A 57,671-nucleotide genomic window follows, 5' to 3' on the forward strand; every position below is an offset into this window, starting at 1 on the left:
TCAAAGCCAAAAGATAGTAAAAGTGTCCGTTTTGTTTTTGAACTCGCGCGCGCCAGTAAACCGGTTGTGTTTGCTTTATTGCCTACCGAACCATACAAACACCGCTTAGTGGTTGACCTTGTAGATAAAACACCGAATGCAGAACCGATTGCTTCAACTAACACGAGTGTGAAAAAACGAGAGCTTCATCAAGAACGTGATATCGTCATTGCTATTGACGCGGGTCACGGTGGTGAAGACCCAGGTTCAATTGGCCCCTCAGGTACCTATGAAAAAGATATCACGCTACAAATAGCGAAGCGCTTAGAGCGCATGATAGACGCTGAACGAGGAATGATCTCGCGTATGGTGCGCCGCAGTGACTACTTTGTAAATTTAAATACCCGAACCAGCATTGCTCGTAAGAAAAAAGCCGACTTTTTTGTGTCGATCCATGCCGATGCCTTTACTAGCCCGCAACCAAATGGTGCGTCAGTATGGGTGCTTTCACTGCGCCGTGCAAATTCAGAAATTGGTAAATGGATTGAGGATAAAGAGAAACATTCCGAGCTTTTAGGTGGTGCTGCTGGGGTATTAAAAGATACTGCGAGCGAAAAATATTTAGCGCAAGCACTGTTAGATATGTCGATGGATCACTCGATGAAAACAGGCTTTAGTGTTGCACAAGAAGTTGTTAGTGAATTAAAAAAAGTTGCTAAAATGCACAAAAAGCACCCTCAAGCGGCAAGTCTTGCGGTATTGAAATCTCCAGATATTCCGTCTATTTTGGTCGAAACTGGGTTTATTTCGAACCCGCGTGAAGAGCGAATGCTAAAAACAGCACAGCATCAAGAGCGCTTAGCAAAAGCAATTTTCACCTCAATTAAAAATTACTATATGCAAAACCCGCCAGACGACTCGTTATTTGCTAAGTTAAAAGCGCAGTTTCCGACTAAACACAAAGTACGTCCAGGTGAATCATTAAGTATTTTGGCAAGCAGATACAATACCTCCGTTAGTAAGTTAAAAACGGCCAACAACTTAAAATCGAATACCCTGTTTATTGGTCAAGAGCTTGATATTCCGCAAAGCTAATCAATTTTTGCGTTAGGAACACTATGAGTATAGAAATACTACCCGCGCGATTGGCTAACCAAATTGCTGCGGGTGAAGTGGTTGAACGACCAGCCTCGGTTGTTAAAGAGCTAGTCGAAAACAGTTTAGATGCCGGCGCAACGCGCATTCAAATAGACATTGAACGTGGTGGCCACAAGCTTATTCGCATTCGTGATAATGGCTCAGGCATTAATAAAGACGAGCTGACATTAGCCTTGTCACGCCATGCCACGAGTAAACTAAAATCACTTGATGACTTAGAGAACATTTGTTCACTTGGTTTTCGTGGTGAAGCCTTGGCATCTATTAGTTCAGTATCGCGCTTAACTTTGAGCTCAAAGCCAAAACAGCAAGAAGCTGCATGGCAAGCCTTTGCAGAAGGGCGTGATATGGCTGTGCAAATAAAACCAACAGCCCACCCAGATGGCACCACTATTGAAGTTAAAGATTTATTTTTTAACACCCCCGCACGACGTAAATTTCTGCGTACAGAAAAAACAGAGTTTTCACATATTGATGAGCTTATAAAGCGGATTGCATTGAGCCGGTTTGATGTCTCAATTACGTTAACGCATAACGGCAAAGTGGTGCGTCAATACCGTGCAAAGCCTAACCCAGAGCAAGCAATTAGCCGTGTTGCACAAGTTGCCGGTAAAATCTTTAGTGAACAAGGTTTGCATATTCAATCTGGTGAAGCAGGGTTAATGCTAAGAGGCTGGGTATTGCCTGTTGGGTCAAGCAATACGACTCAGTATACCTATGTGAATAACCGCATGATGCGCGACAAGCTCATTTTACACGCGATTCGCCAAGCATTTGAAGAAGTCGCAGGCTCAGAAGAACTACCAGGCTTTGTTATCTACATTGATATTGACCCACGTCAGGTCGATGTAAACGTGCATCCAGCCAAGCATGAAGTACGTTTTCATCAAGGGCGTTTAGTGCATGACTTTATTTTGCAGGCAATAAAACAAGTTGTGGTGCCGCTGCAGCATGAAGCTGGTTTTACTGAGCACAATGACACTGCTTTTCAGCAGGCCCCGTTTGAAGAGTTGAGTCAGAGTAGCTCGCAGTTAAGCTATACTGCATCAGCGCCTACAGAGCAGTATGATTATCCTAAATCAGAGTTACAGCCAACACGCTCAGCGAGTTACTCTGGCACAGCAGGGCGTTCGGGAGGGGGTTTTAGTCGCGATAGCCAAGGACGCAGTAAAGCATCACATCAAGATGTGAATGCTTTTTATCAAGGGATCAGTGAGCAACATGCTGCGCATTTCGATCAAGTACGGCCTGAGCCAAGCATTGCTGCACCGGTTGTGGAGCAAACAAAACTTGCCAAACTTATTCACGTACGCGAAGGTGAATGCGTATTTAGTGAAGACAAGCAACTATTTGCTGCGCATTTTAAGCATGCTTTAGCGCTCGACTGGCAAGCGCAAGTAGAGCAAGCTGGCAGTCTTGATGGCAAAGCTTTGTTGTTACCTGTACGAGTAAACACACATGCTGATGATATTAGTGCTTTAAATGCTCAGCAGTCGTGGTTTACCCTGCTAGGTTTTGATTTAGTGATTGAAAAGCAATTTGTGATGGTTAAAAAGCTTCCGCCTTGTATGTATTTACTTGATGTTAGTAATGCCATTGAGCGACTTATTATTGCTTGCAAAACATCGCCAAGTTCATTGGATGAATGGCTAGAATGGTTAACACAGCAAATTCCGACACGTTATTACACAAGCCAAGCCTTTATGGAACAAGTGACTCGGTTAGAAAATAATCCACAAACTATGCAACGTTTACGTCAAAAAGCAGTTAAAATAGAACTATCTCAGTTTTTAAACTAAGCAAGGTATTTAGGCTTGAATAACTTACCCGTCATTTTTTTAATGGGACCAACCGCTGCAGGGAAAACAGACTTAGCAATTTCGCTGTGTGAGCATTTAAACACAGAAATAATCAGTGTAGATTCAGCGCTGGTGTACAAAGATATGAATATTGGTACAGCTAAACCAGATGCTGATGAATTAGTGCGAGCGCCTCATCATCTAATCGATATTATTGATCCTGCAGAAAGTTATTCAGTTGCTGATTTTCGTCGCGATGCGATTGAAAAGATTGATCTATTTCATAAGCAAGGTAAAGTACCTGTATTAGTTGGCGGTACAATGATGTACTTCAAGTCATTGATTGATGGTTTGTCGCCGCTACCAGAGGCATCACCCGAAGTGCGGGCTGAACTCGAAAAGGAAGCAAAGCAGTTTGGTTGGCCGCATTTGCACGCAGAGCTTGTTAAAATCGATCCCGAGGCTGCGAATAAAATAAGTGAAAATGATTCACAACGTATTAATCGTGCGCTCGAAGTTTATCGTATAACTGGCAAAACAATGACAGAGTTACAAAAACAAAAGCAGCCAGCGCTTCCTTATACTTTTCATCAATTTGCTATCGCGCCTGCCGATCGTAGCGTTTTACATCAGCGAATTGAGAAAAGGTTTAAAATAATGCTTGAACAGGGGTTTGAAAATGAAGTTTCATCCCTATATAAACGTAAGGATTTACACCCAGATCTACCTTCGATTCGTTGCGTAGGTTATAGACAAATGTGGGATTACATTGCAGGCGAAATTGACTATGATGAAATGGTCTTTCGTGGTGTTGCTGCCACGCGCCAGCTTGCCAAGCGGCAGTTAACTTGGCTAAGAGGTTGGCCTGATGTTACATGGTTGGCCACGGGTGATGAAGAAAACTTGCAACGTGTAGTAAGTTCGCTAAGCTAGTAGTAGTTGAAAAATTTTTAGCTTTGTTAAATTAGTTCAGCTACTTAATTATAATAACACCTAGAACGAAGGAAAATAACATGGCAAAAGGCCAGTCGTTACAAGACCCATTTTTGAATGCGTTACGTCGTGAGCGCATTCCAGTATCAATCTTTTTGGTTAATGGCATTAAGTTACAGGGTAAAATCCAGTCATTTGACCAATTTGTTATTTTACTTGAAAACACCGTGAATCAAATGGTGTATAAACACGCTATTTCTACCGTAGTTCCAGCGCGTACTGTTAACTTCCAAGGTGCACAAGGAAGCGATGATTCAGAAGAGCAAGAGCCTGGAAATTTTTAAATTTAGGAGCGTAATGCTTGTTTGACCGTTATGAAGCCGGCGAACAGGCAGTTTTAGTTCATATCGACTTACCTAAAGAAGGGGATCGTGAAGATCTTCATGAATTAGAGTTGTTGGTATCTTCTGCTGGTGTTAGTAGTTTGGCGATTGTGCAAGGCAGTCGTCAAGCACCACATCCGAAACTTTTCGTCGGTACCGGAAAAGCAGAAGAAATCGCTGAAACTGTCAAAATCCACAATGCAGATGTCATTATTTTCAACCATCAACTAAGCCCGTCACAGGAACGTAACTTAGAGAGCGTTTGTCAGTGTCGTGTACTTGATCGTACGAGTTTGATCCTTGATATTTTTGCCCAGCGAGCGCGTACTCATGAAGGTAAACTTCAAGTTGAGTTGGCGCAGCTACGTCACATTTCAACACGCTTGATCCGTGGTTGGACTCACCTTGAGCGCCAAAAAGGTGGGATAGGTTTACGTGGTCCAGGTGAGACGCAGCTTGAAACCGATAGACGACTTCTGCGTGCAAGAATTAAGAATATTCGAGCACGATTAGATAAAGTTGCTGTGCAACGTGAACAGGGGCGACGAGCACGTACCCGTAATGAAATACCCACAGTGTCATTAGTTGGTTACACTAACGCAGGTAAATCGACCCTGTTTAATCGAATAACAGACTCAGATGTGTATGCGGCCGACCAATTATTTGCAACACTTGACCCGACATTACGTAAGTTAGACATTGGCGATGTTGGTCCAGTGATCCTCGCGGATACTGTTGGCTTTATTCGTCACTTACCACATGATTTAGTGGCTGCTTTTAAAGCTACATTAACTGAAACCCGGGAAGCCGATTTACAGCTACATGTTATTGACGTAGCAGACCCGCGTCGTAAAGAGAATATTGAGCAGGTGCAGTCAGTTCTAAAAGAAATTGATGCAGATGAAGTGCCGCAATTATTAGTGTATAACAAAATTGATGCGCTAGATGACGTTGCACCGCGTATAGATAGAAACGATGAAGGCCAGCCAATTAGAGTGTGGTTATCTGCTCGAACGGGTGTGGGTTGTGAGTTATTGTCAGAGGCAATTAATGAGTTGCTAGCAAAGAAAATGCTGGCAGAGTCGCTTAAATTACCTCCACAGCATGGTCGTATTCGCGCTGCATTATTTAACTTAAATGCTGTTCATGAAGAGTGCTTTGATGAACAAGGTAATTGGTTGCTTTCAGTGCGTTTACCGATGGCTGAGTGGAATCGTTTGAAAAAAGAAATGGGACAGGATCTCGATTCTTTTATAGTTGCGAACTAAAAATCGTCAGCATTTGTTAATTTTAGTATGAGAAATGCTGTAGATTTGATAGATTTAACCCAATTCATTTAGATAACAATGGAGTATAGCTATGGCCTGGAATGAACCGGGTAATAATGGCAATGATAAAGATCCGTGGAATAACAAAGGCGGAAAAGATCAAGGCCCACCTGATTTAGACGAGGTACTGCGTAAATTCGGCAACAAGTTTGGCGGTTTATTTGGTGGTAACAAGCCAGGTAAAAACGGCGGCGGACTTGGTGGCGCAGGCATTTCTTTCATATTAATTATTGCCATCATCGTTTGGGCATTAAGCGGTATTTATACAGTTAAAGAAGCTGAGCGCGGTATTGTTTTACAATTTGGTCAGTTTAGTCGCATTGCAGAGCCAGGCTTACGTTGGAAAATGACGTTCATCGAACGTGTCATTCCGGTTGATATTGAAGCGGTACGCTCTTTATCTGCGAAAGGCTTTATGCTGACTGAAGATGAAAACGTCGTAAATGTAGAGTTTGAAGTGCAGTATCGTGTTATCGATCCTCACCTATATAAGTTCAGTGTAACGGATGCTGATCACAGCCTACAACAAGCGCTCGATAGCGCACTTCGCTATGTTATTGGTCATGTGAAAATGGACCAAGTATTAACAACAGGTCGTGAGGTCGTTCGTCAACAAACGTGGGATGAGCTAAACAAAATTATCGAGCCGTATAACCTCGGTATTATTGTCAGCGACGTGAACTTTAAAGACTCACGCCCACCAGGTGAAGTAAAAGATGCCTTTGATGATGCCATTGCAGCACAAGAAGATGAAGAACGTTTCATCCGTGAAGCAGAAGCTTATGCCCGTGAAATAGAGCCGCGTGCCCGTGGTCAAGTGACACGTATGACACAAGAAGCTGAAGCATATCGCGAGCGCATTACACTAGAAGCGCAAGGTGAGGTAGCACGCTTTGAAAAGCTATTACCAGAATACCAAGCAGCTAAAGAAGTAACGCGTAAACGTTTGTACATTGATGCAATGGAAGAAGTACTGGGTAATAGCTCTAAAGTGCTTGTTGATGTGAAAAACGGTAATAACATGATGTATTTACCGCTTGATAAAATTATGGAAAAGCAAGGCACCGCGACCCGTGTTGCACTGCCAAGTTCAAGTGATATCAAAGATTTACGCAACAAGTTGAATACATCACGCAACAGTACGGTTAACTCGAGTAATGACCGTTTTGCAACTGATCGCTTTAATGAGGGGAGATAAGCAAAATGAAAAATTTTAGTTTAGTAATACTTGCCCTTGCGGTTGTTATGTCTTTTTCATCTATTTTTGTCGTACAAGAAGGTGAAAAGGCGATTGTATTGTTGTTCAGTAAAGTGCAGAAAGACAGTAATGACACAGCAGTAGTTTACGGCCCAGGCTTGAACTTTAAAGTGCCATTTTTCAGTCAAGTACGCCGTTTAGATGCACGTATCCAAACATTAGATGGTGCACCTGATCGTTTTGTAACAAGCGAGAAAAAAGACTTAATTGTTGATTCATACGTGAAATGGCGTATCAACGACTTTAGTGCATTTTACCTACGCGCACGCGGTGATAAGCAATACGCTGAAACACTGCTTAAGCAAAAGGTAAATAATGGTCTACGTACTAATTTTGGTTCTCGTACTATTAAAGAAATTGTTTCAGGTGAGCGTAGTGAGCTTATGGAAGAAGCATTAGTACAAGCTTCAGAAAGTGCGCAAGAGTTAGGTATTGAAGTACTTGATGTACGTGTTAAGCAAATTAACTTACCACAAGAAGTCAGTAGCTCAATCTTCCAACGTATGCGCGCTGAGCGAACTGCGGTGGCGAAAGAGCATCGCTCTGAAGGTCAAGAAAAGGCAGAAACAATTCGTGCTGAGGTTGATCGTCGCGTAACAGTTATGCTGGCAGATGCTGAGCGAAATGCGCGAACTGTTCGCGGTCAGGGCGATGCAGAAGCGGCGGGGATTTATGCTAATGCTTATAATAAAGATGCTGAGTTTTTTAGCTTTGTGCGCAGTCTTGAAGCTTACAAAAAAACCTTTAAAGATAAGCAAGACGTCATGATTATCTCTCCAGATAGTGATTTCTTTAATTACATGAAAGGCGCTAATGCCCAGTAATTAAACACTTAATAATGAAAGCCCTGCACTTTGCAGGGCTTTTTTATTTCAGTCGTGAACTAATTTCTTTGTATTATAAATTTATAACTCCCTGTTCTGGCTGCGGTTGTTTTATTGGCTATGGTGATAAAAAGTCGGCCGCAGAAAAAATAAGCTAAACGGGGTGATCTTTCACCTCGTTTTCTGGTAAAATCTCGTCCTAATTTTTTCTAAGTGAATTTGCAATGGGTAAAAACGTTGTTGTACTAGGCACCCAATGGGGTGACGAAGGTAAGGGTAAGGTAGTTGACCTCCTTACAGACAAAGCATCTTTAGTAGTTCGTTATCAAGGTGGTCATAACGCAGGCCACACTTTGGTAATTAACGGTGAAAAGACGGTTTTACACCTTATTCCATCGGGTGTATTACGTGACAATGTTAAGTGTGTGATTGGTAATGGTGTTGTTTTATCACCAGAAGCGTTGATGAAAGAAATTGGCATGCTAGAAGAGCGTGGCGTGCCTGTGCGTGAGCGTTTATTAATTAGTGAAGCGTGTCCGCTTATTTTACCTTTCCACATTGCATTAGATTTAGCCCGTGAAAAAGCACGTGGCGATAAGCCAATCGGTACTACAGGTCGTGGTATTGGTCCAGCTTATGAAGATAAAGTAGCACGTCGTGGTTTACGTGTTGGCGACTTATTCAATCCTGAATTATTCGCGAGCAAATTAAAAGAAGTATTGGAATACCATAACTTCACACTAGAGCATTACTACAAAGTAGAGCCGGTTGATTTCCAGAAGACATTTGATGATGCAATGGCTATTGCTGATATCTTAAAAGCGATGGTTGTTGATGTGACTGAGCTACTTGATCAAACGCGTTTAGCGGGCGACAACATCTTATTTGAAGGTGCGCAAGGTACATTGCTTGATATCGACCATGGTACTTATCCGTACGTAACATCATCAAACACAACCGCAGGTGGTGTAGCAACAGGTGCTGGTTTTGGTCCATTACACCTTGATTACGTACTAGGTATTATCAAAGCTTACACAACACGTGTAGGTTCAGGTCCTTTCCCAACAGAGCTTTACGATGGTCTTGATAAGCAAGACCCTGTAGGTAAGCATTTAGGTGAGAAAGGTCATGAATTCGGTGCAACGACAGGTCGTTTACGCCGTACTGGTTGGTTAGATGCAGTGGCGATGCGCCGTGCAGTTCAAATCAACAGCATCTCAGGTTTCTGTTTAACTAAATTAGACGTTTTAGACGGTTTAGAAACATTAAAAATCTGTACTGGTTATCAGTTAGAAGATGGCACAGTAACGAACGTGACGCCATTAGCTGCTGAAGGTTACGAGAAAGTAACGCCAGTATACGAAGAGATGCCAGGCTGGTCAGAAAACACAGTAGGTGTAACCTCAGTTGATCAGTTGCCTAAAGCGGCACTTGATTACATCAAACGTATCGAAGAAATCACGGGTGTTCCAGTTGATATCATCTCAACAGGTCCTGATCGTGTAGAGACCATGGTATTACGCAACCCGTTTGCATAATTGCCATAGTGACTAAAAAAGCTGCTTCGGCAGCTTTTTTTGTGCCTAAAATTCACTCTGGAATGATAATTGTATATTATTTGCTAAGACTGACTTTTTTTAAGTGATTTTGATGCGTGTTTTATTGCCTTTAACATTACTCTTTTCCAGCCTGAGCATGGCTGAAGAGCCCATTGCAGCAGTACCTCTGTACACAGAAAGCGAGTTAATTGGCTTGATCAATAAAAATGCACACCTAGCACGTGTAAAGGCAGATGATTGCCAGTTAGTACAAGATATCGAAGCGCGAGCCAATAAAATGGCGCTACCATCGTATCAGTTCCTGTATGGCGATATGCTGGCCTATGCAGTCTGTGTTGATCGTAACGTAGAGTTGGGTGTGTATTATATGCGTCAAGCTGCTGAGCAAGGGTTAGCAGCAGCACTAGAACAACTTGGCCGCTATTATGATGTCGGGCGGTTGGTTCAGCAAGATAAAGCGATGGCCGTGACCTATTTGCGTGAAGCATCTGCACAAGGCAACTTAAAAGCACAAATGCGCTTAGTTAAGCTATTCAACCAAGGGTATGGTAGCCCAAGAGACTATGAGGATGCTTATCGCTGGTTGTTTCACTCTATGGTTGCAGATAAAGCGCAGCATAAAAAAGTTGAGCAATTATTAGCAAAACTAGCGCAAAAAATGCCTGATAGTGTGGTTCGGCGCGCACGTTTACCTATGTAATTTAAACTGTTAAAAATACGGCCAGCGTGTGCTGGCCTGTGATCATTTATCTTCTTTTTTATCTTTATTTTTGTTCTGGTTAGGGTCTTTAAGAACCGATAACTTGGGTGGTTGTAAAGCAACGATGCGCTCACCTACTTGCGGTGTTTTCTCCATATTTGTCGTAAATGGTCTAATACGAACAGGAGAGTCGTCATCATCATCTTTTTCACCGTTTAAAATAAATAACGGAATAGCTTCACTATTAACTTCTTTATATTGCTCCCAGCTAAACTCATCCGAAATGCGTGTAGCACTCACTTTACCACCTTTGGCTATTAGACTGCTTAAACGTGCATATGCGCCATTGTCACCAAATAGAATCTGACGAGACAAAAATGTTGCGCTATCTTTGTTTGCTTTAGCGTGGTTAGTTGAAGAACGAAGAGAATACACATCCTTTTCATTTAGCAAATGCGAGAAATACTGCACACCCAATGCATTATGGTGACGATTAGGTGAAAGTGCTAAAACACTACGAATTGTTGTTAAAGGTAAATAACGCTCGGCATGTTCAGACTGTGGATTACCATAATAACAAGGCAGGCCATCCATACGTGCCATTTTGCAGTTCTCCCATGCTGGATCAGAAAGATGTACAGGAATATTCTGCTCTTTTAGTCCACAGGCTATTGCACGTGCAACATGGTTTGCACCAATGATTAAAATAGTATTTGGCGCAGGCTGGCGCACTTTTAATAGTTTAGCCAGTGGTGTAGCTGTCAGACTTTGTAGTACAACCGTGACGATGATTACCGTGAAAATCAGCGGCACGATTTTCTCTGCGTCCGCGATACCTGCTTCAACCATGCTCAGTGCAAACACTGAGCCCACAGCGGCTGCGACGATACCTCTTGGTGCGATCCAAGAGAGTACCAAACGGGACTTTATTGGCAGATCTGAGCCGATAGTTGAAATAGCGATGCATGCAGGGCGCGCGATAAAGAGCACGATGGCTAAGAAAATAAACACATCACTGTGTAACATCATTAAGTCTGAAAGCTGTAAGCGTGCGGCAAGTAAGATAAACAAGGATGATATCAAGATCATCGACAAGTCTTCTTTAAACTCAAGTACTGAGTCTATTTCCAAGTCATCTTGATTGGCTAGCCAAATACCGAATACAGTCACAGCCAGTAATCCAGATTCATGGCTCAGATGATTTGATACTGTAAAGCTAATCAATACCAATGCTAAAATACCAAATTTGTGTAACTCAAAAGGCAACCACTCGCGACGAATGAGTAAGGTGGTTAGCCAGCCCGCGGCGACACCAATTGTTAAGCCAACCCCTAAGGTTTTAAACAAGGCAATAATTGTATGGCTTAATACTTCTCCTTGCCCAACAAGCATAACGGCTTCAAAGACGAGCACTGCAAATAAGGCTCCGATGGGGTCAATAACAATACCTTCCCACCTGAGGATGCGGTCTATATCTTGGTTAGGGCGCATTGAATTAAGTAAAGGTGCGATAACTGTTGGTCCTGTAACCACAAGCACAGCCCCTAGTACTGCGGCAACTCGCCAATTAAGTTCTAAGATCCAATAGGCACTTAAACTGATAATAATGCAGGTGGTTATCATGCCGATGGAGCAGAGATTTCGGACAACTTTTCCTATCCCTTTAAGTTCTTTAAAGTGTAATGTCAGCGAGCCTTCAAAGAGTATAACTGCAACACTTAACGAGACCACGGGGAATAGTAAGTCGCCTAAAAGGGCATCGGGTTCAAGCACGCCACTGAAAGGGCCAAGTAATAAACCCGTTAGAAGTAAAAATAAAATAGCCGGTACACGAAACGCCCATGCTACCCACTGTGCTATTACAGAACACAAGGCGATCCCTGCTATATAAATTGCTGACATAAAATGAATTATCCTTTTAGCTTTAGCACCAACATCATAGATAATTGCTATTGATGACGATAAATTGTCGCTGACTTACAAATAAAACTGCCTACTTATTAAAGCTTACTCACCGTCATAGACACAAGAAAACTTATTGCTCTAAATACGATTTTAGTCGTTATTAATACTTTTTGGGTTGTTATTGAAAACAAAACGGCCATAAGCTGATGAAAAATTATTAATATCGAAATGTATTCATTTAACTATTTGTTAAGTATGAACTATTTTCTAGGTTTATGGTAAGTATAAAATTAGTGATTAATATCTACTCTTGATCTTTCACCTCTTTATATCGTATTATAATTCGTGTTCAAACAATTTGATATCTAAATGATTAACTTTGTTTTTCTTTAGTAATTAGAGGATAAGCCCTAATAAATCAGTTGTTTGCTTTATATATTGTGTTTTATACACTTTGTTTTCTAATTAAATAGAAATGAGCTAATGATTGTTCAGTGCGTATTTATTACGAGTTGAATACAATAAAAGTTCATTATCTTATCAATGTTTAGCTCCCATCGTGGCGGCTAAATCTCGGTCATACAATCTACGCCCTATCTGTCGGTGTACCAGATTGTATAGGCTCTATGTATGTTGTTATTAATAAAAGCCGCACACAGCTTTTTACAGCGATACATAAACAACACTTATCTTTTTTTATCAGCTTATGGTTTATAACCGTTTGGTCTACTGACTGAATAAAAGTTGTGCTATACCTAAACGCAGTCCATGCGCGGACTAGTTGCGTGTGCAGATAAGTGTCTGTGACAAAGTGAGAATACTCAGCACGTTTAGTTGTTCTAAACGTGAGTCTTTTAATCAGCGGCTTTAATGACGCTGAACAGATAGTAAAATGGAAAAGTTGAACAGTTATGCAAAAGTTTAAATGGCGACGTATTGTACTTAAAGTTGGTAGCGCATTGATCGCACCGGAACAAGATGGGTGTCGTTCACGTTATTTATTGACCATTGCGCAGTTCATCGTTCGCTGTCGAGCACGAGGTATCGAAGTGATTTTAGTATCATCTGGTTCGGTGGCAGCGGGTTCGCATTTATTTCCTGAGCAAGAAACTCGCTCGGTAACGATGAAAAAGGCAATGGCAGCTGCCGGCCAAACAGAAATGATGGCTATGTGGGATCGTTTTTTTGATTTCCCTTCCGCACAAATATTATTAACACACGGTGATTTACGAGACCGTGAGCGCTATACCAGCATTCGTGAAACGGTGTTCACTTTACTAGAGCACGGTGTACTACCTATCATCAATGAAAATGATACGGTCACCACGGATGACTTGAAAGTAGGTGATAATGATAACCTATCAGCGATGGTTGCTGCAGCAGCAGACGCAGATGCGCTGATGATTTTTTCGGATGTTGATGGTCTTTATGATAAAAACCCGAACTTGCATGATGATGCCGTATTGTTACCTGAAATAGAGAGCATCGATGAGTCAATCTACGCAATGGCAGGGTGTGCAACCAGCGCGGTTGGTACCGGTGGTATGAAAACTAAGATTGAAGCGGCAGAAAAGGCGACATCGCATGGTATTACAACCTTTATTCTAAATGGTTTCAAAGAAGAAACCTTCAATCGCCTACTTGAAGGTGACAACCCAGGCACTATTTTTATGCCTTATGAAAAACCAATGCAAGAAGCGGTGCATTGGATGACACACACCGCGAATGAGCAAGGTGAGGTTGTCGTAGAAGGCTCGTTTGATGAGTCTGCTCATCATGAAGATGGGTGTATTCGTAGCGATGAAATTGTTGCGGTACACGGAGAATTTGGCGTAGGCGATACTATTTTAGTCCGCAGTGACGATGGTACACGTCTAGCAAAAGCAACAGCGAATTACAGTAGCTGTTTATTGAATTTTATTGCTGACAACGAGCAAAGTGAATTTAGCGAAAAAATGCAAGATTCAATCGGCCCAGTTGTTTCAGAAAAAGATATCGCATTATTGGAGAAGTCATGAGTTTAATTACGGATATTTCTAGTCAAGCTGCAAAAGCTGCAACCCAGCTAGCTCTGCTTGATACTGCCACTAAGAATCAAGTTTTATCTGAGATGGCGCAGGCATTACGTGAAAGTAAGGCCTTCATTATCAAAGAAAACGAAAGCGATTTAGCGGCAGCACGTGATAATAACCTTGCTGCGGCGATGATTGATCGTCTGACCCTAAATGATGAGCGCATTGAAGCAATGGCTGAAGGCATCGAAGTGATTGTCAGCCTTGATGATCCGGTTGGTCAATTACGCGACATTTCAGAGCGTCCGAATGGTATTAAGATTAGCAAGATGCGCGTGCCACTTGGTGTTGTATGTATGATTTATGAAGCACGTCCAAATGTGACGGCTGATGCAGGTGCTTTGTGCTTTAAATCGGGTAATGGGGTAATTTTACGTGGTGGTAAAGAAGCACTGCGTAGTTCGCAAGCCATTGCCAGCGTAATGCATAAAGTACTTGAGAAGCATGGTTTACCAGCTGCCTTAATCTCAGTGATCCCTGATCCTGATCGTGGCTTATTAATGGAGTTAATGCAGCAACGTGACACAATTGATTTAATCATCCCACGAGGTGGCGAAGGTCTAATTAATTTTGTAACTGAAAACAGTACCATCCCTGTTATTCAACACTTTAAAGGTGTGTGTCACCTTTATGTTGATAAAGAGGCTGATCTGAATGTCGCCATTAACTTGCTGTTAAATGGTAAAACTCAGCGCACTGGTGTGTGTAACGCATTAGAAGGCCTAGTAGTACATCAAGATATTGCCGATGAATTTTTAAACCTGTGTGCAGTTGTGCTTCGTCAAGAAGGCGTGAAAGTAAATGCAGATGCAAAAGCGGCTGAATATTTTGACAACGCGACTGTGCTTGCTGATGATGAGTTTGGCGAAGAGTACCTAGACTTAGAAATCGCCATTAAGGTTGTGCCAGATTTTGCTGGAGCGATCGATCATATTGCTCAATTTGGCTCAAACCACACAGAAGTCATTTGTACTAAGGATCAAGCAGCAGCAGAGTTATTCCAGCGCAGTGTTGATGCGTCTGTTGTGATGGTTAACGCGTCATCACGTTTTTCTGATGGTTCACAGTTAGGCTTAGGTGCTGAAATTGGTATTGCGACCACTAAGCTACATGCTTACGGACCTATGGGTCTAGAATCGCTTACAACTGAAAAATACTTAGTGAATGGCGAAGGCCAAATTCGTGAATAATCGCTAAGAAGTAACTACGTTTAAAAGCCGGGCTTTGCTCGGTTTTTTTGTGTCTGATATAAAACGAAGAGGATAGTAAGACTAATTAAATAGCTTAAATTTAGAGTATGATACTGTTAGTTGATAATTCGGCAGATTGCCTAAAGAAGAGTAGGAAAGTGGTGGAGCTAAGCAGGATCGAACTGCTGACCTCCTGCGTGCAAGGCAGGCGCTCTCCCAGCTGAGCTATAGCCCCACATTCCTAAAATACAGGATGCTTAAGTCTTGCGTCTCAAGCGGGGTGAACTTTAATTATTTTTGTTTATTTGGTCAAGTGTTTTTTAAAAAATCATCGAATTTTTACCTAAGTCTTTTATTTTTGATAGACTAATGAGCATATACTGTTCAAGGCTTATCCAATAATGAAAAAAATAGCATGGCTTTTGGTTATTCTACTAACGGCTTGCGCCAGTCAAGACGACGCGCCTCCTTTCGAAATTAATAACAAACAGTTTTACGGCAAAAATGATGAACAAGGCAGCAAAATTTTTGCATACGTCGTGTCGGTGAAAGCACAAGGCAGGAAGCCACTAAACCTTGATAAGCCATTAACGCGTAGACAGTTTAAAGATTTTGCCGAGCAAGAGTACTTTGAAGAATCGAGCAGCTTAAAACTGATGCTTGAAGATCAAGCCGTTGAATTATTAAACCAAGAACTTAAGGCACGACAGTATTGCAACGATCAGCATATTATTGATGATGTGCTTTGGCGTGACTTAAGTGTACAACTACGAGGACGTTGTTTGTAAATGTATGCAGAAAAAACCAAGCTTGCCGCTGCATTAGCTCAGTTAGATATAAACTATGATGTGATTGAGCACCCACCATTACATGGCAGTTTAGATGCCGACAAATTCATGGTTAATAGACCTGGCACGCGATTAAAGAATCTATTTTTGCGTGATAATGAAGGTAAACGCCATTTTTTAGTGATCACAGCGCATGACAAACAATTAGATTTAAAAGCAATAGCACAGATGCAGGGGCTTTCTCGTTTGGGCTTTGCATCTGATGAGCGATTAGCGCGTTATTTAAAAGTGCCGCCTGGTTGTGTGTCTATGTTGGCACTTTTAAACGATAAACAAAATAATGTCACACTGTGGCTTGATCAAGAAGTGTGGTTTAACGAACTATTTCATTGCCATCCGTTTGAAAATACCGCGACATGGCTAATGAAAAAAGATGATTTAGAATTATTTTTCGAAAGCACTGGGCATCAACCCCGAATTGTTTTCTTACCTGCTAAATAAACTAAGCTTAAACCTACCAAGCAAACTAAAAGTAGCACGGTCATAAAGGCAACTTGGCCGTGTTGCTGATATACCAGACCCGGCAGCAAAGAGCCTAAAGCGCCTCCACTATAATAAAAAGACACATATCCACCATTTGTTACACTGGCAGGGGCACTGCTAATTTTATTAACCAAGGGTGCTGCACTTGAGTGAATAACAAACATCGCACCACAAAAGCCAGTAAAGGCAATAAAGAATAATAACAATTGTTGGCTCATTAATAGCACCATCGTCAGGCTATAGAATACAAATACCCAAGTTAGTAAACGCCAAGGTGTTAATGATTTACGTAATAGCCAAGGTGTCGCTATAGATGCTAGTGCACCAAGCAAATAACCGCTATAAACAAGGCCAATATCTCGAGTATTCGTAATAGCAAAACTGTCTTGCAGTATAAAGGGTAGGTAGTTTAGTAGTGCCGCAAAGCAAAAAAACATACAAAAAACTGCCCCGTAGAGCTTTAATACCAACGGATCTTTTAATTGTTTTAGATACAATAGCGGCGATTTAGCTGCATGAATGTTCGCACCTTTGCTTGCTTTAGGAATGGCGATTGCAAATATGATTAATCCTAACGCAATCACATAGTAAAAACTTTGCCAGCTTAAAAAGTCAGTAAATAAAGCGGCAAGCATACGACCAAAGTAACCACCGACAATCGTGCTGCCAATGTAGAGCGTCATATTACGCTGTAGCTCATCGGCTTGATAAGTTACACCAATGTAGCTTGTCATGGCGGTGAGTGCTGCAGGTAGAGTAATGCCTTGAATAAAACGTACTAATAGTAGTAGCTTAAAGCTTGGCACGTAGGTAAATGCAATGCAGCTTATGGCCAGAATAAACATGGCAAACTTTAAGATTGTTAAAGGGTTTCGTTTAGCTAAAAACAAGCCATACACTAAAGGTGCAATGGCTAACGGCAGCATAGTCGCAGTCATTAAACTGCCAGCAGCGGCAGGTGATACAGAAAAATGGCTGGCAAATAATCCGAGTAAGGGTTGTGGGGCGTATAAAACAAAGAAAATAAATACAGAGCAAAGTAACAAATGTCGCAGCTGCATTTTTAGCTCCCTAAAGATAAAGCACAAGCTTATCGGGTATCACTTTTTTTACAAGTTAAAAGGCGATTAAAATAATAAATATTGCGTTAAATCAATATGTCATGATTTCATCGCGTGTTAATCTCAGGGCGTTAAAATAGATATCATGGAATCAAGTTGAGTCAATACTGTTATTTGTTTGCATAGCTGATTAAAATAGCCTTAATTAGGCATTTTATTATTGGAATTTCGTTATGGGTTCATTACAAGATCAATTACTTAAGGCAGGGCTTACTACGTCGCACAAAGCTAAGGTAGCTAAAACTGAAAAGCGCAAACAGCAAAAGAAAAAAAGAAAGGCGCAACGAGTAACCCCAGCGATTTACAAAAGCACATTGAGCAAACCAAGCTTGAACAGCAGAAAAAAGCAGATGAGTTAAATAAAGCGCGTTTAGAAGAGCAGAAGCAGCGTGAGCAAGTTGCACGTGTTAAACAAATTTTAGAGCACCACAACCAAGATGAAATCCGTGGTGATCGTACTTTCAACTTTACGTACCAAAACAAAGTGAAAGAGTTGGACGTAAATGAAAAAACACAAAAAGCCCTTGCTGGTGGTCGCCTCGCGATTTGTGTTTTAGAAGGTCAGTTTTTTGTACTGGAAGATGAACCAGCACGAAAAGTCGCTGAAGTCAGCGAAGAATATATAGTGTTCCATGTTGAACCAGAAGATAAGCAAAAGGATGAAGATGATCCTTATGCTGATTTCGAAGTACCTGATGATTTAATCTGGTAAATACAGTTACTGTATAGGGTGTTTAAGTTGCGGTAACAATTATGTGTTTTTTCGGGTGCAATATTCCTAAATCATGGTCTACACTAAAGAAAATGTTTTCTAACCCATCACTAAGAGAAGATACAATGAGCAAGATAACTAAAATACTATGTGGGGCAAGCTTAGCAATGGCAGCTAGCTTATCGTTTAACTCAATGGCCGCTGACGGTGCTACGCTTTACACAGCAAAACTTTGCCAAACTTGCCATGGTGCAGAAGGTAAAGCACCAATTATGCCGCAATACCCTAAACTAAATGGCCAAAATAAAGAGTATTTACTTGCGCAAATGAAAGACATCAAGTCTGGTGCGCGTAGTAATGGTATGGCTGCAGCGATGAAAGCAATGGTTGCAAATGTATCTGAAGAAGAAATGTCAGCAATCGCAGACTACTTATCGCAAGTTAAATAATCTTCGTTTTTAAGTTATTAAAGGCCACATCAACTGATGTGGCCTTTTTGTATCAGCTATTGATTATCACCAAATAGTTATTTAGACTTCTATACATCTATTTGTGCGTGTCACATTAACAAGGTTTTCCATGTTTGATTTACCAAAACTCGATTTAAAAAATAAAGTATCAGAGCAGGAATGGCAGCTACGTGTCGATTTAGCGGCATGTTACCGCTTGGTGGAACACTTTCGTTGGGGTGATCTCATTTACACTCACCTTTCGGCACGTTTACCAGGTACAGATCATTACTTAGTCAATGCTTTTGGTTTAAGTTTTGATGAAGTGACAGCATCCAATCTTGTTAAGGTTGATTTAGCCGGTAATATTCTTGATGATACGCCGTTTAAGATTAACCCAGCAGGTTTTACCATTCATAGTGCTATTCACGAAGTACGTGATGATGCTCACTGCGTTATTCATCTACACACAAAAGAGACCATTGCTGTGGCAACCCAAGAAAAAGGCCTGTTGCCACTAAGTCAGTATTCAATGTTTTCATTACCATCATTGTCTTATCATGGCTACGAAGGCTTAGCGGTAAACAGTGACGAGAAAAAGCGCTTGCAAGATGATTTAGGCACCACCAATCACATGCTATTGGTGAACCACGGCGGCTTAACTGTTGGCCCAACAGTAGGTGATGCGTTTATGCGTTTTTATGATTTACAGCGTGCCTGCGAAATTCAATTGGCGATTCAAGCCAGTGGTCAAGCGGCAATTCCAGTACCACAACCTATTATCGATAATATTTATAATCAAGCGAATGTCGTGCACAGCGGCAGCACCGGTGGGCAGCTAGCCTGGCCGGCAATGCTGCGAAAAGCTTATCGTCTTGATCCTCGTTTTGCTCAGTAAGGAGTAACCATGAAAGTTAATCGCGTCGAAGTGTTCGATATTCATTGTCCAGACAGACCTGCTTGGACACCTGTTTTTGTGCGTATTCATACCGATGAAGGTATTAGCGGTGTGGGTGAAGCGGGTCTGGCTTATGATTTAGGTCATAGTGCCGCTGCGGCAATGATCAAAGAAATGGCCGATGCCTTTTTAATTGGTCATGACCCATTTCAAACAGAAAAACTATGGTCACGAATGTTACGCGAAAGCTTTTGGGGTTTAGGTGGTGGGCCTGTTGTGTATGCAGCAATGAGTGCCATTGATACCGCACTTTGGGATATTAAGGGTAAAGCGCTTGGTTTACCTGTTTACCAGTTACTAGGTGGTAAAGTTAACGATAAGCTTCGTACTTATGCATCGCAACTACAATTTGACTGGGATAGTGAATTCAAAGCACTTGTTCACCCACAGGAATACGCAGAAGCAGCACTAAAAGCCATGGCTGAAGGGTATGATGCGGTAAAAGTTGACCCAATCCAGTACGATAAAAACGGCAATACTTATTACGATCGCACTAACATTATTTCTCGCGCAGAAATGAAGCTATATCGCGCGCGTATGCAAGCTATTCGTGAAGCGGTAGGTGATGAAGTTGACATTATTTTTGAGTGTCACAGCTTACCTGGCGCAACATCAGCAATTCAAATTGGTGAAATTGCTGAAGAGTTCGATTGTATGTATTACGAAGAGCCAGTGAACTACTTAAATCATTCATTACATGCAAAAGTTGCTGATAAAGTAGCGGTGCCAATTGCAGGTGGTGAACGTTTGTATAACCGCTGGGGTGTGCGCCCTTACTTAGAAGATCAAAGTATTGATGTATTACAGCCAGACTTAGGCCTGTGTGGTGGTTTTACTGAAACTAAAAAAGTGTGTGATTATGCAGATATCTTCGATGTGCGTATTCAAGCTCACGTGTGTGGCGGCCCAGTAGCAACAGCTGCTTCGTTACACCTAGAAACCGCTATTCCTAACTTTTTAATTCACGAACATCACACCTATGCGATTAAAAAGTGGAACCGTGAGCTATGTATTCAAGATCCTCAACCTAAAAATGGTTTCTTCCAAGTATCAGAAGAGCCAGGGATCGGTATTGAGCTAAATGATGAAGTTGTTATGCGCTCACAGCGTGTTGAGATAAAGTAAAAGCGTTTAGGTAATGCCCCGTTAATCGGGGTATTACCTGTGCTGTGTAATAATCTGTTATGGATTATTTCTCCCTAGTATCTAGATTGAGAAAGGAAGAGTGACTTCCAATCAATTTAGATTACAAAGGAGACAGTAATGAAATTAATTAATTCGGTTATCTATTGCAGCTTTATCAGTTGCCTATTTATTTCTGCGACTCAGGCGGCTGCAGACCCAAAATGTGATGTAACAGCACAATCTTTTGCTCATATTCAACAAAGGCATTGCACTTTTGGTGTACAAGCCAGTCAATTTTTGCCTCAGTACTGTGCAACAATACAAGATGCGCAAAAATTTTGCGAACAAGTGCAAAATGCAACTAATAAATCACGAACAGTACAGCCTGATGCTCGTATTAGGTATGATGCTAACTTAGGGATAGTTGTTGGTACTCAACAAGAGAAGTGCGCCCGCTTGATAATTAAGCCAAATGGAGAGGTTGTTACTCAGTTCCCTGAATTAAACGGTGCACCAGGAAACTGTTCTTAATGTCAATTTGGGAATAGATACTTATGAGAAAGGTCGTTCTATCATCTACAAAATTAAGTCTCGATGAGCCTGAATTTCAATGTTCTTTGACAGATGAACTTTGGCATGATGGTTATGAGTATATAATGACGTTAGATGATGCTCCTGTACTACAGCGGTTTTGGAAGCATCAATATGGCGTAGAGGCTGAAAATCCGATACGAGTAAGTATGCTTAACCAGCTTACAGAAGAGCTTGATAAGTGTATTGCTTGTTACCCTACGGAAGAGTCGCTTGTGGCATTTAGCCTTGAATTTAAGTCATTGATAAATAAAGCTGTAAGCTACAACTGTTCGCTACAAATAATAGCGCAGTAATCGACCAATGAATGGCTGTAGCTCTGCTCGTTGCCACAGCCATTTCTTAATTTGTAGGCTCTGTTGATTCGCAATTCGGCCCCTTTACAATTGTAAAACACTTCCCTCCAAAACGAACCTTACCTCGTTTACGTTCAATCAAAACATCAGCAGAGAGTGTATTATTGAAAGATTCCATAAACTGTTTTCGCGCACGGTGGATCTGAATATTGACATGGCATTCATTAATACCAAGATCGCGTGCTAATTTCTTAACTTGTACCCAGCCCTGTACATCTTTCTCAAATTTATTTTTAATATCGGCCAGTTTATTGCGAGCCAGCAGCACGGTGAGGTAGTGATGAGAGCGAACATCTAGGTCAATTAATGTGTTGTGTTGTCTTATTTTGAGTTCGGTTTGCTCTTCATCTAGGCTCAAATTGAATATAAATTGAAGGTCATTAATAGGTGTGGGGCTTAAATTCAGTGTATTTTCTTGTGATGTCATTTCAGCTTGAAAAAACTGCCACAGCTGCTCTCCTATTGTTATTTGATGACCATCTTCTAAAGTAACTAATTGGTGAGTTTCTGTGTTTTCGTAGCACCAAGAGAGCCTATCAGGATCGTAAAAAATAACGGCTGTTGGATGTTGGCTATCGGGTAAAAAATGATAACGTTCAAGCAAAATACAATGTGTATTTGTGCCATTGATAGGTAGTAAAAGATCTCTGGGTGGATCGATAGAAGTTAATTGGTAATCTAAGTTATTTATTTCTGAAAAGCTTAGGCGATCATTTAGGGCTAATGGGGAGTTGATTTGTTTATCAAGCCGTTTCCCGTTTAGCCAAATACCATTTTTGCTTAGATCACGAATATACCAGTGTGGTTCGACCCATTCTATTACAGCATGAATACGTGTCACTTCTGGGTAGTTTAATAATGTGTCAACAGAGTGGGCTAGTCGACCAAAACGATGAAAGTCGCGCAGATAAAAGCTCACATCTGAGTTTAAACTAGCCAGTATAGCCATATAGCTCTCTTTTAGTCCTTGAATAAAAATATAACTCTATCATAGTGTGTACATTAATTTTGCATTTAATTAACATTGAATACTAAACTAATTATTTATATGTGATGGATCGAGTAGTTTGTGATAGAGGATTACTATAAAAATATACAAGTCTTGGCGCAAGGAGGGATGAGTACGATATACCTTGCAACTGATCGAGAGCTGAATAGGCAAGTCGTACTCAAGGTAATGAAATTAGCTGGAGACACTACTGAGCGAGCCATTAGTGAAGCAAAATTAATAGCGAGCTTTAATCATCCAAATATAGTGCAGCTTTATAAAATCATTCATCGCGATCAACAAGTTTTATTAGAAATGGAGTATGTTAAAGGGAATACGTTAGCTCATGTAATGAAAGAGCAGAGGCTTACACTGACTGAAAAGCTAGAAATACTCATTCATATTAGTGATGGTTTAGCTGCAATTCATGATAAAGGCATATTACATCTCGATTTGAAACCGGCTAATGTGCTAGTAAGTGATGAAGGTACAGTTAAAATAACTGATTTCGGTATCTCAAAAATCAAAGGGGTAGAAGCAACTGATATAGTCAATGATTATGGCAGTTTAAACGCCATGTCGCCTGAGCAATTGAATAATCAAGCTGTTGACTTTCGAAGTGATTTATTTTCATTGGGGTTAATCGCTTATCAGTTATTAACGGGCTATCATGCTTATTCAAAACAAGCCTCAAGCAGTACAGCGCAAGATTTAGCAAAACAAATCAAATCATTTCCTTGTTGCGCAAATTATAAACCTATCAAAGAGTTATCTGCTGATTTAGTACCTTTACTAAAACAGTTATTAGCATTTAAAGTGGATAAACGCCCTGAAAGCGCTCGCGCCGTAGCATCTCAGTTTAGAGACGTTTTAGCCTCGCTTAGCTTCGAAAGCGTGACCGTAGATGTTACAAGTTACAAAAATAATAACAACCTAAGCAAAACTTTTTTCAATAGAAGATTACTTCTTGTTGTGATTCTTTTTTTGCTATTAAGCGGGGGGAGTTGGTTCTGGTATGCATCTAAACCGATAGAGAGAATAGCTTTATTACCCGTAGAATTTATAGCAAATAGCCAAGTTACGGATGCACAAAAACGCTTGCTCAGTCTTGGCGTCAAGGATGCAATAACCGAATATGTACTTGCTGATCGCAAGCTTGCTTTAATTGCGAGCAGGGAAGTTAAACAAGCACAATTAATACTTGGTAAAGAAGCAGGCCTAAATGATTTAGCTGCCGCTCTGGGAGCTACCAAACTATTAATACCTTTATTAGACTGCAACCGTTTATCGTGTGATTTCACACTAAACGAACTAGATAAAAACGCCACAATGATAGGCACAACACGAAGTGCAACAGATAAAGAAAACTATCTAAATATTTATAACTCAACTTTATCCTCGATACAAAGCTTGCTTACTCCAAGTATTCTTTCGAACAGAGAGCTGTTATTGTCAGATGAGTTTATTAGGCAGTATGTGTCGTTAGTTGCTCTGACTGCGAATGATTTAGGTAGCAGTCAAAAGCAACGCGCCATGGCTGAGTCTTTGTTGTTGCAAGAGCCTGATTTTAAGCCTTTGTATCCTTTATATCGAAAAATAGTTTTACGCCTTTATAAATCGTCAAAAAATGTAGAGCTCATAACAAAGTTACAATTTCAACTTGAACGATCGCCAACTTCATACCGTGAAAGCCCTGCTTATTTAGTTGATCTACTTGAAATATACCAGTATACGGGAGAGCACCTTAAAGCTGAAAAAATTATTAGCAGAATTCAAAGCTCATCTTTAGAGGAATACCAGAGAGAAATTATTTTGGCTATTTATTTTAAGCGTACAGGCCGCCTAGAAGAGTCTTTAAAGCACGCGAAGATGGCATATAAAATTAGACCCACTTTATTGGCCACCAGAAACCTTGCAATCGCGTACCTTACCTTGGGGAAACGTGCTGACGCATTAAAATATTTAAAGGAAGTATTAAGTTATAACCCTGATGATGTTGTAACGCTTAAAACAGTCGCGGATGTATCTTTGTTATCAGGCGACTTGACGGCGGCAGAGGATAATTATCAAAAACTGATCGATTCGGGACAGCAAAGTGCCTCTATTTATAGTAATTATTCAATTGTTCTTTCTTTACAAGGTGAGCTTGTAAATGCATTAAACCTTGCTGAAAAAGCCATGATGTTAGATACCAAAACAACCACCTTACAACTTAATTATGCTGATTTACTTTATTTGCAAGGCCGCTTTACAGAGGCTGAAAGCTTATACTTAAAAATTAGCGATCAGCTTGGCTCCTCGTCGAAAAACGTTGCAGACCAGCTTGAAAAAGCGCAAGTGTTGATTCACCTAAATAGGAATCAACAAGCGATGAATCAGGTTGAGCAGTTGTTAGCTGCTCAGCCAAATTTGGCCGAGGCATATTTTATCAAAGCAATGCTGCAAAGCTTATTGAATGAAAAATACTCAGCACTCGCGTCGGTAGAACAAAGTATAAATTTGGGATGGAGTCCAGTTTTTTACCGTCTACCTTGGTTTAAGGGGTTATGTTCTGAAAGTAAGTTAATGAGCTTAATCGGCAAAGAGCATTATTACTTTTTATGTTCTGTAAAAAATAACGCAGAGTAAGCTCTGCGTTGGTGTTTTAAAGGGTTGGCTCCATATCTTCAATTATAACCCGTGGATCTTGTGAAAAATAACGCATAAGAGAGTTAGCGTCAGTGCTCTTTTTCGCAATTAATCGAAAATTAATTTCATAATTTGCACCTTGATCTAACTTGCCTGATACCGCTTTTTTTGGATTATCAGCTAATTGTTTACTCAATTCGGTTGATAAAGCGTGATGCGGTAAAATACTGGATATTGTGACAATTAGTGATTTTCCATCGTTGGCAACAATACTATTGAGTTGATAATTGAAGTTGTCTTTAGCATCTGAAAAATAGCTACCGTTTTCGGCAAAAGCCCACTCTGATTTGTTTGCAAGTTCGAAATAGAGATTCAGACTACCACCTGCAATAAGATCTTTGTAATTTACTTTAATTTCTTCTGCACTTGCTCCAGACTGAGAAGTGAGCTCCCATTGGCCATGGTCATTGGGAATAACAAAAAAGCTGAGATCATTCATGATATAAAGTCCTGTTTTGAAATTGAAGAGCTGCTTATTTATTTGATAAGCAGCTATTACTATAGGCTATCTAGCAAGAACCCCAAATCGTGCCAGTCCATAACGGACTGTTGTTTGCGTATACCGTAGCTTTAATACCATTAAAAGGTGGAACACCTATGCGGAAACCACACGTTTGCATACATACTTTAACCGATGTACCGCTTGGAATGGGCAAACTGACTGAAAAGCAAATATTGCCGACTATTGGAAAGTTTACGCAAATTTTGCCATTTTCATAGCTTGCACCAACACATGCTGAAATCTGTGCGGCTAAAGTCGATGGATGAAACTCAAGAGGTTGATTAGATGCCGCTTCGCTTGTTGCTAGACTAACTGAATGATCTTGGGTTAGGTCCGGCACTAGGCTATTGTTTTTATCACCGTTACACATGGTAAAATTCTCCTTGCTAAATTTTAAAGGTGGTAATAAGCAAATGAAATTCTGAAAGTTAATTAGCTTATTGCCTGTTTGTGCAAGGAAAAGAATAGATAGATCTGTTTTAGGTTGTTATTACAGATTATTACATGGTTGGTTTTTTATTAAATATCAATCGATTTCTTTACATTTTACCTGTGGTAGTAGCTCGGTAGCTTTACTATCTAAATGCCGGATAAAACATTGCTTATCTTTAATTAGCAGCTCAAAGCTGTCAGGCATGTTATTAAACCCTTTATCTTGTGATTCATGCCCTTTCATATTACCTATTACCAGCACACTGTTGTTTAAAAAAGCATCTTTATCGAGGATGATTGGCTTACTGTGCATAAGTCGGGAGATTCCCTGTGCTATGAGCTCACTTTGTGGTTCTGTAAGCTGTGCATGTTGGAGTTTTGGAGTGGGCTGCTGTGTTTGATGACTACAGCTATAGAGGGCAAAGGATAAAACAAAACAGCTAAGTTGCAATTTCATAGGGGCTCCTAACGAGCAAGACTTCCTTTATGTATAGTTAGTCTTTAACTAATTTGATAGATATAACGGCTATTTTTGTTGCTCAGCTGTTGCCAAATATGATGCGTATCACACAATGAAAAATAGTGCAGCCAACAACTGCTGTAGTCTACCTCGATTTGGCAAACAGGGAAATTACTGGCAAACATAATACGTTGCTCACCAAAGTGATTTAGTAAATTCTTAAGAAGCCATCGATGCGTGTCTTTACTCAATGAGCTAAATTCTAGTCCTGAAAATTTAATAGCAATATTATTGCAGCGGCTTAATTTAGTGATTGCCTTTAACCAGTGCTCTGGGTTTTTGATAAAACCTAAGTGATTAATCACTACACGTAATGAAGGAAGAGCATGGCAGTATGTAATGAGCTGTTCGGTTACTGCATGGTTTTCAATTTCAAATTGGGTTTCAAACAGTAAGTTTTCGGCGGCTAGATAGGCAAGATTTTCAAGGCTGTTTGGTGCACATAATCGCGTCGCATCATCACCTTCGGTAATATCACGAATACCAACAAGCGTTGGTTGCCTAAGCTCAGTCATTGCGTTTATAAACTGGCTATTAGGGGCATCAATCTGACTATAGCTAATGGCTTTATAAGCAAAATCTTTTAAATGTGTTGCAAGCCAATTAAGCTCCTTTATTGGCGCTTGATTGTCAAAGCCTGCTTCAATATGTACAAGCGCTTCTAGCTCAAATGAACAGGCTGATTGCAGTTGCTCTACACTAACAGGTGCTTTTATCTGTGTAAGGTTAGGCCAGGCAGGGGGATGCTCGCCTTGTAGCCAAATGTATTGACCCTCGTTGAGGTTAAAAAAGTGTATATGAGGGTCAATAATTTTGTCGCTCATTGCGTGGTGTATCCACCATCAATACTTTGCAAGCTACCGGTGATAAAGCTGGCTTCTGGGCTTATCAAAAAGTTTATCAAAGCAGCTATTTCTTCAGGCTGCCCTAAACGGTTTAAAGGTTGCAATGCAGCTTCTTCGGCAACAATATCAGCTTTACTAGCACCGCTTCTTTGGCAGTAAGCATCAATCGCGTTATGAAATAATGGGGTTTCAATGGTGCCTGGGCACACTGCATTCGCGCGAATATTAAACGCGGCATAATCCAGCGCAGTGGTTTTTGCCATTGATGCAAGCGCATGTTTTGTTAAATTATAAGCAAATGAGTTTGGTTTGCCGATAATCGCCTGATCAGAGGCAACCAATACGATGCAGCCCCCTTGTTGGCTTTTCATGCTAGGTAACACAGCTTGAATTGCAGCATAGGCACCTTTCACATTGAGCGCAAACAGGGCGTCAAACGTTGCTTCATCGGTGTTTTCAATGTTGGCACTTAAATGGCGACCTGCGTTTGATATTAACGCATCAACTCGGCCTGTTTCTGCAATTATTTCGTTAATCACAGATTTAACTTGCACAGCATCACTGACATCACAGTGGCGATAGTTGCCCTCAGATGGCGTGATATCTAAGTTGTAAACTGTGTATGCTTCGCGCTCTAAGCGCTCAACAACCGCTTTGCCTATGCCTTTACTGCCACCAGTGACAATTGCAACGTTTGTCATCATTTATCCTTAGTGGCTGTGGCCACAACCGCCTTCGCCGTGCACATGGCCGTGTGATAACTCGTCGGCTGTTGCTTGGCGAACATTAACTACTTCAACATCAAATGTCAGTGTTTTGCCAGCAAATGGGTGGTTTAAGTCACAATCTGCATTGAAGCGACCTACTTTCACGATAGTCACTTGGTGGCGACCTTGGTTTGAATGCACTATTGCTGTCATACCCGGCTTCCAGACTTTTGTGTTGCCTTGTAAGTGCTTAAGTGGGATGCGTTGGATTAGGTTATCAACGCGTTCACCGTAAGATTCGCTGGGCTCAAGTGTTACGCTAAAGTTATCACCAGCTACTTTACCTTCAAGGGCTTTTTCAAGACCTGGAAGCATGCCCTCAGTACCATGGATATATGAAAGCGGCTCGCCATCTTTACTTGATTCGATTTGCTCGCCTGCTTCACTTAATGTGTAGTGAAACTCAACCGCTGAGTCTTTGCTGATTTGCATGTTTTTACTCTTTAGAATTTAAATATAAATGCCGATTTTACGCTAACCGCTTTAGCTGAGCAATCAAGGCTTTTTTAAAGAGCTTTCGATACCCGACAGTATCGTCTCGCTCGCTGGTGCATTATGTTTTGTGGGCTCGGCTTGTGGCAAATGTAATGTCAAAATCGTACCTGGTTTTAATACGCTTGTTGCATTTAACTTATTCCACATCGCGACATCCTTGTGGGGGACATCATAGAGCCGGCTAATGCGCCAAATAGAGTCACCGGGTTTGACTTGATAATCAACTGCAACAGTGGGAATTGTTGGTTCGTTTTGCTCTAGATAAGGGCTAATTTTATAATCGACCAACAAGGACTTCTGTATTGTCTGTGGTTTATTTAAGTGGAGCTGTTCACCAACCTTTATTAGATTTGAGGCTTTATTATTTAATTTTTTCAGCGCCTCGACTGACATGCTAAAGCGCCGTGCAATACTGTATAAAGTATCGTCTTTTTGTACTGTGTATTGGCCTGCAAAGTTATTACGGAATAGTTTGCTCTGTAGTATGGTTTGTTGCTCCATTGGGAGTAATAAAGTATGTGGGCCATTAGGCGAACTTTGGTTTTTTAAGTAACCAGGGTTAAGTTTGTGCAATTGACTGCGGCCGATTCCAGATAGGTTTGCAATCACAGAAAACTCAAATTGTTGGCCAACATTAAATTCAGTAGTCAGTGGTTTATTGACCAATTTTGGGCGCTTAAAGCCTTTTTCAGGATGCCTCACTAAGTAGCTGAGGGCTAATAATTTGGGTATATAATCTGCGGTTTCTTTTGGTAATGAGAGCGACCAGTAATCGGTTTTTTTTCCTCGTTTTTTATTGTCTTTAATGGCTTTCTTTACTCGACCCTCACCACTGTTATAGGCTGCTAATGCATGAAGCCAATTACCATTAAAGCGCTTGTGTAGGTAGCTTAAGTAAGCGAGTGCAGCATCGGTTGAAGCTAAAATATCTTGACGACCATCATACCATTGGTCGCTTTGCACACCGAAATGATAGGCCGTTGCGCCTACCAATTGCCATATTCCCACCGCATGTTCTGAGGAGCGAACTGTGGGTCTAAAATCACTTTCAACAAAGGGTAACAGTGCAAGCTCCATAGGGAGGTTTTGCTTTTCGACACGTTTAACAATGTGATAAAGATAAGGAGCGGCTCTACGATTCACTGTTTCGAGATACTCAGGCTGTTTTAAATACCACTTTACACGTGCAGTAGTCTGTTTATTGGTTTGAAAAACCAAAGAGAGATTATTTGCTATATGTTGCCATAAGTCATCAGAAGTTGGCTCAGAGGCTGGAATACTTACTTTGGATGACGGTAGCGCAGCGGTGGGTGATACATCTAATTGCTCACTGGTTTTTTCTTGATAGCTTAAGTTAGGCTCAAAGTGGTTAAAGATCTTTGGCTGATCATCTTGATTTTGTTGCGATTCTTTCTTAGTGGTTTGGCATCCTTGTAAACTAATAAATATGCATAGCAATAGAAAATATTTCAAACGTAATAGAGCCATATAATAAAATCCCTTTATTATTTTAGCGCTATTTTGAAGTTTTAGCCTGCTTTAGTCCAGCCTCAAGAAACATATTAAATGCACGTTCGCCAATTTCGTCGCTCTGATAGCTTTGTTTTATGGTTATAGGGAATGTTGTTATTAACTCTTCTACGGGGGCATTCGGCTGAGCTTTTACCTGCTCTTCAATCGTACTTAAAAATGCAATTGGTTTTGCAAGCATCGCGGGTGTGAGCTTTTCGCCATGGCCAGGTAAAATGGTTGTGATGGTTTTACTTTGCGCAAGCTGTGTGAGTGCGTTAAGCCACGGTGTTAGTTGTCCATGACCTGGATAAGGCAGGCTATCAACCATATCGCCACCCAATAAGATTTGGCCATTATCAGCAAGTAAGGTTAAATCACCATATGTGTGCGCGTGATAGGGCTCAATGATAATTGGGTAATTGCCTAGGTCAAGCTTGGTTTGTTCAGCGATGATAAGTCCGGGCTCTTTAAGCGATAACTCACGCCAGCGTAACAAACGTTGTTTCGCAAGCGTTAACTTTTCTCGCCATGTGTGTTGTTGTTCCTTGGGCAGGGTGGCAAGGCGCTGGTAGCTAAGCTCAATACTTTTTTCATAGCTATCAAGCTTATCAGTAAAGGCACGTTGTACATGTGCAAAGTTTTCTGCAACCTGTTGATGAACTATGAGCTTTGCTGTGGGGAATTGTGCTTGTAGTACGGCCATGCCAAGGAGGTGGTCGTCATGATAATGGCTGCCAACCAGATAACATAAAGGTGTTTTCAAACGCTGCTTTAGAGTGCTGGCTAGTTGCTCCACGGCTGCAAAGTCGCCACTGGCATCGAACATTAATGCACACTCTTTTCCTTCGATAAGAACTTGGTTCGAATCGTAAAAGCGTAGCTTAGCTTGTTGCTTTAAAAATTGAATTTCTGGTGTAATGGAATGCCAAGTAACATGGGCATTCACGGTAAAACAGGCAGAAAATAAAGCCGTTATAATTCCTTTTAGAAAAGCACTCGTACGCATTGTTAATTCGCTCGTTTATTATTCGAATGGAGAGTGTAAACAAAAAAAGCGCGAAATGCGCTTTTTTAAGGATCTAAATGTTGGCTTAGCTTATCGATTAATGAGTCATGCTGTTGCTCTTGTTTTGCTTGTTGCGATTTGACTTCGAGCAACTCATGACTCAAGTGCAACGCGGCCATTAATAAGGCTTTTTGTTCGTTTCGAACAGCAGAGCGTTGCTTCATTTGTTCCACTAAGTCATTTAAATGTTGAGCTGCACCAACGAGCGCTTTTTCCTGCCCTTCAGGACAAGAAAACTCATGCTCTTTGCCAAGCAGCTCGACGGCGACACGCTGACTTTGTGGAGTGGCCATTAGCTAGCCTGATTAGCGCTTTGTAGTTTTTCAAGTAAGCCTGTTAATGTGCTGCTGGCATCCTTTTGCTTTTCTTCACTTTCAAGTACTTCAAGTTGTAGTGTTTCGTTTTCATCAAGTAACTTGGCGGTTTGCTCTTTTAAGCTTTTAACTTCGCTTTCAAGTTCGCTATTTCGGTTAATTAGTTTGTCGATCAGTTGTTCGAGTTGGGAAAGAGTTTCGTTATTCATAAATGCGCTCATAAAACTGTGATTATTGTCATGCAAATGTAAAGGAAACTGTATCGATATGCCAGCATTTACGCCTGTTTTAGCGCATTTTTATTAAAAGTTAAGCTTCAATTCAGTCTCGGGGCATTTTTATTCATTTATGGTTCACTCAGTGCTGAGTATTTAGGATCATTATCGGTTTATCGTGTACAATGAGGTCATCTATTTTTTGCGCACATTCGTATTTGGCGACTTATAAATATGCTTAGTTACCGACACTCTTTTCATGCAGGAAACCCTGCTGATGTAGTTAAACATCTAGTTTTAGCGGAAGTTCTTAAATATCAAACAATCAAAGACAAGCCACTTGATTATATTGATACGCATTCTGGGGCTGGCTTTTTTGAACTTGCAGGAAGTGATGCACAAAAAACACAAGAGTACTTAGAAGGCATCGCTAAACTTTGGCAACATCGCAGTGAGCATAGCGCACTTAATGAGTATATCGAACTAATTAAGTCGTTTAATCAACAGGGGGATTTAGATTTCTACCCAGGCTCACCAAAAATAGCTGAACACTTCTTACGTCGCCAAGATAAAGGCTGGTTCTTTGAGTTACATCCACGTGATTTAGAACTATTGCAAAATAATATGCAAGGTAAGCGTTCTATTCGGGTACGTGGCGAGAACGGTTTTCAAGGGCTTGTGGGCTTATTGCCTCCTGCGTCACGTCGTGCTTGTGTATTAATTGATCCACCGTACGAAATTAAAGCTGACTACGACACGGTTGTTAATACTATTATTAAGGCTTATAAACGTTTTGCAACGGGTACGTATATGATTTGGTATCCAGTTGTTGACCGTGAACGTATCGATAGAATGGAAGCTGGTTTAATTGATTCTGGTGTGCGCAATATTCAGTTATTTGAATTAGCAACGGAGGCTGATACTGAGGTTCATGGTATGACGGCCTCTGGTATGATAGTCATTAACCCGCCTTGGAAATTAAAGCAAACCATGGACGCTATCTTGCCTGAGTTAGTAGAATTACTTGCACAAAACAGCGGTTTTTATCGCAGTGAACAACTGGTTGACGAATAACTTTATTTTAAATAAAACGCCCAGTTTTTACTGGGCGTTTTTGTTTATAGACTAATTCATATAGGTTGCAGTAAACGTTGCCAATGGCTCGTTGCTATCATCAAGTAAAACTAATTGCTCACCATTAATTGAAAACTGTGCTGTTGATGCCAATAAGGCTGACATTGCAGCTTCAATATCCATTTGCTCTACACACATTTTTTTAGTGTTTGCGAGTGGGTTGAAAGTGAGCGTTTGTTGATTTACTTCATAGCTTCCTGAGAAGCTATTACACCCTAAGAAGCCGTGAGTTGAGCCATCATCTTTAAATTGAACAAAGGGTTCTTTTGTTTCAACGTTAACGGGCTCACCAGCAATTGTTACTGCTTTCCAGTAGGTGTTAGTTAATGTTACATCTGGCTTTTTAGCGGATACCTTAGAGACAGTGACTTTGTATACATCGTCCATTGCGTTTTCTGAAAATGGATTATTATGGGTTGTGCTGATGTAAAGCAACTGACCTTGGTTTTCTATGCGGGCACTGACGCTGTAACGGTGACGATCGGCAATTTTACTTTCGTCATATTCCAGTGCCACGTTATAAGGTGGAGCCCCATTTAATTGTACTTCCTGCTCACTGATCACATCCGCTTTTGCATCCATCTTCGATACATCGGCCAGCTGTACTTTTAGCACTGAGCCTGGTGGCAACATGCTACGATCTAAATAAGTCACCTGGGTATTGAGTGTTTTCATTGTTGATTGCTCAGCTTGCGGCTCAGCTGAATCTTCACTACAACCGCTTAATACTAAGCTGCTGCCTAATATCATTAAGCTACACAGTGAGGCACGTTTAAAAGAGGAGAAGGTATCCGAAGCCATGATGTTTTCCTTGCGTTTGGAGGACTATCTATTAAATAGCTTAAAATTCGCAGACTTAATCATAGCTTAATTATATAAAAAATGGGCGCAAAGCCCATTTTATCAAGCGTTATTTTTTTACGTATTTAGTTAATATGACAATACGTTGGCCATCTACGCGCCCTTCAATATGTTCAGGGTTACTCGTTAAGCCGATATTTCTAACCGCCGTGCCGCGTTTAGCAACTAAACTACTGCCTTTAACATCAAGATCTTTGATAAGTGTGACAGTGTCACCCGCTTGAAGTACGACGCCGTTGCTATCGATATGTTTAATATCGTCATCTTCAGCAAGGGCCGTTTGCGCCCACTTTAGTGTGTCTTCTTCAAGGTAGATCATGTCGAGTGCATCTTGAGCCCAGCCGTTATCTGCCGCTAAGCGTTTTAGCATGCGATAGGCCACAACTTGTACTGCGGGTGTTTGACTCCACATACTGTCGTTTAAGCAATGCCAATGATTTGCAGTAAGGTCGGTATTGTTTTCAATTTGATCTTTGCAGGTTTGGCAAACATAAATGCATTTATCAGAGTGAGCCTCTGTAACGGGTGGCACTTCGTAAACAGATAAATTATCAGTTGCTGTGCAAAGTTCACATTGGTTATTACTACGTTCAATAAGGGCTTGTTCAATGCTCATGGGAGGCTCTTTTCAGTTTGGAAGACTAATGCCAATTGCTTTATTAAATGATCTATCTTAAAGCAAATCGCTAATAACAGCGCCCTAGTATAACAAAACCGCAGTTAAAGCGGAATAACCTTGTTTAATGTAAGGGTATGGTTTTTGTGTACTTGCTAATAATGGCTTCGATAGTGCCCTCTTTTTTTAAACTACGAATGGCTTCATTTATGGCAGGTAGCATGGCTTGATGCTCTGATCTAAGCCTTATTTGTAAGTAACCGTTCGAGTGCTGTGCACCAAATGCAATAGAGATGTTCAATTTGTTTGCCCAGTACTTCGCACTGAGCTTATCGATAATAATGACCTCTATTCTATTCATTTTTAACGCTTTTATTAGTTCTTTTTCAGAATGAAAGTCCACGCGCTTAAAACGTGTATCATCATAATAGTAATAACCAAGGACTGTTCCGACTGGTTGTTTATTGAGGTGGCTTAATTGTTGCCAGTTTTGGATATTTTCCTCAAGGCTAACGAGGTACTCTTCAATTGCGAATAAGTTCTCAGAATAACTAAATAGATCACTTTTTTGCTCCTGCTCACTTAGCCACGCACGGCTGATAACATCAAAGTCAATATTGCCTAAATGAAGGTATTTAACCGTACGCTTAGCCGGTAACTCTATGTGCTTGGCTTTAATATTTGCGCGGGCAAGTATTTGTGCAATAACTTCAGGAAGAATGCCAGGATTACGTCTATTGTTTATGTAATAAGGGTAAAAATTTCCAGAGCCAGTCACATTATATTTTAACACAGGAAGTTGCTTAGCCTGTGCTGTTTGTTCAGGGCTTAAAGAGAGTAAAAGCAAAAATAATGAGTAAGTTAGTCGCAATGGGTTATATTAAAAGTTTGTCATACACTGAGTGTGGTTGGATTTTTCTTGTTTGGCAAGAAAACAGCTTTCACTATACTAAGAACAATTGTAGTGTTGATTTTTACAATTAAGCGGGATGTAAAATGTCAGAATTAAATATAGAAGGAAATAAGAGTCAGAGTGTGACTCAGTATATAGCTAGGCAACCGATATTTAATGCTGATAAAACTCTCTATGCCTATGAGTTATTGTACAGAGAGTCAACTGACAACGTATTTCCTCAAGGTACAAGCGATGGTAAAGCGACGGGCCGGTTGTTTTTTAATGCGCTAATGTTAATGGGATTAGAGAAACTTACGGGCTTCCAACCTGCATTTATCAACTTGTCTACCGATGCAATATTAGACGACTTTCCAAAGCTATTGCAGCCTCAAAGTGCAGTTATCGAAATAGTTGAGCGAACAACAAGCATTCCTCACGTTGCTAAACGCATAAAACAACTAAAAGAGGAAGGTTACTTTTTTGCTCTAGATGATTATGACGGGGGCGAAAAATGGCAACCCATTTTACCGTTAATGGACTTTATTAAACTTGAAGTTGAACAGCCGGTCATCAAAACAAATATGATGATCAAAAAACTGAAACGTAGTTTTCCTAAAGCTAAAATTATTGTTGAGCGAATTGAAAGTTATGAAGAGTTTGAACAATTGAAAGCGGCAGGTTGTGATTTATTTCAAGGTTACTTTTTTGCTCGCCCTGAATTATTAACGTATGGGAATGTTGAGCCTTCAAAAGTTGCAGTGTTAGAACTATTAAATTGTACGGCTCAACCGAATATAGACTTTTCTGCAGTACAAGAGCGGGTCGCAAAAGATTTAGGGCTGACAGCGCGTATACTAAAGTTAGTTAATGCACGTTCAAGCAGTGCCCAGCAGACTATCAAATCTATTTCACAAGCTGTTATTTACTTGGGAGAAGACGCAATAAGACAATTTGTTCGCGTACTTGCTTTAAGTGAACTGGGTAATGATAAACCCTCAGAGCTGACAAAATTAGGGCTAATGCGTGCTAAATTCATAGCGTTAATGTTAGCGCCTGGTGGAAAAGAGCTGGCGGAGCAGGGCTATTTGGTCGGCATGCTATCTGTTTTAGACGCCATTTTGGATATGGAGATTGATCTTGTTGCAAAAGAGTTTTCATTAGGCTCAGAGTTGTCCAGTGCGCTGTTAAGCTTTAATGGTATGCTCGGCGGAACACTAAAACTTGTTAAAGCTGTAGAAGAAGAGCATTGGCAGCTAGCCGATGAATTACTTGTGATGATTCGTCCCGCGTCAAAAATGGATGTTGTCTATGATGCCATGTACGAATCAAGGGCCTATGCTGATGATGTATTTTCTGCGCTGTCCTTAGTTACTGACTCGGCTGGTTGAGTTAGTTATCATATCTAGCCTATTTATTTTTTGGTTAGTTAAGATGCGTATTATACTCCCTGTTATTACCATTATTATTGCTTTAGCTTTGCTCATTCCTGGAATAACTCAGCCAGTGTTGACTTTAGAAGGTAAAATAAACAAGTCGGAGCTGGCTAAAACAGGTATTGAAATGATTGCCGACGAAGGCGACAGAAATACCCGTAGTGTATTAATGATGGCATCCAGCATGTTAGGGCTTGATAAGCTTGAAGGTGAAATAGATGCCTACAAAAAAACACGCAGCATTTGGGGCACAGTGAATGAGCTTGCCAACAATAAAAATTATTTGGTGGCAGCACTGATTGCTGTGTTTTCAATTGTTATCCCCACATTAAAATTACTGATGCAGTTAGTTTATTGCTTTTTACCAGCGAACAAACTTAAGTATTTACTTGGTCAACTAATACAGGGGTTAAGTAAATGGAGTATGGTTGATGTGTTTGTGATTGCATTGATTGTGGTCTATTTAGCTGGTAATGCCGATGGGCAAATGGGTGAGCTTATAAAAATGCACGCCGAATTAGGTGATGGTTTTTGGTATTTTACTGGCTATTGCCTGTTTGCTATTGCAGCAACTAGCAGCATAAAAATAGCTAAACCCTTGTCGAGCGCGTAAATTTCGGGCTACAATCTGGGCGGTTAATTTTTAAGGTATGATGATGGCGCGACTTTCAAGCTACTTATTGATAGTTATGATGCTGCTCACTTTTGTGGGTCAGTCAGTTGCGTCTGTTGCTATGGTGTGTGATATGCCACATGCCAGCATGCAAATGAACCATCATGCAAATATGAATGCCGACAGCGACATGAGCGAGATGGACTGTTGCCATGAAGATATCATGGACAACAGCGATTGTGCGTGTCCGTTCAATGCTTGTACAGCTCACTCACTCCTCCCTCTAAATAGCCTAGTTGTTAGTTCAATTAAGCAATCTGAAAAAGTCACCGTGTTAGGCGTAAACCAACTTAGCTTTCATATAAGCTCCTTATACCGTCCACCTATTACTGCTTAAGCAGGATAGGTCTGTCTAAAATTCAGCATCACGCTGCAAGAACACCTCATTCTGCACCCTAAATCTATTGTTTTTTTACCATTATTTAAGATTTTTGGAGCATGTGATGATTCACAGCAAATTGATTAAGGCGCTTTATCTAGGCGCAGTTTTGATAACCTCAAGTTTAGTGAAAGCAGAGCCTTTGACACTCAATCAGGTGATTGATTATGCATTGACTCACGAGCCTTGGTTGCAGGCAAATAAATACCAGCAACAGGCAATAGAAGCGCAAAGCATTGCTGCAGGTACCTTACCAGATCCGGTATTAACTGTTGGCCTAATGAACTTACCAACCGATGGCTTTGCCTTTGACCAAGAAGGTATGACGCAATTCAAAGTGGGCTTATCACAACAATTTAGTCGTGGTGATAGTCTTGCCCTACAGCAGCAAGCATTACAGCAATCGGCTGAGCAATACCCTTGGCTTAGAGCTGACCGCCAAGCACAGGTTAAAGCCATTGTTAGCGAAGCATGGCTAAACGCCTACCGTGCACAAAAAAGCATTCAATTAATCAACCAAGATAAAGCATTATTCAATCAACTCATTGATATAACAGAAGCAAGCTATGCCAATACACTTGGTGCGACTCGCCAGCAAGATATTATTCGCGCTCAGTTAGAGCTAACACGCCTTGAAGATAAGCTGGTGATGCTTGAGCAGCAGTTTGATAGTGCCAAAAAGCGACTGGCGCAATGGCTACCTATTGACATGCTAAATGGTGCAGTGAGTGATGAAAGTACCAAAGTGACCGCATTAATGCCTTATCAAGAGCTCGCCCCATCGGGTGTCACTGAAGTGTTGATGGGGCACCCAGCAATGATTGCTATTGAACATGCACTACGTGCTAAAAACACCCAAGTGCAAGTGGCGAAAGAAGCGTATAAACCTCAATTTGGTATGAATTTAGGCTATGGCTATCGTGACGATACCCCGATGGGGGACTCTCGCGCTGACTTATTCTCAATTGGCGTTAGTGTTGATTTACCGCTATTTACCGACAACCGTCAAGATCAACACGTCAATGCTGCAATTGCCAGCGCAGAGGCGGTAAAAACCAACAAACTTATTACCTTACAAAAGCTGCAAGGACAGTACTTTAAAGAACTCAGTCAGTTGAGTCGACTCGCGAAGCGCAAAGCATTGTATCAACAACAGCTATTACCGCAAATGGCTGAGCAAGCTGAGGCAACACTTAATGCTTACACCCATGATGATGGCGACTTTTCAGAAGTGATGCGTGCTCGCATCAGCGAACTAAACGCGAAAATAGATGCGTTAAATATTGAAGTCGATAAACAAATTACCCTCGCTCGCCTTAACTATTACGCAGCAGCAAAAGATAACCGCATAAATGCAGCACAAAGCCAAGGAGCTAGCAATGAATAACACAGTGAAATTAGTTGTCGCTTTGGCGGTCGGTGCAGCATTGGCAACGGCTGTAAATAAGCTTGCTGAGCCAGATCATGCACAAATGCCAAGCGCTGAGAAAAAACCACTATATTGGGTGGCACCTATGGACAGTAATTATCGCCGTGATGAACCAGGTTTATCACCGATGGGTATGGAATTAGTACCCGTTTATGAGGAACAAAGCAGCGCTGAAGACAGCCCAGGTACCGTGAGAATTTCTCCCGCGGTCGTTAATAACTTAGGAGTAAGAACAGCACCTGTGCGTTTTAAATCATTACAAACTACCGTTGATACGGTTGGCTATGTGCAATACGACCAAGACCAACTCGTGCATATTCATCCTCGTGTTGAAGGCTGGATAGAAACCTTATATGTCAAAGCTGCGGGTGACCAAGTTAAGCAAGGCGAGCCTCTTTATACCTTGTATTCTCCACAACTTGTGAATGCACAAGAAGAGCTACTGCTTGCCCTTAAACGTAACAACACGGTGCTTATTCGTGCTGCAAAAGCGCGTTTGGCATCACTGAATGTTTCAGACGATTTTATTGCACGATTAGAGCAAAGCCAAAAGGTTAGGCAAAACATTACCTTTTATGCCAAGCAAAGTGGCGTATTGGATGAGCTAAATATCCGCGAAGGTTTTTATGTGAAACCAGGCACAACCATGATGAGTATTGCTCACTTAGAAGAAGTATGGGTTGAAGCTGAAGTTTTTGAGCGTCAAGCAGGACTTATTCATAAAGGCTTGCCAGTGACTATGACACTCGATTACTTACTAGGGCAACGCTGGCAGGGTAAGGTCGATTATATTTACCCAACCCTTGATGAGAAAAACCGTACCCTGCGTGTGCGCTTACGTTTTGCCAACCAAGATGGCTTACTAAAACCGAATATGTTTGCTGAAGTGAGTATTACCACCAAGCCAACTGAGCCGCAATTAGTCATCGCAAAAGAAGCGGTGATCCGTACGGGTAGCCAGGACCGTGTCGTGATTGATTTAGGCGAAGGGCGCTTTAAGTCAGTCGCCGTGACACTAGGTCGCAGTGATAATCATGACGTCGAAATTTTATCGGGCTTATTGAAAGACGATAACGTAGTGGTTTCAGCACAGTTCTTAATAGACTCAGAATCAAGCAAAAGCTCTGACTTTATGCGTATGCAAGAGCCTGATAGCGATAGCGCAATGGTAAACGGGGTTATCAACAGCATTGACCGCGAAGCCAGAACTGCGGTGATTAGTCGTGAGGCTATCCCTAAGTGGGGCCGCGATGCCGCAACCATGGAGTTTCATTTTTCGCCGCGTATCGATATGTCTAGTTTGCAAAGCGATGATGAAGTGCATTTTACCTTTAAGTTAGTGGACGGTGAGTTTGTGATTTTTGACATCATGACCCTAAGCCACCCTATGCAAGGAGAAATGCAATGATAGCTGCCGTGATCCGTTGGTCAGTCGGTAATCGCTTCTTTGTATTACTGCTGTCTTTAATGTTGGCGGGCTTTGGAATTTTTTCTTTAAAAAATACCCCAGTTGATGCCTTGCCTGACTTATCTGATGTACAGGTTATTGTAAAAACGTCTTACCCAGGACAAGCGCCACAAGTGGTGCAAGACCAAGTAACGTTTCCGATCACCACGGCGATGTTGTCGGTGCCTGGGGCTGAAACAGTAAGGGGTTTTTCGTTTTTTGGTGATTCTTACGTATACGTTATTTTTAATGAAGACACTGATCTTTACTGGGCCCGTAGTCGAGTACAAGAATATTTGAGTCAAGTAAGTGCTCGCTTACCTGATTCAGCAAGGCCCGAGCTTGGGCCTGATGCAACAGGGGTGGGTTGGATTTACCTGTATGCGCTAGTGGATAAAACCGGTAAGCACGATATTAGCCAGCTACGAAGTCTGCAAGATTGGTTTTTAAAGTTTGAACTGCAAACGGTACCAGGTGTATCAGAAGTGGCGTCTGTTGGCGGTATGATTAAGCAGTATCAGGTTAATGTCGACCCAGATAAATTGCGTGCTTATGGTATTCCGCTGAGTTTAATTCAAACAGCGATTAAGCAAGGTAACCAAGAGCGTGGTGCTTCTGTGGTCGAAATGGCAGAAGCAGAATACATGGTATCGAGCACAGGTTACATCAAAAGTGTCGCCGATTTAGAGGCTATTCCGCTGGGTACTAATGCCAATGGTACGCCATTGCAATTACGCGATGTTGCCGATATAAAACTTGGGCCGCAAATGCGCCGTGGTATTGCCGAACTAAACGGCGAAGGCGAAGTAACTGGTGGTGTGGTGGTGATGCGCTTTGGCGAAAACGCCGAAGCAACCATCAAACTAGTGAAAGAAAAGCTAGAGTCGCTCAAAAAAGGCCTGCCTGAGGGGGTTGAAATCATCCCTGTGTACGACCGTTCAAACCTAATTACCCAAGCACTTGATAACTTAAGCTCAAAGTTAATTGAAGAACTCATTGTCGTGGCCTTAGTGTGTGTGGTGTTTTTATTCCATATACGCTCATCGATAGTAGCCATTATCACGCTGCCAATGGGCATTTTAACGGCGTTTGTGGTTATGTATTGGCAAGGTATAAACGCCAATATCATGTCGCTTGGCGGGATAGCAATTGCCATTGGTGCAATGACAGACGGTGCTATCGTGATGATCGAAAATATGCATAAGCATATGGAGAAAACCCCACTGACCGACGAAAACCGCTGGCAAGTGGTGATGGACTCAGCCGCAGAAGTCGGGCCCGCATTATTCTTTAGTTTATTAATTATCACCGTCAGCTTTATGCCCGTGTTTATTTTAGAAGCACAGGAAGGGCGTATGTTCTCGCCACTGGCTTACACAAAAACTTATGCCATGGCGGCCTCGGCTGGTCTAGCGATTACATTGGTGCCGGTATTAATGGGCTACTTTATTCGCGGTAAGGTTATTTCTGAGCAGAAAAACCCTGTGAACCGCCTATTGGTGGCGGCGTATAAACCCTTGTTAAATGCGGTGTTAAAAGCGCCGAAAACAACGCTAGTACTGGCCTTAGTGTTGGCTGTTATCGGTTTTTATCCAGTTAATAAAATTGGTAGTGAGTTTATTCCTCCTCTTGATGAGGGGGACTTGATGTACATGCCAACTACCTACCCAGGTATTTCAATTGGTAAGGCCCGTGAAATCTTACAGCAGACCGATAAGTTAATTGCCAGTGTGCCAGAGGTCGAATCGGTATTTGGTAAGGTAGGTCGTGCGGATACTGCGACAGACCCCGCGCCGCTCACCATGATCGAAACCTTTATTCAGTTAAAGCCAAAGTCACAGTGGCGCGAGGGTATGACAACCGAAAAACTGAAAAAAGAGCTCGATAATCTGGTTAAGTTCCCAGGGCTCACCAATGCGTGGGTTATGCCCATCAAAACCCGTATCGATATGCTTGCCACTGGGATTAAAACCCCTGTGGGGATCAAAGTGGCAGGGCCAAAGCTGAGCGAAATTCAAAAAATCGGTGAGCAAATTGAAGTCATCTTAAAAGATTTACCGGGTACCGCTTCGGTTTACTCAGAGCGCGTTGCCGGTGGTCGCTACATCAAAGTCGATATCAACCGTGAGAAAGCAGCGCGATATGGTTTGAACATTGCTGATGTGCAACAGGTTGTTGCCACTGCTATCGGTGGTATGAATGTGACTGAAACCGTTGAAGGGCAAGAGCGTTACCCAGTTAACTTGCGTTATCCGCAAGATTATCGCGACTCGCCTGAAGAGCTTAAGTTGTTACCGATAGTGACACCAAACGGACAGCGTATCGCATTGGCCGACGTAGCCCATGTCTTTATTGAAGATGGTCCGCCGGGTATTAAAAGTGAAAATGCGCGCATCAATGGCTGGAGCTTAATTGATATTGAAGGCAGTGATATCGGCAGTTACGTTGAGCGTGCGCAACAAGCACTGCATCAGCAACTCGAGCTGCCAGCCGGTTATTCAATTACTTGGGCAGGGCAATACGAATATATGGAGCGTGCAAAAGCTAAACTTAGCTACGTCTTGCCATTAACCTTAGCGATAATTGTGGTGCTGCTATACCTCAATTTTAGAAGCTTTACTGAGGTGGCAATGATCATGCTGACCTTACCGCTTGCGATGATAGGCGGTATTTGGCTGATGTATCTGGAAGGTTTTAACTTCTCTGTTGCTGTTGGAGTCGGCTTTATTGCGCTTGCGGGGGTTGCCGTTGAAATTGGCGTAATCATGCTGGTTTATCTCAATCAAGCTTATCAAGATGCCAAAGCGCAATCAGCACAGTTTACGGTGACAGAGCTGCGCCAAGCAATTATCAATGGTGCTGGCCTTCGGGTTAGACCTGTGATGATGACAGTGGCAACCATTATCATTGGTTTACTGCCAGTGCTGTATGGTACAGGAACGGGTAGCGAGGTGATGAGCCGAATAGCCGCGCCTATGGTCGGTGGTATGCTAAGTGCTGTTGTGTTAACGCTTTTAGTCTTGCCTGCGCTTTATTTTATATGGCGTAAACGACACCTATAAATTTTACAGTGGGTGTGTAACTTGTACGTTCTTCTTACTATAAGTTACATACCTTTATGTTTAAGATTCTGATATTAATTGAGTTTTTTGCTGGTGTGATTTATGCAATGTCTAATTAAATTGATTTTAGTAAGGAATGCACATGCAAGTTAAAACAATACAACAGGTTTATGATTGGACTGTGATGTTTCACACCCAGATGGCAGCGAACTTTCACAGTGTTAAAGATTTATTAGACGAGCATAATCAAATGCTGGTGGATTATTATCTGCAATATGAGAAAAAGCTTGCCGAAGACTTGGTTGGCTTTAAAGCGATTACTGAAATAAACACCCTAGATACGTATTGCTACGAGTATTTTGCTGAAAATCCTGAACTTATTACTTTCAAAGATATTAGCACTGATCAGCAAATAGATGAAAAAGCTATTCAAGTCTACTTAACTTCACAACACCAGAAGGTTATTGATCTATATGAATATTTAGTATCTCGCGCTGAAACCTCTGAAACGATTGAGAAGCTTGAGCGTTTACTTGAGCTGGAACAGCAAGGTTTAAAACAAATGATGCAAAGTTCTAACCGTCATATGGATATGTAAAGTTCTAACCGTCATATGGGTATATATTTAATGAAAATCGAGTAAAAAGCCGACCTTTTTAAGGTATTTTTGCTCTTGTTGTAAGTCAGCCAATAGCAAGGTATGTTCTTTAAGCCAGTTGGTGTGGAACTTTAAGAACATGCTATTTTGCTTGGCTGCTACTTCAAGTTTAAAACCTTGATCGGTAATGCGCTTTTGATTCAGTAGCACTGCTAAGCGCAAAATCACAATGAGCTGTAATATTTCATAGTGTTGCATGGTGTGTAGTGTTGGGAACTCTTCTAAACGAATTTTTTTACGGTAAAAACGGATCATACAACTTAGTAGAGTTTGCTGCTGCTGCGTAAAGCCCGGCAACTGACTGTTCGCCACAATGTAGGCACTGTGTTTATGTAGCCCTGATGAATTAACCCCCAAGCCAATTTCATGTAGTTGTGCAGCCCAATCCAGTAAGTTTATATAGTCAAAGTCAGTAAGTTGCCAAGCTTCTTTGACTTGTTCAAACAGCCATTTTGCGGTTATCGATACGCGATTAGCGTGTTCTTTATCTATGGCATTACGCTCAGATAGGTTCGCTATGGTATTCGTGCGAATATCTTTATGGGCGAGCTTTTGCTGCATTTCATGAAGTAAGCCTTCACGAAGAGAAAATTCGCTGTATTGCATTGTGTTTATTTTAAATAGCCTGAATACCGCGATTAATATCGCTAAACCACCACAAATACTGATTTGTCGCTCAGCTGTGAGACCATCAATTTGCAGCGCTTGAATGTGTTTTGCAGCAATAAACTGGGTTTTCAATTCGAGTAATCTTCCTAAGGTAATTTGCTGTTGTGCTGCGTCATTAGCATTGATCATAGCAAGGATTGATTTGATTGTGCCCGATGTGCCAACCACCGATTGCCAGCCAGCCGATAAGTAGTTAGCAAAGATCACTTCAAGTTCTTGTTCGGCACGAACCTCAGCTTTGGCAAAGCGTTTAGCGGTAATTTGCCCGTCTGAAAAAAACTGCTTAGTGTAGTTAACACAGCCCATGTTGCGGCTAGCAAGTAAAGTGTGTTCGAAGTGTTTACCAATGATAAGCTCGGTACTACCGCCGCCTATGTCAATAACTAAGCGGTTTTCATCGTGATGGATGTAATGTGCGACACCTTGATAAATCAAGCGTGCCTCTTCTTGCCCTGATATTACTTCAATCGGGTAAGGGAACACTTTACTAGCTTGAGTTAAGAACGAATGAATATTTTTAGCGCGGCGTAATGTGTAAGTGGCGGCTACTTTGACATTCTCAAGTGGAAAGTCCTGTAAAGTGGCTGCGAATTGTTTCAAAATTGCCAGTGCACGCTCAATAGCTGCTTGGTTTAAATGGTTTCTATCATCCAAGCCATCAGCTAAATAAACGCGCTGCTTTTCTTTGTGTAAGACTTGCAAAGAGCCGTCGACCTCTCTTGCCACCACTAAATGAAAGCTGTTTGAGCCTAAGTCAACGGCAGCAATAGAGGGGTAATCATTCATTATTATAGTTACTTTCCCATTTTTTAAGGTGGTCATAAATAGCTATTTGTGAACGAATTTTCTTACGATTGCCACGCCGTACATAACTATTTTTTTGCTCGCTATCGATTACGCGCGCTTTAGTTCTATCTTTAAACTGTAGTTCAAGAATATCAATAATGAGCTGCTTTAATTTTGTATCATAAATAGGTGTGGCGACTTCCACACGGTGGTCGAGGTTACGGGTCATCCAATCGGCTGAGGAAATATAGACTTTCTCCTTACCATTATTGTGAAACACCATTACTCGAGGGTGCTCTAAGAAGCGGTCTACAATACTGATAATACGAATATTATCATTGCCGCTAAGTGATGACGGAACTAAAGAGCACATGCCACGTACAATAATGCGTATCTTTACCCCACGCCTTGCCGCGAAATAAAGATGATCAACGAGCTCTTTATCGACAAGGTTATTTATTTTTACTGTAATTCGGCCAGTCTTACCCTGCTCAGCATGAGTTATTTCTTTATTGATCAATGAGGTGATTGTTTCTCTGGCATTGACAGGTGAAATCATCAAGTGATCGAATTGGAATGGTTTGTAACTACTTTCAATAAATCTAAATACGCTGTCAGATTCTTCTGCTATACCTTCATGCTTAGTAAACAAGCTAAAGTCGGTATAAATCTTTGCGGTTTTTTCATGGAAGTTACCCGTACCAATGTGCGCGTATTTAACGATGCTATGTTTTTCTTTGCGATGAATGACGCACAATTTGCTGTGTACTTTTAAAGCTGGAATACCGAAGATAACTTTAATACCTGCATTACTGAGGGTTTTCGCCCATTCGATATTATTTTGCTCATCAAAGCGCGCCTTAAGCTCTACCATTACCGTGACGTGTTTACCGTTTTTTGCTGCATTTATTAGTGTAGAAACAAGGCGTGACTGGCTGGCTACACGATAAATGTTGACCTTAATCTGTGTAACATCTGGATCAAAGGCTGCTTGGCGCACAAACTCAAGTAAATGATTAAAGGTGTGATAGGGGTAATACAGTAAAATATCTTGCTCTGAGATGGCATCAAACACACTCGAGTGATTATTAAAAGCAGTACTTTGTAATGCGGGTAGGGGCTTGTTTTCTAAATACTGACGGCCAACATTAGGAAAGGCAATAAAATCACGGAAGTTACGATATCGACCACCTGGGATCAGCGCATCATGTTGGCTTATGTTAAGGCGCTTTTTCATCACTTTAAGCATTTCATCAGGCATACTTTCGTCATAAACAAGGCGCACAGGCTCGGCAGAAATTCGTTGTTTCAGGCCTTTCGACATTTTGTCGAGTAAACCTTCTTCAAGCTCATCATCTAAGTTGTATTCAGCATCGCGGGTTAGTTTTATGGCGTAGCATTGAATATCATCAAAACTAAAAAAGCTGCTAAACACGTCGCGAATAAAATAAGCGATAATGTCATCCAGCATCACAATGGTTTTATGGCGGCGTGTTTTCTCAGGTGGCAAAATAACAAAGCGAGACACACGATCAGTGGGAACTTCTAGCATCGCGTAATGGCTCTTTTGGTTAGTCATTTCGACAAACAAATAGGTCATGGTGTCGTTGATTTGGTCTGAGTAGTCTTTCTTTTCAGAGAGCAAAATCGGCAATATATGCTGCAGCACATTGTCGTGGAAAAACTTTTTCAGCCAAGTTACGTGAAATTCAGATAGTGTTTCAGGAAGTTCAACGTGAATATTGTGCTCATTTAAATCATTTAAAATATCTTTATGAATTTGATTGAACTTTTTACCAAGCTGTAGCACTTTGCTTTGGATCTGATGAAGTAAAATCTCATCTTCTTCAAAGTTCGCATCAGGAATTTTATTAAGTAAAATTCGCCGTTTCACATCCGCAACACGTACTCTGAAAAACTCATCCATGTTATTTGAATAAATGCCTAAAAAGCGCATGCGTTCAATAATTGGGTTGGATTTATCTTTTGCTTCTTGTAGCACACGCTCATTAAAAGATAGCCAGCTCAGTTCTTTGGCGAAATAGCTCATTGCTGGTGATGAGGAAGGGGTGGCATTCATCTGATTTCTCAAACATCTATTATTAAAATAAAAGATAGAGGATACAGATGACACAAGTATGACAAGCGTGTCAGTTTTGTGACACGCTTAATCTAACTTAAGTTGTAGAAGTGGTACTTGGTTTAAGCATCCTCAATATCAACAATCAAGTCAGTGGTAATTGACTCAAGCGCTGTTATTACTTCATCTTTATTCATGCCTACAGGCAATGCTACCGTTGCAACAGCACTAAAAATAGGGACTCCCCAGTTAGGTGCGCTCTGCTGTTTTGAGTTCAGATGTGTAATATTTGCGCCTTTATGGCGTATTACACTGGCGAGTTCTTGTACGATTCCTGGTCTATCGTTGCCTGTTATTACGAAATTAATTTGCTCCGTTGAGACCTCTGGAAGAATATCTGAACCACGCTCTATTCGCACTTCTAAGTGCGGCAAGCCATGCAAAGCATCTTGTAGTTCTTGTAAATGTTCCTCTGGTACAGCAGCTTCGATAATGCCTGCAAAGTGACCTGCTAAATGACTTAAATTACTCGATAGCCAATTGCCGTGATGGCTTAAAATTGTGGCCGAAATATCTTCAACGAGCCCCGGTTTATCGGGACCAAGTATGGTGATTACTAACTGCTTCATGCTTAAATCTCTATAAAATGCCTCTGAAAAAATGAAAAAGGAGGGAGGCTTTGGTTAAAATGATTCTTATTATTGAAAAATAAGTCATATTGAGTATTGATGCTGTTTGAGTATTTGTCCAATTTTTTTCATATAGTTATAAAAGATTAGTTATAACAAAATCTTAGTTAAAGAAATTGAACTTTCTAACGACACGATTTAAGTCAAACTTTAATAAGATGTTAACTCCCCAAATAAAGTTGTTTATTACACTCAATTATGACGTTTGTAACAATACTGTCATCTTGGTGAAATATAATCCGCCCAACGTTAAGATTTAAGGGTGTTTTGATGACTTCCAATCCGAGTAAACCGACCTTTCATACGGATAGAAGCCGTCTATTTAAAGACAGGTTTGCCAAATGGGGTATTTCCGCAGGCGGTGTAATGGTGCTGATAGCGCTGTTACTTATTTTCTTTTACCTTCTTTATGTTGTTCAGCCTATTTTTGAGTCAGCAAAAGTGGAAACACGTAATAGTGTGAAGCTAACGAATGCATCTCAAGTTGTAGGGGTGGGCATGGAGGAGCAAACCGAAGTTGCTTTCTTATTAGGTGAAACAGGTAATGTGGACTTTTATAATATTGAAAAAGACCACTTTGGTAAGAAGATCACCACTCTTAATACAGAATTACCAAGCGATGTGAGCAGTTTTGCAAGTTCAGCGCCGTTTCAAGGTCAATACGCTTACGGTCTTGAAAATGGCTCTGTGGTTGTTGTTGCGCCAAAGTTTCTAGTCACATTTCCAAATAATCAGCGCCAGTTAACACCGCGTTTAGATTACCCGTTGGGTGATATGGCGCTTGAGGTTGATGACCAAGGTGCAGCGATTACTAAATTTGCATTTAGCCATTATGAAGATAAAACCGCAGTTGTTGCTTTAACTGCAGACAAGCGCGTTTTATTTAGCAGCTTTGTGGGTGAAGAAAATATGTTCACTGGCGAAGTTGAGTGGGTTGTTGAACGCACTGAGCTTGATATTGAAGGACGTGTTGATGAGCTATTAATTTCGCCAGATACAACGCGTACATTCGTTCGTTCTGCAAATCAAATTTATGTTTACGATACGCGTTATCCTTCAGAGGTTGAGCAAATCCAATTGCTTGCTGCAAACGAAGAGAACGCAAATCTTGTTTCAACTCAGTTGTTAGCTGGTGCTAACTCGTTAATGCTTGCTAATGATAATGGCGAAGTCTCACAGTGGTTTGAAGTAAATACAGAAGATGGCCGTGAATTTAAAAAGATTCGTGCTTTTGAAACCAGTAAACAATCTAAGTTAAATATTTTCACTGAATTTTATCGTCGTACTTTCTTCACCGCAGGTGCTAACGGTGAGTTAGGTATTTATTACACCACAAGTGATGCAAAACTGTGGCAAGGTAAAGTCAGTGATGGCCCAATTCAAAACTTTGCAATTGCACCACGCTCAAATGCTGCGCTTATTTTAGCGGATGATGCATTAAAAGTTGTCGAAATCCACAATGAACACCCTGAAGTGACTTGGTCTGCACTATGGCAAGAAGTATGGTACGAAGGCTATCCTGAGCCTGGTTATATTTGGCAGTCGACCTCTGCAAGTGATGACTTTGAGTCTAAGTTCTCATTGGTACCCATTTCATTTGGTACAATTAAGGCAGCGTTATACGCCATGCTGTTTGCCGTGCCAATTGCGCTTTCTGCGGCAATTTACACAGCCTACTTTATGTCGAGCGAACTACGTAAAGTGGTTAAGCCGACGGTTGAAATCATGGAAGCACTACCAACGGTAATTCTTGGTTTCTTAGCCGGTCTTTGGTTAGCACCATTAATTGAAGAACACTTACCAGCGATTATCGGTTTATTAATTCTTTTACCATTAGGGATTTTATTAACTGCTTTTGGTTGGAATAAGTTACCGAACTCAATTCGTCATCGCATTCCAGAAGGTTCACACTCTATTTTATTGATTCCAGTAGTGTTATTCATTGGTTGGTTATCATTTGCTATGAGCGGCACAATCGAACTTTGGATGTTTGATGGTAATGTGCGTCAATTTCTGACTAACGAATTAGGCATGACATTCGACCAACGAAATTCACTTGTTGTGGGGATCGCAATGGGCTTTGCTGTCATTCCGACTATTTTCTCTATCGCTGAAGATGCCGTATTCAGTGTGCCTAAGCACTTATCAAACGGTTCATTAGCATTAGGTGCAACGCAATGGCAAACCCTTGTTCGTGTTGTGTTATTAACAGCAAGCCCTGGTATTTTCTCGGCGGTGATGATGGGACTTGGTCGTGCGGTAGGCGAGACCATGATTGTACTGATGGCTACAGGTAATACACCAATTATGGATTGGAGTATTTTCCAAGGGATGAGAACCCTTGCAGCGAACATAGCGGTTGAAATGCCAGAATCTGAGGTAGGTAGTTCGCACTATCGAATCCTATTCTTAGCAGCGTTTGTATTATTCATATTCACATTTATTTTCAACACAGTGGCTGAGTTTGTACGTCAGCAGCTGCGTGATAAATATAGTTCAATGTAGGTGGAGAGACACGACATGGTAAAGCAGTGGTTTAAGTCTGGTTCTCCTTGGATTTGGATGACCGGCGGTGCGGTAAGCATCAGTTTAATCTCGGTTCTTGGCTTATTAGCCATGATTGCTTGGAAAGGCTTAAGCTTTTTCTGGCCATCAGAAGTTGTGCAGCTTGAGTTACAGGGTTCTGTAGCCAAGCAAACGGTAATTGGTGAAATTTATGACCGTGAACTTGTTCCAAAATCTCGTATTGAAGCGACGGGCGTTGATTTATCTCATTACGAAAAAGACGAGTTAGAGCGATTATTAATTAAAACCGGTAACCGTGAGTACGTTGATCTGGATTTCCGTTGGGTATTGGAAACGGATATTCAATCGCGTACTGCACCTGCTGCATTAGCGGTATTTGAACGCAGTAAAAATGGTAATTTTTACGGTTATGTAGAGCAGGTTTTTAAAGATGGTGAAGTGATTACTGAAAATAAAGTTGAAGTACTTTATGAGCTTGTGGAGCGTGCAGTTGAGTTAAATGACCAAGCACTGGATCTACAAAATGGCGACATTGGTCACATTAACTATGAACTTGAGCGTTTACGTTTAAAAGAAAAAGCATACCAGCTTGATAATGAACTTACCGATGAGCGTGTCGCTGAGCTTGCACAAGCACGTGCTGAACTTCGTGCTGAGTATTCAGAACTTGAAAAGCAATTATTTGCACTACGTAAAGAAGCAAAGCGTGATCAGGTCACAGTTAAAGACATGCGTGGTGAAGTGGTGACTTTACCTCTTTATCAGGTGCTTGATGTATGGTTCCCGAATGACATGGGTTTCTTTGCTAAGTTGGGTCATTACTTTGCGCAACTAGGTAAGTTTGTATCGGATGACCCCCGTGAAGCGAACACGGAAGGGGGTGTATTCCCTGCCATTTTCGGTACTGTTTTTATGGTACTATTAATGGCTGTTATTGTGACGCCATTTGGCGTTGTTGCTGCCATTTATTTACACGAATACGCTGCGAAAAATGCAGTAACTAAGATGATCCGTATCGCGGTAATCAACCTTGCGGGTGTACCATCAATTGTTTACGGTGTGTTTGGTCTAGGCTTCTTCGTATACATGTTAGGTGGCAGTATTGACCAACTATTTTACCCAGAGTCATCGCCAAGCCCTGTATTTGGTACACCGGGTGTAATTTGGTCTGCATTAACCTTAGCGATTTTAACGTTACCTGTTGTTATTGTTTCAACAGAAGAAGGTTTATCACGTATTCCTAGTACAGTACGACATGGCTCATTGGCTCTTGGCGCAACTAAAGCAGAGACGCTTTGGCGTATCATCATTCCAATGGCGAGCCCTGCGATTATGACAGGTTTAATCTTAGCGGTTGCACGTGCGGCCGGCGAAGTAGCACCACTCATGCTGGTAGGTGTTGTGAAGATGGCACCAACATTACCACTTGACGGTAACTTCCCATATGTACATTTAGATAGAAAATTTATGCACTTAGGTTTCCACATTTATGATGTTGGTTTCCAAAGCCCTAACGTAGAAGCGGCACGTCCGCTGGTATATGCGACGGCATTCTTACTGGTATCAGTAATTATCGCCCTGAATATCACTGCGATTGGTATTCGTAACCATTTACGCGAAAAGTTTAGAGCTCTTGAGCATTAATACAGAATTTTTATAGGTAGACAGAGATGATTACAGTTGCACCACAGGTAAACCAAGCAAAAAGCGCGGCAAAACTAGATTTAGATAATCTAACGGCTGAACAAAAAGCATTAGAGATTAAAAACTTAGATCTATACTACGGTGATAAGCAAGCGCTAAGTGGCGTAAATATGAACATTCCGAAAGGTCAGGTAACCGCGTTTATCGGACCATCAGGTTGTGGTAAATCAACACTTTTACGTTGTATCAACCGAATGAATGATTTGGTTGATAGCTGTCGTATCGAAGGCGAAATTTTGCTTCAAGGCCACAATATCTATGACAAAAACGTAGATGTTGCAGCGCTTCGTAGAAATGTCGGAATGGTTTTCCAACGTCCGAATCCATTTCCAAAATCAATCTACGAAAATGTTGTTTATGGCCTACGCTTACAAGGTATCAAAGAAAAGCGTAAATTGGACGAAGTGGTTGAACAATCTTTGCGCGGCGCAGCGTTGTGGGACGAAGTGAAAGACCGTTTACACGATAGTGCATTTGGTTTGTCTGGTGGTCAGCAACAACGTCTAGTTATTGCTCGCTCAATCGCTATTGAACCTGAAGTACTTCTGCTGGACGAGCCAACATCGGCACTTGATCCAATTTCGACGTTAGTGATCGAAGAGCTAATTAATGATTTAAAGAGCAAGTTTACCGTTGTTATTGTTACTCATAACATGCAACAAGCTGCACGTGTATCTGATCAGACAGCGTTTATGTACATGGGTGAGCTGATTGAGTATTCAGATACCAACACGTTATTCACGACGCCAACTAAGAAGAAAACTGAAGACTACATCACTGGCCGTTACGGCTAGCAACTGCCTAGCTTAGTGAACGTCAACGAATTTAGAGAGGTAGACAATGGAACATAACATTAATAAACACATTTCAGGTCGCTTTAATCAAGAGCTTGAGCATGTGCGCAACCATGTTTTAAACATGGGTGGTCTAGTTGAGCAGCAACTAAATAGTGCATTGGATGCAGTAAGCAATGGTGATGCGGAACTTGCGCAAAAAGTGCGTGAGAATGACTATAAAGTTAATGCGATGGAAGTGAACATTGATGAAGAGTGCACGCGTATTATTGCTCGTCGTCAGCCAGCCGCCAGTGATTTACGCTTAGTCATTGCCATTGCTAAAACCATTGCTGATTTAGAACGCATTGGTGATGAAGCAGAACGGATTGCAAAAGTCGCTTTAGATTCATTCACTAAAGACCAGCAAGACTTATTAGTGAATATTGAAAATATGGGTCGTTTAGTCTCAAAAATGCTTCATGATGTACTTGATGCATTTGCCCGTATGGATGTGCAATGTGCGTTTGAAGTACACAAAGAAGACGCCAAAGTTGACCGAGAATATGAAGCTATTACACGTCAAATTATGACATATATGATGGAAGACCCACGCTCAATCCCAAAAATTATGGATTTAGTATGGTCTGTACGTTCTTTAGAGCGTATTGGCGATCGTTGTCAAAACATTGCTGAATACATTATCTATTTTGTTAACGGCAAAGATATTCGTCATACATCTCAAGAGGATATAGAAAAGTCGCTGTAAATTATCCGCTACTTTTCAATATTTAACCGAGCGGCCCAGTGGCCGCTTTGTCTATTATTGGTTATGTAAGGCAGAAAAAGCGTTCACAATCGAACACAATGCTGTAAAATTCGAACCTGCCAAAGCATACTAATTTATTAAAGGGTCAGTTATGCCTACAAATGCATTTTTAGGGGTATTTGCTAAATCTCCTATTAAGCCTATGGAAGATCACATTAAGAAAGTACATCAAGCAAGTAAGGCCTTGATACCTTTCTTTAATCACGTTTTTAAAGAAGAGTGGCAAGAAGCGGAAGAAATCCGTCTAAACATTCGTAATTTAGAGCGTGAAGCGGATGACATGAAACGTGATATTCGCCTTCAACTACCGCGTGGCTTATTTATGCCAGTCGAGCGTACCGATTTACTTGAACTTGTTACTCAACAAGACAAAATAGCGAATAAAGCGAAAGATATTGCAGGGCGTGTCGTTGGTCGAGAAATGACTATTCCTGCTGAAATTCAAGAAGATTTCCTTGCTTATGTTGTTCGCTGTGTTGATGCAACTAAACAGGCATCAAAAGCAATTAATGAGCTAGATGAGCTATTAGAAACAGGCTTTAAAGGCCGTGAAGTTACTTTAGTTGAAAAAATGCTCGTTGAGTTGGACGCAATTGAACAAGACACGGATGACATGCAAATTAAAATACGCCGTCAATTGCGCGCCATCGAAAATGAACTTAACCCTATTGATGCGATGTTCTTATACAAGATCATTGAATGGGTTGGCGACTTAGCTGATATTGCTGAGCGCGTAGGTTCTCGTCTTGAGCTGATGTTAGCTCGATAATTTAAAATCAGTTCAAATACGAAAAATTAAAGGTTTCACACAATGGATATCATTGCAAATTACGGCACGTTTTTAGTTTTAATTGCCGCAGCAGTCGGTTTCTTCATGGCTTATGGTATTGGCGCGAATGATGTAGCTAATGCGATGGGTACATCAGTAGGTTCAAAAGCACTTACTATCAAACAAGCAATCATCATTGCCATGGTGTTTGAATTCGCTGGTGCTTATCTTGCCGGTGGTGAGGTAACATCTACCATTCGTAAAGGTATCATCGACGCTGCGCCATTTACAGACATACCTGAGCTTATGATCCTTGGTATGATAGCCGCATTATTTGCTGCTGGTAGTTGGTTATTAATAGCCTCTTTCCTTGGCTGGCCGGTGTCGACTACTCACTCAATTATCGGTGCTATTATAGGCTTTGCGCTTGTTGCGGTAGGCAGCGAAGCAATTCAGTGGAATAAGGTGATGGGCATTGTCGGTAGCTGGATTGTCACGCCTGCAATTTCCGGCTTTATTGCATACTTGATTTTCATGAGTGCGCAAAAGCTCATCTTTGATACCGATGCACCACTTAAAAATGCCAAACGTTATGTGCCCGTATACATGGGTCTTGCGGGCTTCATTATGTCACTTGTGACAATCAAGAAAGGCTTGAAGCACATTGGTATTAACCTAGGTTCAGTTGAAGGTTATGCCCTTTCAATCGCTATTGCGGTCGTGGTTGGTATTATCGGCAAGATTGCTATTTCGCGTCTTAAAATCGACCCTAAAGCGGATAAAAAAATGCAGTTCAACAATGTTGAGAAAGTGTTCGCAGTACTGATGGTACTAACAGCATGCTGTATGGCATTCGCACATGGTTCAAACGACGTAGCTAACGCGATTGGTCCACTTGCTGCCGTTGTAAACATTGTTGAGCACAATGGCGAAATTGCTAAGAAAGCATCGATTGCGTGGTGGATTCTACCGCTAGGCGGCTTAGGTATTGTTGCTGGTCTTGCTATTTTAGGTAAGAAAGTAATTAAAACAATTGGTGAAGGTATTACTCACTTAACACCAAGCCGTGGTTTTGCTGCTGAGCTTGCTGCTGCTTCTACAGTTGTTATCGCTTCAGGTACGGGTTTGCCTATCTCGACGACGCAAACACTGGTTGGTGCGGTATTAGGTGTTGGTATGGCGCGTGGTATTGCGGCACTTAACATGGGTGTGGTAAGAAACATTGTAGTTTCTTGGGTAATTACATTGCCAGTTGGCGCAGCCCTTGCTATTGTTATTTTCTACGTACTGAGAACTGCCTTTGGGGTATAAAAAAGTACTAACAGACTTTTAGCTTGAAAAGATCTCAATGCCCTAGGTATTGGGGTCTTTTTATTTGCAGGTAGTAAAAAAGAGTATGAATAACTTACCAAGTATTAAACAACTACAGTATTTACTAGCAGTCCATCAATATCAGCATTTTGGCCGTGCTGCGAGCGCGTGTTTTATTGGCCAATCAACATTAAGTAGTGCAATTCAAAACTTAGAGGAAACCCTAGGTTGCCAGTTAATTGAGCGAGAAAATCGCAGTTTAATGTTTACAGTAATCGGTGAAGAGGTCGTCGAGAAAGCACGTAAAATCATTGATGATACTCTGAGCTTAAAAGAGCTAACTAAAAGCTTTTTAACCCCCTTGAGTGGCACGTTGACATTAGGGGTTATTCCTACCATTGCCAGTTTTATTGCTGCACCTTTGTATCATTTCTGCAAGCAAACCTTTACCGAGTTAGAGTTAATTTTGGTTGAGGATACCAGCGATAAATTACTCGATAAGTTAGAACACGGGCAAATTGATATGGCATTGCTCGCCTTGCCGTACGATACTGAAAAATTTCATACCCAAGTGCTTGCCAAAGATCATTTTAGTCTGGTGCATCATAAAGATTATACTCCCGCCGCAGGCGTGGAAGATTTTAACTTGTTACCCGATGCAAGTGTATTCTTACTTGAACGTGAGCACTGTATGACGGGGCACGCACTCAGTGCGTGTCATTTAAATCGCTCAAGTTGCATCAACCCATTTGAGGCAGCAAGCTTACACACTTTACTGAGTATGGTAGAGCATCAACTTGGTGTTACCTTCTTACCACAAATGGCGATTAACGCAGGCATTTTAGATAAAAAAGAGATGGTCGCAACACCTTC

The 57,671-nt window shown here is 41.3% G+C and carries 53 protein-coding genes, 1 tRNA gene and 1 pseudogene (2 of these 55 running past the window's edge); 35 read left to right on the forward strand and 20 right to left on the reverse strand.

What is annotated here, in order from left to right; genetic code table 11:
• The 9 genes from L0Z67_RS01375 to L0Z67_RS01415 form a co-directional block, all read left to right on the forward strand.
• A protein-coding gene (locus L0Z67_RS01375) for an N-acetylmuramoyl-L-alanine amidase (protein WP_062567171.1) crosses the window boundary here: on the forward strand, window positions 1-1,074 show its 3' portion. 270 nt of this gene lie to the left of the window's left edge; 1,074 of the gene's 1,344 nt are visible here — the last part of the coding sequence; its start codon lies off the left edge, out of view; it ends in the stop codon at window positions 1,072-1,074.
• A gap of 23 nt (window positions 1,075-1,097) precedes the next feature.
• A complete protein-coding gene (gene mutL / locus L0Z67_RS01380) occupies window positions 1,098-2,936 on the forward strand; it encodes a DNA mismatch repair endonuclease MutL (protein ID WP_237114723.1) in 1,839 nt (612 codons plus the stop codon).
• 15 nt (window positions 2,937-2,951) lie between these two features.
• On the forward strand, window positions 2,952-3,869 hold the full coding sequence (gene miaA / locus L0Z67_RS01385) for a tRNA (adenosine(37)-N6)-dimethylallyltransferase MiaA (protein WP_405128387.1): 918 nt from the start codon (window positions 2,952-2,954) through the stop codon (window positions 3,867-3,869).
• Window positions 3,870-3,949: 80 nt separating this feature from the next.
• A complete protein-coding gene (gene hfq / locus L0Z67_RS01390; RefSeq protein ID WP_062567174.1) occupies window positions 3,950-4,213 on the forward strand; it encodes an RNA chaperone Hfq in 264 nt (87 codons plus the stop codon).
• 17 nt (window positions 4,214-4,230) lie between these two features.
• Entirely contained in the window at window positions 4,231-5,520 is a 1,290-nt protein-coding gene (gene hflX / locus L0Z67_RS01395) for a ribosome rescue GTPase HflX (protein ID WP_062567175.1), read from the forward strand.
• Between the two features lie 91 nt (window positions 5,521-5,611).
• A complete protein-coding gene (hflK, locus tag L0Z67_RS01400) occupies window positions 5,612-6,778 on the forward strand; it encodes an FtsH protease activity modulator HflK (RefSeq protein ID WP_062567176.1) in 1,167 nt (388 codons plus the stop codon).
• Window positions 6,779-6,783: 5 nt separating this feature from the next.
• On the forward strand, window positions 6,784-7,662 hold the full coding sequence (gene hflC / locus L0Z67_RS01405) for a protease modulator HflC (RefSeq protein WP_062567177.1): 879 nt from the start codon (window positions 6,784-6,786) through the stop codon (window positions 7,660-7,662).
• Between the two features lie 224 nt (window positions 7,663-7,886).
• The gene (locus L0Z67_RS01410) at window positions 7,887-9,200 is read left to right on the forward strand and encodes an adenylosuccinate synthase (RefSeq protein WP_062567178.1); all 1,314 of its coding nucleotides are present in this window, start codon (window positions 7,887-7,889) and stop codon (window positions 9,198-9,200) included.
• 112 nt (window positions 9,201-9,312) lie between these two features.
• Window positions 9,313-9,921 (forward strand): tetratricopeptide repeat protein, encoded by a 609-nt coding sequence (locus L0Z67_RS01415; protein WP_405128388.1) that lies wholly within the window; start codon window positions 9,313-9,315, stop codon window positions 9,919-9,921.
• Window positions 9,922-9,963: 42 nt separating this feature from the next.
• Here L0Z67_RS01415 and L0Z67_RS01420 read toward each other — a convergent pair whose 3' ends face one another.
• Entirely contained in the window at window positions 9,964-11,823 is a 1,860-nt protein-coding gene (locus tag L0Z67_RS01420) for a sodium:proton antiporter (protein WP_062567180.1), read from the reverse strand.
• Window positions 11,824-12,737: 914 nt separating this feature from the next.
• Here L0Z67_RS01420 and proB point away from each other — a divergent pair.
• Window positions 12,738-13,844: a glutamate 5-kinase gene (gene proB / locus L0Z67_RS01425; RefSeq protein ID WP_062567181.1), complete on the forward strand. Its 1,107-nt coding sequence runs from the start codon at window positions 12,738-12,740 to the stop codon at window positions 13,842-13,844.
• Window positions 13,841-15,088: a glutamate-5-semialdehyde dehydrogenase gene (locus tag L0Z67_RS01430; protein ID WP_062567182.1), complete on the forward strand. Its 1,248-nt coding sequence runs from the start codon at window positions 13,841-13,843 to the stop codon at window positions 15,086-15,088. Before proB ends, L0Z67_RS01430 begins: the two co-directional genes overlap by 4 nt.
• Before the next feature lie 159 nt (window positions 15,089-15,247).
• Here L0Z67_RS01430 and L0Z67_RS01435 read toward each other — a convergent pair.
• Window positions 15,248-15,323: transfer RNA gene (locus L0Z67_RS01435), tRNA-Ala, on the reverse strand.
• A 166-nt stretch (window positions 15,324-15,489) separates the two neighbouring features.
• Between L0Z67_RS01435 and L0Z67_RS01440 the strand changes: the two genes are divergently transcribed.
• Both L0Z67_RS01440 and L0Z67_RS01445 read left to right on the forward strand, forming a co-directional pair.
• Window positions 15,490-15,876 (forward strand): hypothetical protein, encoded by a 387-nt coding sequence (locus L0Z67_RS01440; RefSeq protein WP_237114725.1) that lies wholly within the window; start codon window positions 15,490-15,492, stop codon window positions 15,874-15,876.
• A complete protein-coding gene (locus L0Z67_RS01445; protein WP_193988173.1) occupies window positions 15,877-16,377 on the forward strand; it encodes a prolyl-tRNA synthetase associated domain-containing protein in 501 nt (166 codons plus the stop codon). It begins immediately after the preceding gene.
• Here the strand turns inward: L0Z67_RS01445 and L0Z67_RS01450 are convergent.
• Window positions 16,344-17,480 (reverse strand): MFS transporter, encoded by a 1,137-nt coding sequence (locus tag L0Z67_RS01450; protein ID WP_062567185.1) that lies wholly within the window; start codon window positions 17,478-17,480, stop codon window positions 16,344-16,346. The genes L0Z67_RS01445 and L0Z67_RS01450 overlap by 34 nt on opposite strands.
• Window positions 17,481-17,713: 233 nt before the next feature.
• On the opposite strand from L0Z67_RS01450, the pseudogene L0Z67_RS01455 reads away from it, so the two are divergent.
• The 6 genes and pseudogenes from L0Z67_RS01455 to L0Z67_RS01480 all read left to right on the forward strand — a co-directional run bounded on the left by L0Z67_RS01455 (window position 17,714) and on the right by L0Z67_RS01480 (window position 21,671).
• Window positions 17,714-18,252, forward strand: a pseudogene (locus L0Z67_RS01455) (DUF2058 domain-containing protein).
• A gap of 125 nt (window positions 18,253-18,377) precedes the next feature.
• Window positions 18,378-18,701, forward strand: a complete 324-nt coding sequence (locus L0Z67_RS01460) for a c-type cytochrome (RefSeq protein ID WP_062567187.1) — start codon at window positions 18,378-18,380, stop codon at window positions 18,699-18,701.
• Between the two features lie 130 nt (window positions 18,702-18,831).
• A complete protein-coding gene (locus L0Z67_RS01465) occupies window positions 18,832-19,599 on the forward strand; it encodes a class II aldolase/adducin family protein (protein WP_062567188.1) in 768 nt (255 codons plus the stop codon).
• 9 nt (window positions 19,600-19,608) lie between these two features.
• Window positions 19,609-20,784: a mandelate racemase/muconate lactonizing enzyme family protein gene (locus tag L0Z67_RS01470; RefSeq protein ID WP_062567189.1), complete on the forward strand. Its 1,176-nt coding sequence runs from the start codon at window positions 19,609-19,611 to the stop codon at window positions 20,782-20,784.
• 138 nt (window positions 20,785-20,922) lie between these two features.
• The gene (locus tag L0Z67_RS01475) at window positions 20,923-21,315 is read left to right on the forward strand and encodes a hypothetical protein (RefSeq protein WP_062567190.1); all 393 of its coding nucleotides are present in this window, start codon (window positions 20,923-20,925) and stop codon (window positions 21,313-21,315) included.
• Between the two features lie 23 nt (window positions 21,316-21,338).
• Window positions 21,339-21,671, forward strand: coding sequence for a hypothetical protein (locus L0Z67_RS01480; protein ID WP_062567191.1), 333 nt, complete (start codon window positions 21,339-21,341; stop codon window positions 21,669-21,671).
• 46 nt (window positions 21,672-21,717) lie between these two features.
• Here the strand turns inward: L0Z67_RS01480 and L0Z67_RS01485 are convergent, their stop codons facing one another.
• Window positions 21,718-22,680 carry an FHA domain-containing protein gene (locus L0Z67_RS01485; protein WP_062567192.1) on the reverse strand — a complete coding sequence of 321 codons (963 nt, stop codon included), beginning with the start codon at window positions 22,678-22,680 and terminating at the stop codon, window positions 21,718-21,720.
• A 120-nt stretch (window positions 22,681-22,800) separates the two neighbouring features.
• On the opposite strand from L0Z67_RS01485, the gene L0Z67_RS01490 reads away from it, so the two are divergent.
• Window positions 22,801-25,347 carry a serine/threonine-protein kinase gene (locus L0Z67_RS01490; protein ID WP_276325274.1) on the forward strand — a complete coding sequence of 849 codons (2,547 nt, stop codon included), beginning with the start codon at window positions 22,801-22,803 and terminating at the stop codon, window positions 25,345-25,347.
• A gap of 16 nt (window positions 25,348-25,363) precedes the next feature.
• Here the strand turns inward: L0Z67_RS01490 and L0Z67_RS01495 are convergent, their stop codons facing one another.
• From L0Z67_RS01495 to zapB, 10 genes are all read right to left on the reverse strand, one after another.
• On the reverse strand, window positions 25,364-25,846 hold the full coding sequence (locus L0Z67_RS01495) for a hypothetical protein (RefSeq protein ID WP_062567194.1): 483 nt from the start codon (window positions 25,844-25,846) through the stop codon (window positions 25,364-25,366).
• Window positions 25,847-25,916: 70 nt separating this feature from the next.
• Window positions 25,917-26,279, reverse strand: coding sequence for a hypothetical protein (locus L0Z67_RS01500; protein WP_062567195.1), 363 nt, complete (start codon window positions 26,277-26,279; stop codon window positions 25,917-25,919).
• A gap of 156 nt (window positions 26,280-26,435) precedes the next feature.
• A complete protein-coding gene (locus L0Z67_RS01505; RefSeq protein ID WP_062567196.1) occupies window positions 26,436-26,798 on the reverse strand; it encodes a hypothetical protein in 363 nt (120 codons plus the stop codon).
• A 44-nt stretch (window positions 26,799-26,842) separates the two neighbouring features.
• On the reverse strand, window positions 26,843-27,685 hold the full coding sequence (locus L0Z67_RS01510; protein ID WP_062567197.1) for an amidohydrolase: 843 nt from the start codon (window positions 27,683-27,685) through the stop codon (window positions 26,843-26,845).
• On the reverse strand, window positions 27,682-28,407 hold the full coding sequence (locus L0Z67_RS01515; protein WP_062567198.1) for an SDR family NAD(P)-dependent oxidoreductase: 726 nt from the start codon (window positions 28,405-28,407) through the stop codon (window positions 27,682-27,684). Before L0Z67_RS01515 ends, L0Z67_RS01510 begins: the two co-directional genes overlap by 4 nt.
• A gap of 9 nt (window positions 28,408-28,416) precedes the next feature.
• Window positions 28,417-28,905, reverse strand: coding sequence for a peptidylprolyl isomerase (locus L0Z67_RS01520; RefSeq protein WP_237128071.1), 489 nt, complete (start codon window positions 28,903-28,905; stop codon window positions 28,417-28,419).
• A 63-nt stretch (window positions 28,906-28,968) separates the two neighbouring features.
• Window positions 28,969-30,441 carry a transglycosylase SLT domain-containing protein gene (locus L0Z67_RS01525; protein WP_405128701.1) on the reverse strand — a complete coding sequence of 491 codons (1,473 nt, stop codon included), beginning with the start codon at window positions 30,439-30,441 and terminating at the stop codon, window positions 28,969-28,971.
• 43 nt (window positions 30,442-30,484) lie between these two features.
• Window positions 30,485-31,486, reverse strand: coding sequence for an MBL fold metallo-hydrolase (locus L0Z67_RS01530; RefSeq protein ID WP_083515230.1), 1,002 nt, complete (start codon window positions 31,484-31,486; stop codon window positions 30,485-30,487).
• Between the two features lie 65 nt (window positions 31,487-31,551).
• A complete protein-coding gene (locus L0Z67_RS01535; RefSeq protein WP_062567200.1) occupies window positions 31,552-31,839 on the reverse strand; it encodes a cell division protein ZapA in 288 nt (95 codons plus the stop codon).
• Window positions 31,839-32,069: a cell division protein ZapB gene (zapB, locus tag L0Z67_RS01540; RefSeq protein ID WP_062567201.1), complete on the reverse strand. Its 231-nt coding sequence runs from the start codon at window positions 32,067-32,069 to the stop codon at window positions 31,839-31,841. The genes L0Z67_RS01535 and zapB overlap by 1 nt, the downstream gene beginning before the upstream one ends.
• A 240-nt stretch (window positions 32,070-32,309) precedes the next feature.
• Between zapB and L0Z67_RS01545 the strand changes: the two genes are divergently transcribed.
• Window positions 32,310-33,149 carry a 23S rRNA (adenine(2030)-N(6))-methyltransferase RlmJ gene (locus tag L0Z67_RS01545; protein WP_062567202.1) on the forward strand — a complete coding sequence of 280 codons (840 nt, stop codon included), beginning with the start codon at window positions 32,310-32,312 and terminating at the stop codon, window positions 33,147-33,149.
• 51 nt (window positions 33,150-33,200) lie between these two features.
• Here L0Z67_RS01545 and L0Z67_RS01550 read toward each other — a convergent pair whose 3' ends face one another.
• The 3 genes from L0Z67_RS01550 to L0Z67_RS01560 all read right to left on the reverse strand — a co-directional run bounded on the left by L0Z67_RS01550 (window position 33,201) and on the right by L0Z67_RS01560 (window position 35,479).
• Entirely contained in the window at window positions 33,201-34,010 is an 810-nt protein-coding gene (locus L0Z67_RS01550) for an META domain-containing protein (protein ID WP_405128389.1), read from the reverse strand.
• Window positions 34,011-34,119: 109 nt separating this feature from the next.
• Window positions 34,120-34,686, reverse strand: coding sequence for an alkylphosphonate utilization protein (locus L0Z67_RS01555; protein WP_062567204.1), 567 nt, complete (start codon window positions 34,684-34,686; stop codon window positions 34,120-34,122).
• Between the two features lie 124 nt (window positions 34,687-34,810).
• Window positions 34,811-35,479, reverse strand: coding sequence for an ABC transporter substrate-binding protein (locus L0Z67_RS01560; protein WP_167346327.1), 669 nt, complete (start codon window positions 35,477-35,479; stop codon window positions 34,811-34,813).
• Window positions 35,480-35,682: 203 nt separating this feature from the next.
• On the opposite strand from L0Z67_RS01560, the gene L0Z67_RS01565 reads away from it, so the two are divergent.
• The 7 genes from L0Z67_RS01565 to L0Z67_RS01595 all read left to right on the forward strand — a co-directional run bounded on the left by L0Z67_RS01565 (window position 35,683) and on the right by L0Z67_RS01595 (window position 44,602).
• On the forward strand, window positions 35,683-36,969 hold the full coding sequence (locus L0Z67_RS01565) for an EAL and HDOD domain-containing protein (RefSeq protein ID WP_062567206.1): 1,287 nt from the start codon (window positions 35,683-35,685) through the stop codon (window positions 36,967-36,969).
• A gap of 43 nt (window positions 36,970-37,012) precedes the next feature.
• Window positions 37,013-37,627: a paraquat-inducible protein A gene (locus L0Z67_RS01570; protein WP_062567207.1), complete on the forward strand. Its 615-nt coding sequence runs from the start codon at window positions 37,013-37,015 to the stop codon at window positions 37,625-37,627.
• Between the two features lie 43 nt (window positions 37,628-37,670).
• Window positions 37,671-38,024, forward strand: a complete 354-nt coding sequence (locus L0Z67_RS01575; RefSeq protein ID WP_062567208.1) for a hypothetical protein — start codon at window positions 37,671-37,673, stop codon at window positions 38,022-38,024.
• A gap of 106 nt (window positions 38,025-38,130) precedes the next feature.
• Window positions 38,131-39,453: a TolC family protein gene (locus L0Z67_RS01580; protein ID WP_062567209.1), complete on the forward strand. Its 1,323-nt coding sequence runs from the start codon at window positions 38,131-38,133 to the stop codon at window positions 39,451-39,453.
• The gene (locus L0Z67_RS01585; RefSeq protein WP_405128390.1) at window positions 39,446-40,903 is read left to right on the forward strand and encodes an efflux RND transporter periplasmic adaptor subunit; all 1,458 of its coding nucleotides are present in this window, start codon (window positions 39,446-39,448) and stop codon (window positions 40,901-40,903) included. The genes L0Z67_RS01580 and L0Z67_RS01585 overlap by 8 nt, the downstream gene beginning before the upstream one ends.
• Complete coding sequence (locus tag L0Z67_RS01590; RefSeq protein ID WP_405128391.1) at window positions 40,900-44,004, forward strand: efflux RND transporter permease subunit; 3,105 nt, start codon at window positions 40,900-40,902, stop codon at window positions 44,002-44,004. Before L0Z67_RS01585 ends, L0Z67_RS01590 begins: the two co-directional genes overlap by 4 nt.
• A 142-nt stretch (window positions 44,005-44,146) precedes the next feature.
• Complete coding sequence (locus L0Z67_RS01595) at window positions 44,147-44,602, forward strand: hypothetical protein (protein WP_062567212.1); 456 nt, start codon at window positions 44,147-44,149, stop codon at window positions 44,600-44,602.
• A gap of 27 nt (window positions 44,603-44,629) precedes the next feature.
• Here L0Z67_RS01595 and ppx read toward each other — a convergent pair whose 3' ends face one another.
• The 3 genes from ppx to L0Z67_RS01610 all read right to left on the reverse strand — a co-directional run bounded on the left by ppx (window position 44,630) and on the right by L0Z67_RS01610 (window position 48,826).
• The gene (ppx, locus tag L0Z67_RS01600; RefSeq protein WP_405128392.1) at window positions 44,630-46,117 is read right to left on the reverse strand and encodes an exopolyphosphatase; all 1,488 of its coding nucleotides are present in this window, start codon (window positions 46,115-46,117) and stop codon (window positions 44,630-44,632) included.
• Window positions 46,110-48,197, reverse strand: a complete 2,088-nt coding sequence (gene ppk1 / locus L0Z67_RS01605; RefSeq protein ID WP_062567214.1) for a polyphosphate kinase 1 — start codon at window positions 48,195-48,197, stop codon at window positions 46,110-46,112. Before ppk1 ends, ppx begins: the two co-directional genes overlap by 8 nt.
• A 122-nt stretch (window positions 48,198-48,319) precedes the next feature.
• Window positions 48,320-48,826 (reverse strand): glycine cleavage system protein R, encoded by a 507-nt coding sequence (locus tag L0Z67_RS01610; RefSeq protein WP_062567215.1) that lies wholly within the window; start codon window positions 48,824-48,826, stop codon window positions 48,320-48,322.
• A 330-nt stretch (window positions 48,827-49,156) separates the two neighbouring features.
• Between L0Z67_RS01610 and L0Z67_RS01615 the strand changes: the two genes are divergently transcribed.
• The 7 genes from L0Z67_RS01615 to L0Z67_RS01645 form a co-directional block, all read left to right on the forward strand.
• Window positions 49,157-51,391, forward strand: a complete 2,235-nt coding sequence (locus tag L0Z67_RS01615; RefSeq protein WP_193988189.1) for an ABC transporter permease subunit — start codon at window positions 49,157-49,159, stop codon at window positions 51,389-51,391.
• Window positions 51,392-51,406: 15 nt separating this feature from the next.
• On the forward strand, window positions 51,407-53,056 hold the full coding sequence (gene pstA, locus L0Z67_RS01620) for a phosphate ABC transporter permease PstA (protein ID WP_130151575.1): 1,650 nt from the start codon (window positions 51,407-51,409) through the stop codon (window positions 53,054-53,056).
• Between the two features lie 26 nt (window positions 53,057-53,082).
• On the forward strand, window positions 53,083-53,910 hold the full coding sequence (gene pstB, locus L0Z67_RS01625; RefSeq protein WP_062567218.1) for a phosphate ABC transporter ATP-binding protein PstB: 828 nt from the start codon (window positions 53,083-53,085) through the stop codon (window positions 53,908-53,910).
• A gap of 46 nt (window positions 53,911-53,956) precedes the next feature.
• Complete coding sequence (gene phoU / locus L0Z67_RS01630; RefSeq protein WP_405128393.1) at window positions 53,957-54,658, forward strand: phosphate signaling complex protein PhoU; 702 nt, start codon at window positions 53,957-53,959, stop codon at window positions 54,656-54,658.
• A 151-nt stretch (window positions 54,659-54,809) separates the two neighbouring features.
• Window positions 54,810-55,487 carry a TIGR00153 family protein gene (locus L0Z67_RS01635; RefSeq protein WP_062567220.1) on the forward strand — a complete coding sequence of 226 codons (678 nt, stop codon included), beginning with the start codon at window positions 54,810-54,812 and terminating at the stop codon, window positions 55,485-55,487.
• A 42-nt stretch (window positions 55,488-55,529) separates the two neighbouring features.
• Window positions 55,530-56,798, forward strand: coding sequence for an inorganic phosphate transporter (locus L0Z67_RS01640; protein WP_062567221.1), 1,269 nt, complete (start codon window positions 55,530-55,532; stop codon window positions 56,796-56,798).
• Between the two features lie 85 nt (window positions 56,799-56,883).
• Window positions 56,884-57,671, forward strand: partial view of a hydrogen peroxide-inducible genes activator gene (locus tag L0Z67_RS01645; protein WP_062567222.1) — the 5' portion only. The gene runs 139 nt beyond the window's last position; the window shows 788 of its 927 coding nt (coding positions 1-788); it begins with the start codon at window positions 56,884-56,886; its stop codon lies off the right edge, out of view.

This window comes from Pseudoalteromonas sp. PB2-1 (assembly GCF_045040605.1).
GTDB lineage: Bacteria > Pseudomonadota > Gammaproteobacteria > Enterobacterales > Alteromonadaceae > Pseudoalteromonas > Pseudoalteromonas arabiensis.

Coding starts and splice junctions, on each gene's coding strand:
- mutL (WP_237114723.1), top strand. CDS start 1,098: ATGAGTATAGAAATACTACCCGCGCGATTGGCTAACCAAATTGCTGCG.
- hfq (WP_062567174.1), top strand. CDS start 3,950: ATGGCAAAAGGCCAGTCGTTACAAGACCCATTTTTGAATGCGTTACGT.
- hflK (WP_062567176.1), top strand. CDS start 5,612: ATGGCCTGGAATGAACCGGGTAATAATGGCAATGATAAAGATCCGTGG.
- hflC (WP_062567177.1), top strand. CDS start 6,784: ATGAAAAATTTTAGTTTAGTAATACTTGCCCTTGCGGTTGTTATGTCT.
- L0Z67_RS01410 (WP_062567178.1), top strand. CDS start 7,887: ATGGGTAAAAACGTTGTTGTACTAGGCACCCAATGGGGTGACGAAGGT.
- L0Z67_RS01415 (WP_405128388.1), top strand. CDS start 9,313: ATGCGTGTTTTATTGCCTTTAACATTACTCTTTTCCAGCCTGAGCATG.
- L0Z67_RS01420 (WP_062567180.1), bottom strand. CDS start 11,823: ATGTCAGCAATTTATATAGCAGGGATCGCCTTGTGTTCTGTAATAGCA.
- proB (WP_062567181.1), top strand. CDS start 12,738: ATGCAAAAGTTTAAATGGCGACGTATTGTACTTAAAGTTGGTAGCGCA.
- L0Z67_RS01430 (WP_062567182.1), top strand. CDS start 13,841: ATGAGTTTAATTACGGATATTTCTAGTCAAGCTGCAAAAGCTGCAACC.
- L0Z67_RS01440 (WP_237114725.1), top strand. CDS start 15,490: ATGAAAAAAATAGCATGGCTTTTGGTTATTCTACTAACGGCTTGCGCC.
- L0Z67_RS01445 (WP_193988173.1), top strand. CDS start 15,877: ATGTATGCAGAAAAAACCAAGCTTGCCGCTGCATTAGCTCAGTTAGAT.
- L0Z67_RS01450 (WP_062567185.1), bottom strand. CDS start 17,480: ATGCAGCTGCGACATTTGTTACTTTGCTCTGTATTTATTTTCTTTGTT.
- L0Z67_RS01460 (WP_062567187.1), top strand. CDS start 18,378: ATGAGCAAGATAACTAAAATACTATGTGGGGCAAGCTTAGCAATGGCA.
- L0Z67_RS01465 (WP_062567188.1), top strand. CDS start 18,832: ATGTTTGATTTACCAAAACTCGATTTAAAAAATAAAGTATCAGAGCAG.
- L0Z67_RS01470 (WP_062567189.1), top strand. CDS start 19,609: ATGAAAGTTAATCGCGTCGAAGTGTTCGATATTCATTGTCCAGACAGA.
- L0Z67_RS01475 (WP_062567190.1), top strand. CDS start 20,923: ATGAAATTAATTAATTCGGTTATCTATTGCAGCTTTATCAGTTGCCTA.
- L0Z67_RS01480 (WP_062567191.1), top strand. CDS start 21,339: ATGAGAAAGGTCGTTCTATCATCTACAAAATTAAGTCTCGATGAGCCT.
- L0Z67_RS01485 (WP_062567192.1), bottom strand. CDS start 22,680: ATGGCTATACTGGCTAGTTTAAACTCAGATGTGAGCTTTTATCTGCGC.
- L0Z67_RS01495 (WP_062567194.1), bottom strand. CDS start 25,846: ATGAATGATCTCAGCTTTTTTGTTATTCCCAATGACCATGGCCAATGG.
- L0Z67_RS01500 (WP_062567195.1), bottom strand. CDS start 26,279: ATGTGTAACGGTGATAAAAACAATAGCCTAGTGCCGGACCTAACCCAA.
- L0Z67_RS01505 (WP_062567196.1), bottom strand. CDS start 26,798: ATGAAATTGCAACTTAGCTGTTTTGTTTTATCCTTTGCCCTCTATAGC.
- L0Z67_RS01510 (WP_062567197.1), bottom strand. CDS start 27,685: ATGAGCGACAAAATTATTGACCCTCATATACACTTTTTTAACCTCAAC.
- L0Z67_RS01515 (WP_062567198.1), bottom strand. CDS start 28,407: ATGACAAACGTTGCAATTGTCACTGGTGGCAGTAAAGGCATAGGCAAA.
- L0Z67_RS01520 (WP_237128071.1), bottom strand. CDS start 28,905: ATGCAAATCAGCAAAGACTCAGCGGTTGAGTTTCACTACACATTAAGT.
- L0Z67_RS01530 (WP_083515230.1), bottom strand. CDS start 31,486: ATGCGTACGAGTGCTTTTCTAAAAGGAATTATAACGGCTTTATTTTCT.
- L0Z67_RS01535 (WP_062567200.1), bottom strand. CDS start 31,839: ATGGCCACTCCACAAAGTCAGCGTGTCGCCGTCGAGCTGCTTGGCAAA.
- zapB (WP_062567201.1), bottom strand. CDS start 32,069: ATGAATAACGAAACTCTTTCCCAACTCGAACAACTGATCGACAAACTA.
- L0Z67_RS01545 (WP_062567202.1), top strand. CDS start 32,310: ATGCTTAGTTACCGACACTCTTTTCATGCAGGAAACCCTGCTGATGTA.
- L0Z67_RS01550 (WP_405128389.1), bottom strand. CDS start 34,010: ATGGCTTCGGATACCTTCTCCTCTTTTAAACGTGCCTCACTGTGTAGC.
- L0Z67_RS01555 (WP_062567204.1), bottom strand. CDS start 34,686: ATGAGCATTGAACAAGCCCTTATTGAACGTAGTAATAACCAATGTGAA.
- L0Z67_RS01565 (WP_062567206.1), top strand. CDS start 35,683: ATGTCAGAATTAAATATAGAAGGAAATAAGAGTCAGAGTGTGACTCAG.
- L0Z67_RS01570 (WP_062567207.1), top strand. CDS start 37,013: ATGCGTATTATACTCCCTGTTATTACCATTATTATTGCTTTAGCTTTG.
- L0Z67_RS01575 (WP_062567208.1), top strand. CDS start 37,671: ATGGCGCGACTTTCAAGCTACTTATTGATAGTTATGATGCTGCTCACT.
- L0Z67_RS01580 (WP_062567209.1), top strand. CDS start 38,131: ATGATTCACAGCAAATTGATTAAGGCGCTTTATCTAGGCGCAGTTTTG.
- L0Z67_RS01585 (WP_405128390.1), top strand. CDS start 39,446: ATGAATAACACAGTGAAATTAGTTGTCGCTTTGGCGGTCGGTGCAGCA.
- L0Z67_RS01590 (WP_405128391.1), top strand. CDS start 40,900: ATGATAGCTGCCGTGATCCGTTGGTCAGTCGGTAATCGCTTCTTTGTA.
- L0Z67_RS01595 (WP_062567212.1), top strand. CDS start 44,147: ATGCAAGTTAAAACAATACAACAGGTTTATGATTGGACTGTGATGTTT.
- ppx (WP_405128392.1), bottom strand. CDS start 46,117: ATGAATGATTACCCCTCTATTGCTGCCGTTGACTTAGGCTCAAACAGC.
- ppk1 (WP_062567214.1), bottom strand. CDS start 48,197: ATGAATGCCACCCCTTCCTCATCACCAGCAATGAGCTATTTCGCCAAA.
- L0Z67_RS01610 (WP_062567215.1), bottom strand. CDS start 48,826: ATGAAGCAGTTAGTAATCACCATACTTGGTCCCGATAAACCGGGGCTC.
- L0Z67_RS01615 (WP_193988189.1), top strand. CDS start 49,157: ATGACTTCCAATCCGAGTAAACCGACCTTTCATACGGATAGAAGCCGT.
- pstA (WP_130151575.1), top strand. CDS start 51,407: ATGGTAAAGCAGTGGTTTAAGTCTGGTTCTCCTTGGATTTGGATGACC.
- pstB (WP_062567218.1), top strand. CDS start 53,083: ATGATTACAGTTGCACCACAGGTAAACCAAGCAAAAAGCGCGGCAAAA.
- phoU (WP_405128393.1), top strand. CDS start 53,957: ATGGAACATAACATTAATAAACACATTTCAGGTCGCTTTAATCAAGAG.
- L0Z67_RS01635 (WP_062567220.1), top strand. CDS start 54,810: ATGCCTACAAATGCATTTTTAGGGGTATTTGCTAAATCTCCTATTAAG.
- L0Z67_RS01640 (WP_062567221.1), top strand. CDS start 55,530: ATGGATATCATTGCAAATTACGGCACGTTTTTAGTTTTAATTGCCGCA.